The sequence below is a fragment of the Sphingomonas sp. genome, from assembly GCF_036387535.1.
In the GTDB taxonomy this organism is placed as follows: domain Bacteria; phylum Pseudomonadota; class Alphaproteobacteria; order Sphingomonadales; family Sphingomonadaceae; genus Sphingomonas_R.
The window spans coordinates 1-57,671 of record NZ_DASVTO010000060.1 but is presented as its reverse complement, the minus strand read 5'-3'; the positions used below and the strand labels follow the sequence as shown (position 1 = coordinate 57,671).

General features: G+C 65.1%; 38 protein-coding genes and 1 tRNA gene. 13 read left to right on the top strand and 26 right to left on the bottom strand.

Going from position 1 to position 57,671, the window contains the following annotated elements; genetic code table 11:
- Nucleotides 1–1,178 precede the first annotated feature (1,178 nt).
- Nucleotides 1,179–1,265, bottom strand: a tRNA-Leu gene (locus tag VF649_RS05115).
- Nucleotides 1,266–1,397: 132 nt separating this feature from the next.
- Between VF649_RS05115 and VF649_RS05110 the strand changes: the two genes are divergently transcribed.
- The 7 genes from VF649_RS05110 to gltB all read left to right on the top strand — a co-directional run bounded on the left by VF649_RS05110 (nt 1,398) and on the right by gltB (nt 10,742).
- Nucleotides 1,398–2,336: a complex I NDUFA9 subunit family protein gene (locus tag VF649_RS05110; protein WP_331010881.1), complete on the top strand. Its 939-nt coding sequence runs from the start codon at nt 1,398–1,400 to the stop codon at nt 2,334–2,336.
- A gap of 31 nt (nt 2,337–2,367) precedes the next feature.
- Nucleotides 2,368–3,171 (top strand): undecaprenyl-diphosphate phosphatase, encoded by an 804-nt coding sequence (locus VF649_RS05105; RefSeq protein ID WP_331010880.1) that lies wholly within the window; start codon nt 2,368–2,370, stop codon nt 3,169–3,171.
- 159 nt (nt 3,172–3,330) lie between these two features.
- Nucleotides 3,331–4,785: an NAD(P)-dependent oxidoreductase gene (locus VF649_RS05100; protein WP_331010879.1), complete on the top strand. Its 1,455-nt coding sequence runs from the start codon at nt 3,331–3,333 to the stop codon at nt 4,783–4,785.
- On the top strand, nt 4,782–5,453 hold the full coding sequence (locus VF649_RS05095; protein ID WP_331010878.1) for a DUF2059 domain-containing protein: 672 nt from the start codon (nt 4,782–4,784) through the stop codon (nt 5,451–5,453). Before VF649_RS05100 ends, VF649_RS05095 begins: the two co-directional genes overlap by 4 nt.
- 2 nt (nt 5,454–5,455) lie before the next feature.
- Entirely contained in the window at nt 5,456–5,755 is a 300-nt protein-coding gene (locus VF649_RS05090; protein WP_331010877.1) for a nucleotidyltransferase domain-containing protein, read from the top strand.
- Nucleotides 5,752–6,225 (top strand): hypothetical protein, encoded by a 474-nt coding sequence (locus tag VF649_RS05085; protein ID WP_331010876.1) that lies wholly within the window; start codon nt 5,752–5,754, stop codon nt 6,223–6,225. Before VF649_RS05090 ends, VF649_RS05085 begins: the two co-directional genes overlap by 4 nt.
- A complete protein-coding gene (gene gltB, locus VF649_RS05080; RefSeq protein WP_331010875.1) occupies nt 6,222–10,742 on the top strand; it encodes a glutamate synthase large subunit in 4,521 nt (1,506 codons plus the stop codon). Before VF649_RS05085 ends, gltB begins: the two co-directional genes overlap by 4 nt.
- A 156-nt stretch (nt 10,743–10,898) precedes the next feature.
- Here the strand turns inward: gltB and VF649_RS05075 are convergent, their stop codons facing one another.
- The 6 genes from VF649_RS05075 to VF649_RS05050 all read right to left on the bottom strand — a co-directional run bounded on the left by VF649_RS05075 (nt 10,899) and on the right by VF649_RS05050 (nt 16,855).
- Nucleotides 10,899–12,971, bottom strand: coding sequence for a PAS domain S-box protein (locus VF649_RS05075; protein WP_331010874.1), 2,073 nt, complete (start codon nt 12,969–12,971; stop codon nt 10,899–10,901).
- Between the two features lie 149 nt (nt 12,972–13,120).
- A complete protein-coding gene (locus tag VF649_RS05070; protein WP_331010873.1) occupies nt 13,121–14,044 on the bottom strand; it encodes a Brp/Blh family beta-carotene 15,15'-dioxygenase in 924 nt (307 codons plus the stop codon).
- A 4-nt stretch (nt 14,045–14,048) separates the two neighbouring features.
- Complete coding sequence (locus tag VF649_RS05065) at nt 14,049–14,816, bottom strand: bacteriorhodopsin-like (RefSeq protein WP_331010872.1); 768 nt, start codon at nt 14,814–14,816, stop codon at nt 14,049–14,051.
- A gap of 248 nt (nt 14,817–15,064) precedes the next feature.
- Entirely contained in the window at nt 15,065–15,688 is a 624-nt protein-coding gene (locus VF649_RS05060) for a LuxR C-terminal-related transcriptional regulator (protein WP_331010871.1), read from the bottom strand.
- Between the two features lie 176 nt (nt 15,689–15,864).
- Nucleotides 15,865–16,290, bottom strand: coding sequence for a methyl-accepting chemotaxis protein (locus VF649_RS05055; protein WP_331010870.1), 426 nt, complete (start codon nt 16,288–16,290; stop codon nt 15,865–15,867).
- A 16-nt stretch (nt 16,291–16,306) separates the two neighbouring features.
- Nucleotides 16,307–16,855, bottom strand: a complete 549-nt coding sequence (locus tag VF649_RS05050) for a heme NO-binding domain-containing protein (RefSeq protein ID WP_331010869.1) — start codon at nt 16,853–16,855, stop codon at nt 16,307–16,309.
- 153 nt (nt 16,856–17,008) lie between these two features.
- Between VF649_RS05050 and VF649_RS05045 the strand changes: the two genes are divergently transcribed.
- Nucleotides 17,009–18,847, top strand: coding sequence for a DUF885 domain-containing protein (locus VF649_RS05045; RefSeq protein WP_331010868.1), 1,839 nt, complete (start codon nt 17,009–17,011; stop codon nt 18,845–18,847).
- 126 nt (nt 18,848–18,973) lie between these two features.
- Here the strand turns inward: VF649_RS05045 and VF649_RS05040 are convergent, their stop codons facing one another.
- From VF649_RS05040 to VF649_RS05025, 4 genes are read right to left on the bottom strand one after another with little or no spacing between them, the layout of a single operon-like run.
- On the bottom strand, nt 18,974–19,876 hold the full coding sequence (locus VF649_RS05040) for a VOC family protein (protein ID WP_331010867.1): 903 nt from the start codon (nt 19,874–19,876) through the stop codon (nt 18,974–18,976).
- A 13-nt stretch (nt 19,877–19,889) separates the two neighbouring features.
- Nucleotides 19,890–21,008, bottom strand: coding sequence for an FAD-dependent oxidoreductase (locus VF649_RS05035; protein ID WP_331010866.1), 1,119 nt, complete (start codon nt 21,006–21,008; stop codon nt 19,890–19,892).
- A 3-nt stretch (nt 21,009–21,011) separates the two neighbouring features.
- A complete protein-coding gene (locus VF649_RS05030) occupies nt 21,012–21,977 on the bottom strand; it encodes an MBL fold metallo-hydrolase (RefSeq protein WP_331010865.1) in 966 nt (321 codons plus the stop codon).
- A gap of 2 nt (nt 21,978–21,979) precedes the next feature.
- A complete protein-coding gene (locus tag VF649_RS05025; RefSeq protein WP_331010864.1) occupies nt 21,980–24,340 on the bottom strand; it encodes a TonB-dependent receptor in 2,361 nt (786 codons plus the stop codon).
- Between the two features lie 165 nt (nt 24,341–24,505).
- On the opposite strand from VF649_RS05025, the gene VF649_RS05020 reads away from it, so the two are divergent.
- The gene (locus VF649_RS05020) at nt 24,506–25,435 is read left to right on the top strand and encodes a LysR family transcriptional regulator (RefSeq protein WP_331010863.1); all 930 of its coding nucleotides are present in this window, start codon (nt 24,506–24,508) and stop codon (nt 25,433–25,435) included.
- A gap of 132 nt (nt 25,436–25,567) precedes the next feature.
- Here the strand turns inward: VF649_RS05020 and VF649_RS05015 are convergent, their stop codons facing one another.
- Both VF649_RS05015 and VF649_RS05010 read right to left on the bottom strand, forming a co-directional pair.
- The gene (locus VF649_RS05015; RefSeq protein ID WP_331010862.1) at nt 25,568–28,546 is read right to left on the bottom strand and encodes a TonB-dependent receptor; all 2,979 of its coding nucleotides are present in this window, start codon (nt 28,544–28,546) and stop codon (nt 25,568–25,570) included.
- A gap of 82 nt (nt 28,547–28,628) precedes the next feature.
- A complete protein-coding gene (locus VF649_RS05010) occupies nt 28,629–28,778 on the bottom strand; it encodes a hypothetical protein (protein ID WP_331010861.1) in 150 nt (49 codons plus the stop codon).
- A 67-nt stretch (nt 28,779–28,845) separates the two neighbouring features.
- Between VF649_RS05010 and VF649_RS05005 the strand changes: the two genes are divergently transcribed.
- A complete protein-coding gene (locus tag VF649_RS05005) occupies nt 28,846–29,598 on the top strand; it encodes a FadR/GntR family transcriptional regulator (protein ID WP_331010860.1) in 753 nt (250 codons plus the stop codon).
- A gap of 155 nt (nt 29,599–29,753) precedes the next feature.
- Nucleotides 29,754–32,483 (top strand): glycoside hydrolase family 3 C-terminal domain-containing protein, encoded by a 2,730-nt coding sequence (locus VF649_RS05000; protein WP_331010859.1) that lies wholly within the window; start codon nt 29,754–29,756, stop codon nt 32,481–32,483.
- Nucleotides 32,484–32,812: 329 nt separating this feature from the next.
- Here VF649_RS05000 and VF649_RS04995 read toward each other — a convergent pair whose 3' ends face one another.
- From VF649_RS04995 to VF649_RS04980, 4 genes are all read right to left on the bottom strand, one after another.
- On the bottom strand, nt 32,813–33,799 hold the full coding sequence (locus tag VF649_RS04995) for a sensor domain-containing diguanylate cyclase (protein ID WP_331010858.1): 987 nt from the start codon (nt 33,797–33,799) through the stop codon (nt 32,813–32,815).
- A complete protein-coding gene (locus VF649_RS04990) occupies nt 33,792–34,031 on the bottom strand; it encodes a hypothetical protein (protein WP_331010857.1) in 240 nt (79 codons plus the stop codon). The genes VF649_RS04995 and VF649_RS04990 overlap by 8 nt, the downstream gene beginning before the upstream one ends.
- Before the next feature lie 168 nt (nt 34,032–34,199).
- Complete coding sequence (locus VF649_RS04985) at nt 34,200–35,573, bottom strand: sorbosone dehydrogenase family protein (RefSeq protein ID WP_331010856.1); 1,374 nt, start codon at nt 35,571–35,573, stop codon at nt 34,200–34,202.
- Nucleotides 35,570–36,052 (bottom strand): DUF2231 domain-containing protein, encoded by a 483-nt coding sequence (locus tag VF649_RS04980; RefSeq protein WP_331010855.1) that lies wholly within the window; start codon nt 36,050–36,052, stop codon nt 35,570–35,572. Before VF649_RS04980 ends, VF649_RS04985 begins: the two co-directional genes overlap by 4 nt.
- Nucleotides 36,053–36,138: 86 nt before the next feature.
- Between VF649_RS04980 and VF649_RS04975 the strand changes: the two genes are divergently transcribed.
- Nucleotides 36,139–37,023: a hypothetical protein gene (locus VF649_RS04975; RefSeq protein ID WP_331010854.1), complete on the top strand. Its 885-nt coding sequence runs from the start codon at nt 36,139–36,141 to the stop codon at nt 37,021–37,023.
- 49 nt (nt 37,024–37,072) lie between these two features.
- On the opposite strand, the gene VF649_RS04970 is transcribed toward VF649_RS04975, so the two are convergent.
- The 6 genes from VF649_RS04970 to VF649_RS04945 all read right to left on the bottom strand — a co-directional run bounded on the left by VF649_RS04970 (nt 37,073) and on the right by VF649_RS04945 (nt 50,649).
- Nucleotides 37,073–39,586 (bottom strand): TonB-dependent receptor domain-containing protein, encoded by a 2,514-nt coding sequence (locus VF649_RS04970; RefSeq protein ID WP_331010853.1) that lies wholly within the window; start codon nt 39,584–39,586, stop codon nt 37,073–37,075.
- A gap of 641 nt (nt 39,587–40,227) precedes the next feature.
- Complete coding sequence (locus tag VF649_RS04965; RefSeq protein ID WP_331010852.1) at nt 40,228–42,684, bottom strand: glycoside hydrolase family 3 protein; 2,457 nt, start codon at nt 42,682–42,684, stop codon at nt 40,228–40,230.
- Between the two features lie 107 nt (nt 42,685–42,791).
- The gene (locus tag VF649_RS04960; RefSeq protein ID WP_331010851.1) at nt 42,792–44,009 is read right to left on the bottom strand and encodes a glycoside hydrolase family 27 protein; all 1,218 of its coding nucleotides are present in this window, start codon (nt 44,007–44,009) and stop codon (nt 42,792–42,794) included.
- Between the two features lie 169 nt (nt 44,010–44,178).
- On the bottom strand, nt 44,179–46,005 hold the full coding sequence (locus tag VF649_RS04955; RefSeq protein WP_331010850.1) for a glycoside hydrolase family 9 protein: 1,827 nt from the start codon (nt 46,003–46,005) through the stop codon (nt 44,179–44,181).
- A 109-nt stretch (nt 46,006–46,114) separates the two neighbouring features.
- Nucleotides 46,115–48,988, bottom strand: coding sequence for a TIM-barrel domain-containing protein (locus VF649_RS04950; RefSeq protein WP_331010849.1), 2,874 nt, complete (start codon nt 48,986–48,988; stop codon nt 46,115–46,117).
- A 26-nt stretch (nt 48,989–49,014) separates the two neighbouring features.
- A complete protein-coding gene (locus VF649_RS04945; protein ID WP_331010848.1) occupies nt 49,015–50,649 on the bottom strand; it encodes a DUF5597 domain-containing protein in 1,635 nt (544 codons plus the stop codon).
- Between the two features lie 243 nt (nt 50,650–50,892).
- Here VF649_RS04945 and VF649_RS04940 point away from each other — a divergent pair, with 243 nt between their 5' ends.
- On the top strand, nt 50,893–52,074 hold the full coding sequence (locus VF649_RS04940; protein WP_331010847.1) for a glycosyl hydrolase: 1,182 nt from the start codon (nt 50,893–50,895) through the stop codon (nt 52,072–52,074).
- A gap of 37 nt (nt 52,075–52,111) precedes the next feature.
- Here VF649_RS04940 and VF649_RS04935 read toward each other — a convergent pair whose 3' ends face one another.
- From VF649_RS04935 to VF649_RS04925, 3 genes are all read right to left on the bottom strand, one after another.
- Entirely contained in the window at nt 52,112–54,973 is a 2,862-nt protein-coding gene (locus VF649_RS04935) for a TIM-barrel domain-containing protein (RefSeq protein WP_331010846.1), read from the bottom strand.
- On the bottom strand, nt 54,970–57,093 hold the full coding sequence (locus VF649_RS04930) for a Sip1-related alpha-galactosidase (protein WP_331010845.1): 2,124 nt from the start codon (nt 57,091–57,093) through the stop codon (nt 54,970–54,972). The genes VF649_RS04935 and VF649_RS04930 overlap by 4 nt, the downstream gene beginning before the upstream one ends.
- Before the next feature lie 35 nt (nt 57,094–57,128).
- The coding region (locus tag VF649_RS04925; RefSeq protein ID WP_331010844.1) for a fibronectin type III-like domain-contianing protein at nt 57,129–57,671 on the bottom strand (543 nt) is incomplete at its 5' end.

The window sequence follows — 57,671 nt, the reverse complement described above, 5'->3', positions numbered from 1 at the left end:
AGCTCAGAATTACTCATCTCTTGCGGAGTTTCAGCCGGTGCGGCGATTGTTACCTTATGGCGAGCGAACGGGTTTAATAGGTCGGTGCCTATGTCGCCATTTTGTTGAGCCTTTCCCCAGATAGCAGCGAGGGCCGTCACACTCTGAGCAAGGGTCTTTCCCGTTATGCGCCTCGCTGTGGCCCTGTCCGCGTAACGCGCTACGAGCGCCCGAAGCGGGATTGACCTTTCGGCGAAAGGGATTGGAGCAGGGCGCTGCGCTAGAAGGTCAAGCCATTCCGCGACGTGTCGTCTTGTGATCTCGTTCGGTCTGATCTGATCCCCATGAGTCTCACGAAAGAAGCGCAACGCCGTACGGGTCGTTTGGACCGTCGCCGCCCCTACCTTCATGCGTGGGTTGCCAAGTACAGCTTCAGCAATGACTTGGAAGGTCTTCCCCCCTGCCCCCTCGGGCACGGTCGCCACCTTTGGCACTAGTACGCGAATGACAGGGACTGACGGCGTTGGCAGCGGCTGGCCTGCATCGCGGGCCTGTAGATCGTCGATTGCGGCAATTCCAGCCTTCAGAAGTTCGTGACAGAGGAGCCCAAAACTTTCTACCTCTGGGTCCAGCCGCCACCCCTGTTCTGAGGCCAAAGCTAAGGCGTCATCCTCATACATCGTGCGAACCACAGACGGATCAGAACGGGCGTAGGCATCCCGCAGGCCATCGGACGCGGCTTCATGGCTCTCAGGGCTTGAGGGCTCACCTTTGGCCCGGTTCGCTTCGTCGGTTGCCAATATGCGAGCGCGATAGGTCTCCGCCATCCAGGCAATACGTGCGGCGTCCAAGGCGTCGAACGTACCGGCAATAGCCTTCCCGGCCATGGCAATCAGATTATCGTATTCCGCGCTTGCCGCCTTGTATCGATCCAAAGCGCCAGGAGCGTCGATCCGTGTGGCAGATAGGGAGCGCTTTATTTCACGCGGCTCGCCTGGGACAAAGGCGCGAAGGGCGGCCGGAATGACCCGCCTGAAGCTCAAACGTCCAGTCTTAGGATGGCGCTGGAGATGGTCCACAGAGGCTCCCATAACGTTGCTCCGCAAGGCCAGGGTGTACCCGGCTTTTGTACCTTGCAAGCTGCTGAGAGCGACGCAATCGCGCCATTTTCGTTCTACTTCAACCCCTCAGGGGAGAAGTGGTGCCCAGAAGAGGACTCGAACCTCCACGACCTTGCGATCGCCAGCACCTGAAGCTGGTGCGTCTACCAATTCCGCCATCTGGGCACGGGGTAGGAGGGGGCCTCTAGGGGGGATGGACGAACCTTGTCAACGCCCTTCTGCACGGGCAAAGGCTGCGGCGGCGCTTTTATCGCGAACGCGGGGCGCCGGGTACATCCTATGGACGGGAATCGATCGATGGCTGGGTTGGTGACGATCTTCGGCGGCGGGGGCTTTCTGGGCCGCTATGTCGTGCAGGAACTGCTGACGACGGGCGTGCGCGTCCGCGTCGCCGGGCGCGATCCCAAAAACGCCTGGTTCCTCAAACCGCTGGGCGGGCTTGGCCAGACGCAGTTCGTCGGCGCCGACGTCACCCGCGCCGACAGCGTGGCGCGCGCGGTCCAGGGGTCGACTGCGGTCATCAACCTGGTCGGCCTGCTGAAAGGCGCGTTCGATGCCGTCCATGTCACCGGCGCGCGCACGATCGCAGAGGCCGCCGCTGCCGCCGGCGCGGGGGCGATGGTGCAGGTATCGGCAATCGGCGCCGATCCCGCCGCGGCCAGCGCCTATGCCCGCACCAAGGGCGAAGGCGAGGTCGCCGTCCGCGCCGCCTTCCCTGCCGCCACCATCCTGCGTCCATCCGTCCTGTTCGGGCCGGAGGATCAGTTCGTGAACAAGTTCGCGCAGATGGCACGCATGCTGCCGGTCCTGCCCGTGCTGCGCGGCGCGGTACAATTCCAGCCGGCGTTCGTCGCTGATGCCGCAAAGGCGATCGCCGCCGCTGCGCTCGATCCGCTGCGCTATGGCGGCCGCACCTTCGAACTGGGTGGGCCGGAACGGATCAGCATGGATGCGCTCAACCGCTGGATCGCGCAGGCGATCGGACGCGATCCGGCGATCGTCGCGATCCCCGATGCCGTCGGCGCGCTGATGGCAAAGGCGGGCCGGTTCGTCCCCGGCGCGCCGATGACGTGGGACCAGTGGCTGCTGCTGCAATCTGACAATGTCGTGGGCGCGGATGCGGACGGGTTTGCCGCGTTCGGAATCGATCCGGTGCCGCTGGCCGCGGTCGCGCCGGGCTGGCTGGTCCGCTATCGCCGGCATGGCCGCTTCTCCACCGTCCGCACCCCCGCCTGATCCAAGCGCTCCAGACCAGGATTTACCGGCCATGGATCATTCGTTGCTCGTCATCATCCTGCTCGGCATCGTCGAGGGGCTGACCGAATTCATCCCGGTGTCGTCGACCGGGCATCTCGTGTTGGCGGGTGAATTGCTCGGCTTCCGGTCCGCCGCCTCCGCGACGTTCGATATCGTCATCCAGCTTGGCGCGATCCTGGCGGTGGTGGTGCTCTATGCCCGCCGCTTCACCACGGTCGCGGCGGGCCTGGTGCGCGGCGATGCGCAGGCGGTGCGTTTCACCCGCAACGTCGTGCTGGGCTTCCTGCCGGCGCTGCTGATCGGCGCGGTCGCCTATGGCGCGATCAAGGCGCTGATGCAGACGCCGATGGTGGTTGCGGTCGCGCTGGTGGTCGGCGGTGTCGCGATCCTGGTGATCGAGCGGCTGGTCGTCCGCCTCACCATCCACTCGGTCGAGGCGATGTCGTGGCAGAAGGCGCTGGGCATCGGCATCGTGCAATGTCTGTCGATGGTTCCGGGTGTCTCGCGGTCGGGCGCCACGATCATGGGCGCGCTCAGCCTGGGCGTCGATCGCCGGACCGCTGCCGAATACAGCTTCTTCCTCGCCATTCCGGTGATGCTCGCCGCCACCGCCAAGGAATTGTGGGAACAACGCCACGCGCTTGGCGGCAATGACTGGAGCGGCATCGCGATCGGATTTGCGGTGTCGTTCGTGGTCGCCATGATCGTGATCCGCGGCTTCCTGGCAATCGTGTCCAAACATGGCTTTGCGCCGTTCGCCTGGTATCGGATCGTGATCGGCGTGGCCGCGATTGCCTGGCTCGCGGCCCGGTAGGTCCGATCCGGACCTTCCAAATCGCTCGTAGACGTCATAAGATCGCGCCCGGTGCCATGACGGCGCAGTTAAGGGACAATGCTCCTGCCCTAACAGTCATTTTGGTCGTGACTCCTCTGCAGCTATGCGACATTCAGGCTCCGAACAGGAGCATGCGCGATGGCCGACACCCCGATGCTGAGCTTTGTCCGGCTCGAACAGCACTATCCCGCCAAGCGTGACGCCGCCGTTCGGGCGGAGGACTTCGCCGAGATCGCCGACCGCTATGCCAAGGATGATGCGAAGGCGCAGTCCTCGCGGTGCTCCCAATGCGGCGTCCCGTATTGCTCGACGCACTGCCCGCTCCATAACCACATTCCCGACTGGCTGCGGCTGACCGCGGAGGGCCGGCTGCGCGAGGCGTATGAACTGTCGAACGCCACCTCGACCATGCCGGAGATTTGCGGTCGCATCTGCCCGCAGGATCGGCTGTGCGAAGGCAATTGCGTGATCGAGTTTTCCGGCCATGGCGCGGTCACGATCGGATCGGTGGAGAAGTTCATCACCGACACCGCCTGGGCGGAGGGTTGGGTCGAACCGGTACGGGTAGGCCCCGATCGTGGGCAGTCGATCGGCATTGTCGGCGCCGGCCCGGCCGGGCTGACCGCCGCCGAACTGATGCGCGCGCGCGGCTATACCGTGCATGTCTATGACCGGCATGACCGCGCCGGCGGGCTGCTGACCTACGGGATTCCCGGCTTCAAGCTGGAAAAGGACGTGGTGATGCGCCGGGTCGATCGGCTGCGCGATGCCGGTATCGTCTTTCATCAGGATTTCGCGGTCGGACGCGACGCGTCACTGGCCGATCTGCGCGCGCGCCACGACGCGGTGCTGATCGCCACCGGAGTCTACAAGCCCCGCGCCATCAAGGCACCCGGCATCGGCACAGGCGGCATCGTGGAATCGCTGGACTATCTCACCGCGTCCAACCGCAAGGGCTTTGGCGATCATGTTCCCGCCTATGAAGATGGCAGCCTGAGCGCCGGGGGCAAGGATGTCGTGGTGATCGGTGGTGGCGACACGGCGATGGATTGCGTCCGCACGGCCATTCGCCAGGGCGCAAAATCGGTAAAGTGCCTCTATCGCCGCGACCGCGCGAACATGCCGGGGTCACAGCGCGAGGTGAAGAATGCCGAAGAGGAGGGTGTCGAGTTCGTCTGGCTGTCCGGGCCGGAGGCGTTTCACGGCGACGATCATGTCACCGCTGTCGCCGCCACCCGGATGCGGTTGGGCGCGGCTGACGCCTCGGGCCGTCGCGCGCCGGAGGTCGACCCAGCCGGCGGGTTCCGCCTCGACGCCGATCTGGTGATCAAGGCGCTCGGCTTCGATGCGGAGGATCTGCCCACCCTGTTCGGATCGAACGAATTGTCGGTCACGCGCTGGGGAACGATCCGCATCGACCACAAATCGATGCAGACCTCGATCGATGGCGTGTTCGCCGCCGGCGACATCGTCCGCGGTGCCTCGCTGGTGGTGTGGGCGATCCGCGACGGCCGCGACGTCGCGGACAAGATGCACGCTTATTGTCGGGCCAAGGCACGGACTCCGGCTGCAAGGGACCTGGCACTCGCATGATCTCCATCCTGCTCGCTGCCGCACTGGCGGCCCCCGCGCCTGCACAGACCGTCGCGGTCCCTCCACCCGTCGCTGCGCAGCCGGCGGCGATCGACCCCGCACGGCTGACCGCCGCCACGCGCATCATCGGCCGGGTCTGGCCGCTCGGCACCTACCGGCGGATGATGGATGGCATGATGGACCGGATCATGGAGTCCACCATGGCGAGCATGTACGCCATGCCGGTTCGGGACATGGCCGGGATGGGCGGCGCCAGTGCGGATGCGCAGAAGGCGCTCGGCAACAAGACCATGGGCGAGACCATCGCCGCCGCTGACCCCGCCTTTCGCGAACGCATGAAGATCACGACCAAGGTCATGACCGACGAAATGGTGGGCATGATGTCCGCGGTCGAACCCCAGGTCCAGACCGCGCTTGCCCGCGCCTATGCCACGCGCTTCACGCTGGCACAGCTTGACGATCTCGACCGGTTCTTCGCCACGCCCACCGGCGCCGTCTACGCGCGCGAGGCGATGATGCTCTACACCGATCCGGAAATGATCAAGGCGATGCAGGCGTTCGTCCCCACGCTGATGCAGCGCATGCCCGCGATCATGGAAAAGGTGAAGGCGGCCACCGCCCACCTTCCCGCCGTCAAGACCCCGCCGCAAGCAAAGATGGGGGACTGATCGTGCGCCTGACGCCGACGGAAATCGACGCAATCAAGGCTGCGGCATCGGAGGTCTTCGGTGTGGACGCCGTCGTCCGCCTGTTCGGCAGCCGCGTGCACGATCACCTGCTTGGCGGAGACATCGACCTGTTGATCGAAGTCGAAAGCGCGCGGCGGCGCGAACGCGACGTCGACCGGTTCCGGACCCGCCTGTTCGATCGGATCGACGAACAAAAGGTAGACGTGGTGCTATTTCCCCGGAAGGAAGATCCGGACACGTTTGCGCGGTTCGTGGCGCCGCAATCGGTGCCACTGTCATGACCGCCCAAGACGCGGTTCTGCGGAGCGGTGTGGACCGCTGCCGTCGCATCGTGGCGGGTGTTGAGGAACTGCACCCGTTCCTCGCGAACGTCCTTCCGGTGCAGGACGATGACCTGGCGCGTCTACCGGTTGTCCAGCGGATCGCGTCGATTGCCTTGCTTAAACGCTTTGAACAACTTCAGGATATGCTGGGCCGGCTGGTCCGAACCCTGCTCTCCTGGACCGGTGAGGACGTCCGCGAACTGACGCGGCGCGACGTTGCAAACTGGATGGAACGCCTCCGACTGGTCGAAACCTCGGACGACTGGCTGGATCTCACCGGGCTTCGCAACCGGCTCGTTCATGAATATCCGATCAACGAAATCGAACAGGTCGATCGCGTGAACGAATGCTGGGTGGCGATGCCCCGGCTTGTCACGATCTTCGATGCCGTTCAGGCTTATCTCGCCAAGCAGGGATTTATCGCATGACCGTCTCCCCCGCCGAACGCGCCCGCATCGCCGAAGTCGGCATGTATCGGCCCGAATTCGAATCCGATGCCTGCGGCGTGGGTCTGGTGGCGGCGACGGATGGCAAGGCATCGCGCCGGGTGGTGTCGGCCGCGATCGAGGCGTTGAAGGCGGTGTGGCATCGCGGCGCGGTCGATGCCGATGGCAAGACCGGCGATGGCGCCGGCATCCATGTCGACCTGCCCGTCCGTTTCTTCGATGATGCGATCGAATATTCGGGGCATGAGGCGCTGCCCAACCGCCTCGCGGTCGGCATGATCTTCCTGCCGCGCACCGATCTGGCCGCGCAGGAAGCGTGCCGTACCATCGTCGAATCCGAAATCATCGATTTCGGCTACAGCATCTATGGCTGGCGCCAGGTTCCGGTCGACGTGTCCTGCATCGGCGACAAGGCGATGCTGACCCGCCCGGAAATCGAACAGATCATGATCGCCGGCCCCGACCCGCTGGTAGAGGACGTCGCGGAGTTCGAGAAGAAGCTCTATCTGATCCGCCGCCGGATCGAACGCAAGGTGATCGAGGCGCAGATCCAGGGCTTCTACATCTGCTCGCTGTCCTGCCGGTCGATCGTCTACAAGGGCCTGTTCCTGGCCGAGGAACTGTCGATCTTCTACCCTGACCTGCAGGACGAACGCTTCGTCAGCCGCGTCGCGATCTTTCATCAGCGTTATTCCACCAACACCTTCCCGCAGTGGTGGCTGGCGCAGCCGTTCCGCACCTTGGCGCACAATGGCGAGATCAACACGATCCGCGGCAACAAGAACTGGATGAAGAGCCACGAGATCAAGATGGCGAGCCTCGCCTTCGGAGAGCATTCGGAGGAGATCAAGCCGCTGATTCCCGCCGGCGCATCCGACACCGCCGCACTGGATGCCGTGTTCGAAGCGATCTGCCGCTCGGGCCGCGATGCCCCCACGGCCAAGCTGATGCTCGTCCCCGAAGCGTGGCAGAATGATCCGTCGCTCCCGCGCGAAGTGACGGAGATGTACCGCTATTTCGGGTCGGTGATGGAACCTTGGGACGGTCCGGCCGCGCTCGCCATGACCGATGGGCGCTGGGCCGTCGCCGGGGTCGACCGCAACGCGCTCCGGCCGCTCCGCACCACCCTCACCTCCGATCATCTGCTGATCGTCGGGTCGGAAACCGGCATGGTGCTGGTGCCGGAGGCGACCGTCGCCGCCAAGGGCCGCATGGGTCCGGGCCAGATGATCGCGGTCGATCTCGATACCGGCACGCTCTATTCCGATGCCGATATCAAGGCGCGGATCGCCGCGGAGCAGCCTTATGGCGAATGGGTGTCCGGCTTCCGCCAACTGTCCGATCTCGCCCCGCCGGCGGAGGATGACAGCCCGCGCTACAGCCGCCCCGACCTTCTCCGCCGCCAGGTCGCGGCGGGGCAGTCGATGGAGGATATGGAGCTGATCCTGAGCCCGCAGGTCGAGGAGGCGAAGGAAGCGATCGGATCGATGGGCGACGACACCCCGCTCGCCGTCATCTCCGACAAGCCGCGGCTGGTCAGCCAGTTCTTCCGCCAGAATTTCAGCCAGGTGACCAACCCGCCGATCGATCCGCTGCGCGAACGCCATGTGATGAGCCTCCAGACCCGCTTCGGCAATCTGGCGAACATCCTGGATACCGACGCGCAGCAATCGAACGTACTGGTCCTGCCCTCCCCCGTCCTCACCGCGCGCGAATGGGCGACGCTGAAGGCGCATTTCGGCGCGCAGTCCGCCACCATCGACTGCACGTTCGGAGTCGATGACGGCGCCGATGCGCTGCGCCAGGCGATCGCCCGCATCCGCCGCGATGCCGAACAGGCGGTGCGCGAAGGTCATACCGAGCTGTTCCTGACCGACGAGGGCGTCGGCCCGGACCGCGTCGCGATCGCGATGGTGCTCGCCGCCGCCGCGGTCCACACCCATCTCGTTCGCCGCGGACTGCGCTCCTATGCGTCGATCAACGTGCGGTCGGCCGAATGCCTCGACACCCATTATTTCGCGGTGCTGATCGGGGTCGGCGCCACCACCGTGAACGCCTATCTGGCGGAGGCCGCGATCGCCGATCGCCACGCTCGCGGCCTGTTCGGCGATCTGTCGCTGGATGACTGCCTGCAACGCCACCGCAAGGCAATCGACGAAGGGCTGCTGAAGATCATGTCGAAGATGGGGATCGCCGTGATCTCCAGCTATCGGGGCGGCTATAATTTCGAAGCGGTCGGGCTCAGCCGTGCGCTGGTCAACGATCTCTTCCCCGGCATGCCCGCCAAGATTTCGGGCGAAGGCTATGCCTCGCTGCAACTGAACGCGATCATGCGCCATGAACTGGCGTGGGACGACACCGTCGTGGCGCTTCCGGTCGGCGGTTTCTATCGCCAGCGCGCGGGTGGCGAGGCGCATGCCTATTCCGCGCAGCTGATGCACCTGCTGCAAACCGCGGTCGGCACCGACAGCTATTCCACCTATCTGCAATTTTCGCGTGGGGTGAAGGATCTGCCGCCCATCTATCTCCGCGACCTGATGGAGTTCAACTGGGCGAAGGAGCCGATCGCGATCGACAGCGTCGAGGCGATCACCGAAATCCGCAAGCGCTTCCTCACCCCCGGCATGTCGCTCGGCGCCTTGTCACCGGAGGCGCACGAGACGCTCGCCATCGCGATGAACCGCATAGGCGCCAAGGCCGTTTCGGGCGAAGGCGGAGAGGACCGCAAGCGTTACGCGCCCTATGAAAATGGCGACAACGCCAATTCCGCGATCAAGCAGGTCGCGTCGGGCCGCTTCGGCGTCACCGCCGAATATCTGGGCGCGGCGGAGGAACTGGAGATCAAGGTCGCGCAGGGCGCCAAGCCCGGCGAGGGCGGCCAGTTGCCCGGCTTCAAGGTGACCGAGATGATCGCGCGCCTGCGCCATTCGACGCCCGGCGTCACGCTCATCTCCCCCCCGCCGCATCACGACATCTATTCGATCGAGGATCTGGCGCAGCTGATCTACGACCTGAAGCAGATCAACCCGCGTGCGCGCGTTTGCGTGAAGCTGGTGTCCTCCGCCGGCATCGGCACGGTCGCGGCCGGCGTGGCCAAGGCGCATGCCGACGTCATCCTGGTTTCCGGCCATGTCGGCGGCACCGCCGCCTCGCCGCAGACCTCGATCAAGTATGCCGGCACGCCCTGGGAAATGGGGCTGTCCGAAACCAACCAGGTGCTGACCCTCAACGGTCTCCGCCACCGTGTGAAGCTGCGCACCGACGGCGGGCTCAAGACCGGGCGCGACATCGTGATCGCCGCGATCCTGGGCGCGGAGGAGTTCGGCGTCGGCACGCTGTCGCTGGTCGCGATGGGCTGCATCATGGTCCGCCAATGCCACAGCAACACCTGCCCGGTCGGCGTCTGCACGCAGGACGAGGCGTTGCGTGGGAAGTTCGTCGGAACACCGGAGAAGGTCATCAACCTGATGACCTTCATGGCGGAGGAGGTACGCGAGATCCTTGCCCGGCTCGGCGTCCGCTCGCTAGACGAGGTCATCGGCCGCACCGAATTGCTGCGTCAGGTCAGCCGCGGCGCCGAACATCTCGACGATCTCGATCTCAACCCGATCCTGGCCAAGGTCGATGCACCCGATCATATGCGCCGCTTCGCCATCGCGACGTTCCGCAACGACGTTCCCGACAGCCTCGATGCGCAGATGATCCTGGATGCCCGCGCCGTGTTCGAACGGCGCGAAAAAATGCAGCTGACCTATACCGTCCGCAACACCCACCGCGCGGTCGGCACGCGTTTGTCGGCGGAAATCACCGCCAAATACGGCATGTCGGCGCTGGCGGACGGCCATGTCACCATCCGCCTGCGCGGGTCGGCGGGGCAGTCGCTCGGCGCCTTCCTGTGCAAGGGCATCAAGCTCGAAGTGTTCGGCGACGCCAACGACTATGTCGGAAAGGGGCTGTCTGGCGGCGTCATCTCGGTTCGCCCGATGGTGTCGTCCCCGCTGGATACGAAGGCCAACACGATCCTTGGCAACACCGTGCTCTACGGCGCCACCGCGGGCAAGCTGTTCGCGGCGGGCCAGGCGGGCGAGCGCTTCGGGGTCCGCAATTCGGGGGCCAATGTCGTGGTCGAAGGCTGTGGCGCCAACGGCTGCGAATATATGACCGGCGGCACCGCGGTGATCCTGGGGGCGACCGGTGCCAATTTCGGCGCGGGCATGACCGGCGGCATGGCGTTCATCCTCGATGAGGATGGCAGCTTCCCGGCGCGGGCCAATCCCGAAAGCATCGTCTGGCAACGCCTCGCCTCCCCCTATTGGGAGGCACGGCTGAAGGCGCTGATCGCCGAACATGCGATCGCCACCGACAGCCGCTGGGCCAACACGATCCTGGACGACTGGCCCCGCTACGTCACCGCCATGTGGCAGGTCTGTCCGAAGGAAATGCTCGCCCGGCTGGAACACCCTCTCGACGAACGCGACGCGGTCCAGGCGGCAGAGTAATCCCCTGCTGCTCCGCGTGGTCGGATCGCCGGGCATCGCGGAGCGCCGCCGTCTTGGCCGCAGGGTCGCCGCCTTGACCCTGCACTAGGACCGCCGCGGGCAGAGCGCGGTGCATTCCAGCGCGTGCCCAATCGGCTTGGATCGCCGATCGACGCATCAATGATGGCGGATCAGGCGGGCGATCTGCTGCCTGCTGTCGTCGACTAGTCCGCCGATCGCCGTGGCGGCGCTTGCGGCCTGGGTGGCGAGGCTGCGGACTTCGTTCGCGACGACCGCAAACCCGCGACCGGCATCGGCGGCACGGGCGGCTTCGATGGCCGCATTGAGCGACAGCAGCTTGGTGGCCGCTGTGATCTTGTTCAATTGTCCGACGGTGGAACTGACATGATCCAGCATGCCCTGCATGGCATGGGAGGCCTCCTGCATCAGTCTCCGTCGCGACGTGACGTCGATGGCGCACATCAGCACTTTATCCGGCAGGCCCTCGATACCCCGAATGACCGAGAAGGTTGCATCAAGCCACAGGTCGGCACTGCCCGGCCATGAGAACTCACGCTGCAACCGCTCGCCGCGGGTGAGGGCATCGACAGCATGGGGGTCGAGCAGCCGACCGAGGGGTATCGCCGCCTCTCCTTCCAGCGTCGCATTGAGCGAGAGACACGCTCCTGCCATCGACCAAACCGCGATCGCCGTCGCCGAACTGATCGCCGCCAGCTTTGCATCGAATTCCAGCGCGCGCATCTTCGTTTCGGTGATGTTCGCCTGGACGGATATGAACCGCTCGATCTGGTTGTCGACACCCCTTACGGGGTTGATTGTCAGCGAGATCCAATAGGGCCGACCGCGACTGTCATAATTCATGATCTCCTCGTAAAAGGCTTCACCTGCTTGCAATTGCGTCCGAATACGGGCGACGGTGCGCTGGTCGGTATGCGGGCCTTGCAGGATATGACCCGGATTTTTACCGGCGACCTTGCTCAGCGTATAGCCGGTAAGACGCTCGAACCCCGCATTGACATAGATGATGCGGCGGTCGCGGTCGGTGATGATCACGGAATTGTCCGTGGCGTTGACGACGAGCGAGAGCATGTTGAGCGCCTCCCGCTGCTCGACCTGCGCGGTGATGTCGCTGGCATATTTGACGATCTTGAACGGATCGCCGCCTGGCCCCAGGATCGGCGTGTACGTCGCCTGGAGCCAGACCGAACGCCCGTCGCGCGCCACTCGGCGATACGCACCCGCCAGGCTTTCGCCGGCGTTCAGCTTTTGCCAGAACGCACGATAGGATGCGTGATCGCGCTCTTCGGCATCGACGAACATCCGGTGATGCCGCCCGACGATCTCATCCTCGCGATATCCCATCGCGTCGCAGAACATCGCATTCGCCGACGTCACCTCCCCGTCCAGCGAGAACGTGATCACCGCCTGTGACAAGCCGATCGCTGCGATCTGCCCGGCGTCGTCGGCGCTTTTGATCTTCGCCGCGGTGACGTCGGTCGCATATTTCACGACCTTGAACGGCCGCCCGTCGGGATCCAGGATCGGCGTGTAGGTCGCCTGCAGCCAGACCTTGCGGCCGCCGCGTGCAATGCGGCAAAACTCACCCGCCAGGCTCTCGCCCGACCGCAGCGCGTGCCAGAAGGCGCGATACGCTGCATCGTCTTCGGTTCCCGGCGTCAGGAACATGCGGTGATGCTGGCCAACCACCTGGCTCTCGCTATAGTTCATGGCCTCGCAGAACCGGTCGTTTGCATACAGGATCATGCCGTCCAGGGAGAATGCGATCACCGCCTGCGTTCGCCCGATCGCCGCGATCTGCCCGGCGTCATCCGCGCTCTTGATCTTTGCGGCGGTGATGTCGTTAGCGAACTTGACGATCTTGTAAGGCCGGCCGTCAGGATCCAGTACGGGGTTATAGCTTCCCTTGATCCAGACCTCGCGCCCGTCCTTTCGCACCCGCTTGAATTCCGCCGCCACGAATGCGCCGCGCGCCAGCGACGCCCAGAATGCGGCATATTCCGGTTGATCGCGCTGTGCTTCCGGAACGAGGATGCGATGATGGCGTCCCCTGATTTCCTCCAGCGCATAACCGACCAGGGCCAGGAAACGATCGTTGGCGTCTAGGATGGTCCCGTCGATGCCGATTTCCAAGACCGCGTGGGATCGGCGGATCGCCGCCAGCTCGGCAATTTCGGATTGAACGAACATCGCGTCCGTCGGCTGAACCATCGCAACTTACCCGTCACTTCACAGTTCGCGGTTGCTAGCAAGAAAGGGTTAACGGCGTCGAAACCGTGCAGGAACAATGTTCCCGGCAAGTGCGGAAGGCCCTGCCCTTGCGCACCGTCACAGCCGTCCACCCGGAAGCGCGCGTACCGCTACGGCGCGCCCGATCGATCGAGCCAATGATCCAGCCACCGCGACAACAGGAGGTGCGGCACGGCGACCGACGCCAGCAACTGAAACGCTTGCGTCGTCATCGCCCCGCCGATCCGCCAAGGAAAGGCGGCATGCAACGCCCACCAGCCGATGATCGCCGCCGTGGACAATGCCGCCCCGACCGCCAGCCACCGCAGCCTTGTCATGTCACCAAGGGTGACGCGCGCCTGTGTGAGGTGGCGGGGCGAATGCAGGAACACGAAGAATAGCGCGAACCCGACCACTGGCGGAAGCGCCCAGAGCAGCAGCAGACACGACGTCATCGCCGCCGCCCATTGCCGGCTTCCGTCATGCCATGCGATCGCGATGCCGACCGCCGTCACCAGCAGGATGACGGGCGCGGCCGCGGCGATAACCTGCGCGATCACGAGTCCGCGATCGTCGCTCATGTCCACGAACAGGGCGGTGACATCGGCACGGTGCCCGATCGTGGCGGCCGCGATCACGGCCGCCCCGGCTGCAAAGCGCAGTAGCGGTTCCTCCAGCATCGGCCAATCCTCGCCGAAATGGGTCGCCGCCACCGACAGGAACAGGATCAGCGCGATCAGGGGAACGGTCATCCACAATAGGGCCATGGCCAGCGCCACCGCGATATAGCCGGCAACGACCATCCACAGGGTCCGGCGATCGAGCGCGACCGCCCGCTGCAGCAACGCGATGTCATAGGCGCCGTGCGGCAGGCCGCCGAGGATGAACAGCAACGTCGCAAAGCGCGTTCCGCTCGGATGATCCAGCGGCACGCCGAAGACCAGCGCGGCCGTGAGCAGGACTAGAACGATCCAGTAGGTTCCATGCACGATATCGCCGCGCCCGACCGGGGCGCGGCGATCCGCAATGTCATAGGAATGGGCCAGCAAGGCCACCGGATCAGCCGGCGTAGGCCTTCGATCCGGCACCTTCCGCCTCGGACTTCCGCACCGCGATCAGGAATATCAGGATGCCGAGCCCGGCCTTCGCCAGAATGTCGGCGATCGTGTAGCCAATCTGAATCGTCGTGGTGACCGTGCCGCCGGTCAGCCCGACATAGGGGGCCATGTAGACGATCGGATAGAAACCCCACGACGCGAAGGTCAGCAACCGTGCCTTGCGGACCAGGCTACGGGCGGCGGGGGGCTGCTGCTCGATCGACGCGCCCAGACCGCTGAACAGTTCCCATACGATGTAGACGAACGGGATCGACGACAGCGTTCCCCACAAGGCGCGGGTCGGAATGTCCGTCGCGATCTCGCCCGGATAGCCGAGAATGATCATCAGCGCCGCGGCCGAACCCAGGCGAACCGCCTTCGACATCGTTTCTTCCGACGAAAGGCGCATCACCAGCACCAGTTCGATCAGCAGTAACGGCACCGTCAGCAGCCAGTCGACGTAGCGATAGGCATCGTTGAAGCCGATCCCGGTCGCCGCGACGATACCGGAGCGCAGCGTATAGGCCTCGTTCCAGCTCTCGAAGATCCGAAGATAATGATAGGCTGCGATACCGGTGACCAGACCGGAAATCGTGAGAGCGGTGCGATAGGCTGGGGCGACCTGCGATCGGCTCAGCCACAGGAATGCGGTGGCCGCCGCCATCGTCGCAAGGGTGAATGAAAATGCATTATAGACCAGCGAGAACTGGAATGGCGTGATGGTATCCATCAATCTCTCCGTCACAAGGATGCGCGGCGCCGTTGCGCCGGGCAGGACTGCCACGGGAGGGTTCGTGATCGTCCGTTACGATCCCTGCTTCCCTTTGGCATCGTTACAGCGACGGCGGGAGAAACAGTCCGAACCGATCATGAGCCAATTATTGAAAGTCTGGCCTTACCGCTGTTGCGACCATGACGGGCTACGCCTCCGACCCGCTGGCGACGATACGGACTTTGGGCCGTATCCACGGGCTGCGTTCACAGACCGGCCTCGACCGCGAACCGGATCAGATCGGCGGTCGTGTGCAGCCCGAGCCGGCTCATCAGAATTGCACGGTGCATCTTCACCGTTTTCTCCGCCAGGCAAAGCTCGGCGGCGACCTGTTTGTTGAGCATGCCGTTGGCCACCAGCTTCAGCACCTGGCTTTGTCGGGGCGACAGCGTCCGGACCATTTCCGCTGCGCGGATGCGACGCATGCTCGACGGCGTCGCCGCGTCGGCGTCGATCTCGACCTGCGACCCCAGGAAATACAGCAGATCGTCCTGCTCGTCATAGATCGGCGCGACGAGAACGGCATTGCGAAAGGGCTGGCCACTGCGCTTGTAATTCAGGATCTCGACCAGAACCGGCCGATGCTCGCGCACCCCGCGCCGGATTTCCTCGGTCAACCACGGCTCGGTCGCAGGCCCCGACAGGAACCGACAATTGCGTCCCACCACCTCTTCGCGCGGGTAGCCGGTCAATTCGCAAAAGGCCGTGTTGCAGGCCACGATCGGATTGTCGGGCAGCCGCGGGTCGCTGATCACCGATGGGATCGGGCTGTCGGTCACAAGGCGGACATGACGATCCGCATAGGATCGGGTCTCTGTCTCACCAGCCATATCAGCAGCGCGTCCTGTCCATCGTTGACAGCATAGCGTCAGTACAGGGCGATGACACCCGAATTAACGGCGCCGACATTCCATGGGGGGCTGTCGATTCTCCCGACGCCCCGTGCTGGCGCAACCGCGCGACCGAGGGTCAGTTTCCGATGCACAGCCCAGACCGGCCGCCCCGATCAGAGATTGCGGGTTCGCAGCATGGACGCCGCTTTCTCCGTTGCACCACGCGTCGCTGCGGCCAGTTTCCGGACCTCCGCCGCGACCACGGCGAACCCGATGCCGGCGTCGCCTGCCCGTGCCGCCTCGATCGCGGCATTGACCGACAGGAACTTGGTCTGCCGTGCGATATCCTGAATGTCCGAAACCACGTTCGACAATTGCGTCATCGTCTGTTCGAGGACATCTTTCTGGCCCTGCAACGCATGCTGATACTGGATGCCATCCGCCACCTTGGCGACCAGTTCCCCGTTGACCCGCAACAAGGACTGGTTGGCCTCGAACAGCTCCTGCGTCTTCAGTTCCGTCAGCTCCTCCGCCGCCACCCGCGCTGCGCGTTCCCGCTCCAGGCGCTTCTGCAGGCGCGCTATCTGATCGTCGGACATGGATCTGCTCTGCGCTTCAGGTCGCCGGCCGCGCGGTGGCGAGACGGTCTATCCGAAACCGGATGCCGCCGCCGGTCGTGCCGTACGTCACAGTGGCCGGACAACCCAGATGTACGGCGGCGCCGCGGATCACGCCCACCGCAAGGTCCGCCAGCGGCTTGCAACTGATATAGTCGAGCGACAGATGGTGCGCACTGCGTTCGCACACGCGGAACGACGGCAGCTCGGCGTCGGGGTACAGCTTGCGCACCTCGCATTCATGAAAGCGGTCGATATCGGCGATGACATCGAACAGGTCACGATCCGCAAACAAACTTGGAAACTTCTTGACCCAGCTTTGGAAGCAGAAACCGCCGAACGTCTCCAGCAGCGCCGGCATGCCGGTTCCCGTCCGTTTCACCACGGCCGTGATCAGCGCCACCATTTCCTCGAACGGATAGGTGCCGACGCTTGTGTAGGCGCCCTCATGCGGAAGCTGCGCGTCATCGATCGCATCGTCGAGCAGATCGAGCCCGAACCGTTCCTCACAAAAATCGAAGAAGGTGGTGAATACCAGTCCCTTCACGTCCGCCTCCGCTCCCTGGAACGACGATCCCTAACAGAATAGGGTTAAGGGATCCGAAACACCGGAACCGGGTGCGCTGATGTGCCTGCATCCGGCCGCGGTCCTGTACGCGCGTGAATTGACCTCTCGGATGCGGGCGGCCATCCTGCCGCCATGACCAGTCTATTTTCCCGCCGTGCAACCCTCGCCGGGTTTGCCGCTGTTACCGCCGCGGCATCGGTGCGTGGGGCCGTGCCCTCTGGCGGCGCGGCGGCGCTGCTCGACCGCATCGCTTGGCAGCTGCTGCAGCGTCTGCCCGAGCGTGCGACGATGCTCGGCGTTGATGGTGACGCGCATGCGGGTCTGCGCGGGGCATTGGAAGATCGGTCCCCGGCGGGGGTTGCCGCGCAACGACGCCTCCTCACCGAAGCGATGGCCGATCTGGCGCAGCTTCCGCGCACCGGGCTCGATCCCGCGACGGCGACCAGCCTGGCCGTGGTGGAAAGCGCGTTCCGCACGGCGCTCGACGGCATGGCGCTACCGTACGGCGTCGCCACGATCGGCGACTGGCGCAACACACCCTACGCCGTCGTCCAGAATGTGGGATCCTGGCTCGACGTGCCGCAACTGCTCGATGGGGATCAGCCGGTCCGCAACATGGCCGATGCCGAGGCCTATCTTGCCCGCCTTGCCGCGATGCCGGCGCAGCTGGACGGTGAGACGGCGCGCATTCGACAGGCGCGCGCGCAGGGGCTCGTCCCGCCCTCCTTCCTGCTCGACAAGACGATTGCCGGGATGACGCGCACGCTGAGCGAGGCCGCGAACGCGGACGGTCCGCTTATCGGTCCGCTGACGCGCAAAGCCGTGGCTATTCCGGGAAACTGGACCGAACGTGCGACACGCATCGTCCGATCGGCGATCGTCCCGGCGCTGGATCGACAGCTGGCGGAACTGCGATCCGAACGCGCCGTGGCAACCGACGCGCCGGGCATGGGGACCCGCCCGCATGGTCCCGAATGGTACGCATGGGGCTTGCGCGCGGGCACCACCACGCGCCGCACCGCCGCGGACCTGCACGCCATGGGCCGCGCGCGCTTGGCCGATCTGCAGACGCAGATGGACGGGATCCTCCGCAGTCAGGGGCTGACGCAGGGCAGCGTAGCCGAGCGCGCCATCGCCTATCAACGCCGCCCCGGCATCGGTTTTCCCGACGGCGATGAGGGGCGGCGCCAGATCGTCGCCCATATGCAGAACCGCGTCGATGCGATCCGGCCCCGCCTGCCGAGTGCGTTCCGCCAGCTGGCCCGTGGCAATCTGGAAATCCGGCGCATGCCGCTTGCCCAGGAGCCGGGCGCGCCCGCGGCTTATGGCGGCCCGGGAACGATCGACGGGAAAGTGCCGGGCAAGGTCTGGGTCAACCTCGGCGACCCGTCGATCCACAACCGCGTGACGATCCCGGACCTCGTCTATCACGAAGGCATTCCGGGTCACGTCTGGCAGGGGGAATATGCGCAGCAATTGCCGCTGGTCCGCTCCATCCTGGCGTTCAACGCCTATTCCGAAGGCTGGGCGCTTTACGCCGAACAGCTCGCCGACGAGCTCGGCATGTACGAAGGCGATCCCGCGGGTCGGCTGGGCTATCTCATGGGGCTGGCGTGGCGCGCGGTGCGGCTGATCGTCGATACGGGCATTCATGCGATGGGATGGCCGCGCGACAAGGCGCTGGCGGAGTTCATCGCCGCCACTGGCCTGCCGCGCAGCAACGCCGAAAGCGAGGTCGACCGCTATTGCGCATGGCCGGGGCAAGCGTGCGGCTACGAAGTTGGTCGCGCCGAGATCGTGGCACAGCGCACACGCGCACGAACGGCGCTCGGCTCCCGTTACGACCTGCGGGACTTCAACCAGGCCGTCGTCGGCGGCGGGAACGTGCCGCTCGACGTGCTGGCCGATACCGTATCGCGGTATATCGGCGATTCACCCGAAGGCGCAGCGCGCGGACGGTCCGCAAAATAGCGAATGCTGTTCGACAGAAGGGGGAATCGCTTCAGACGCGCCGGGCGCTTCCCCCTGCCCGTCTATTCGCTGCGGCGGACTCCGATCAGCCACATCGATCGGCGTATCCACCGCCGCCACGCTGCATCACACCGCGACCGGCTGGAACAGGCCGGCATCGGCTTTGGGGTGCGGCATCGTCTGCGGTCCGCCGACGCCGATACCCCATTGATCCATCGTCGTCGGCGTCGGAACATGCACCTGGGCTTCGTGGCCTTCGAAATCGACCTGCTCCAGTTCCGACGTATATTCGACCGCGAAACCGTTGGGCGTGGTGAAATAGCTGAAGGTGTTGTTTCCCGCCGTGTGACGGCCGGGGCCCCAGCGCAGGTCGGTACCCGCTTTCTTCAGCCGGCTGATCCCGCGCATCATGTCATCCACCGTCAACATGTCATAAGCGACATGGTTGAGGCAGGGCGGACCGGGCAGCACCGCCAGCCGGTGGTGCCATTCGTTGCAGCGCAGGAACGCCATGAAATCGCCCAACCAATCGCTGAGCTTGAAGCCCAGCACGTCGATGAAGAAGGCGGTCGCGGCGCGGTGATCGGGCGAGTGCAGGACGATGTGGCTGATCTTCTGCGGAATGCCCTCCCACCGCGTCAGCGGCCGGCCGGTGCGGCGGTCGACCTCGGCCGAAATCTCGAACGGCAACCCGTCGGGGCTGAAGAAGCGAAATCCGTACCCACCGCCGAACGTCGTCAGCGCGCGGGGTGCGAAGATGATCCGGCAGCCATGCGCTGCCACCTTGGCATGCAGCGCATCGACGTCCGCCCGGCTGGCGGTGGCCAGCGCGATCACGTCGATCCGGTTCGCGTCGTCCTGACGAAGCCGGACAACGTACAGTTCATCCCCGCCATCGGCCGCGAAATGATGCATCCCGTCCTGTTCGCCCATCTCCACGAGCTTCCAGTCGTCGCGGTAGAAGGCGCGTTCCTTTTCGATGTCGGCAACGCCGTAGCCGACGTAGCGGATCTCGGTCACTCGGGCCATCGCATCACTTCCTTCAGATCGGTTCGGACACTTTGATGAACATCGCCCGCGTGGCGTCGGCATTCTGGATCAACGGCCCCTTGCCGAGCTGGCCCATGCAGATCGCGTGCGATTGCTCGACGATGTAGCGGCATCGCTCCACACGCCGGGCGTGAAACGCGGTGAAGGCCGCTTCGGGCGTGTCGGCCCGGGCCAGCTCCTCCGCCAGCACGATCGAATCCTCGATGGCCATTCCCGCACCCTGGCCAAGGTGTGGCGTCGTGGCGTGCACGGCATCGCCCAGCAACACGACGCGGCCACGATGCCACGCCTCCTCCAGGAACAGCCATTCGAGCGGCTTGTACACGACTGCGTCGTCGTCGCTGATCTGGTCGGCCAGCGCGCGGATTTCCGGCGCCGGCACGCCGCTCAGCCGGTCCCGCATCACCGATGCCAGGCTTTCGCGGGCAAAGCGCGGATTGCCCGGCTCCGCCGTGGTCACATACATGTACATGATATCGTCGGAGAGCGGCACGAGACCGACGCCCGTCGGGCCTTCGAACGCGCATAGGCCCGTGACGTCCGGCGTGCGGGGGAAATTGTACCGCCACACCGACTGGCCGGTGAACTGCGGCCGGGGCGCATCGGGAAAGATCATGGTGCGGGTCTGTGAATACAGCCCGTCCGCACCGACCACGATGTCGTACCGTCCGCTGCTGCCGTCGCTGAACATCACGTCCACGCCGTCGCCGTCGTCGTGCAGATTGCTGACCACGATGCCCAGCCGGATCGTCGCGCCCGCCGCGATAGCGCGATCACCCAGCACCTTGTGCAGCGCGCGCCGGCCGATGCCGACATTGGACGGAAGATCCGGCACGAGGCGTGGTGTCGGGATGCGGGCGACTTCCCGGCCCGTCGGGATGCGGACGGAAACATGATCGAACCCGAACCCGGCCGACAGATAATCGTCGATCAACCCCAGATCGGACATGGCACGTACCACGTTCGCCTGCTGGATGATGCCGACGCCGTATACGGACCAGTCGGGATCGCGCTCGATCACCGTCACGGCATGGCCATCGCGGCGCAGCGCGATCGCGGAAGTCAGGCCACCGATGCCGCCGCCGATGATCAGGATGTCGAGAGTCTGCATCTGTCAGAACCGATCGAGGTCGTTGGCGATCGTGACCGGGCCACGATACGCCTTGTTGATCGCGGCGACGTAGCCGGCGCGTTGCGCCTGCGTTGCCCCCGGTGCCACGAAATGCGTCACCACGACGCGCTTCACCCCAGCACGGCCGGCCAATTCACCCACCTGTGCCGGGGTCAGGTGGTGGTCCGACAGGTGGCGTTTCATACCCGCCATCGCGGCGGGCGCCATGTCGGGCGTGTTGCGCCGGACCGCCGCGACGGTGGCATCGACGTCGATCATCTCGCTGACCAGCAGGTCCGCGCCCCGCGCCAGCCGCTCGACCGCAGGGCTCGGCCCGGTATCACCGGTGTAGACGATCGACCGTTCCGGAAGGTCGAAGCGATAGGAGAACGACTTGAACCGCCGATCGGGGTCACTGCCGACCGGGAAGCTGTAATGCGTGTTCTGCGCCACGCGAATTGTCATGCCATCGACATTGAGCGTCTGTCCGTCCGCCAGCTCGGTGACAGCGACGATGCTGGCCGGATTGACGTGACGTTCGCCGGGCAGGCCATATCCCGCATCCGCCGCCGGCTGCATCGATGCAACGATCCCGGCGACCAGTGCCCGCGTGCCCGGTGGTCCATAGACCATCAGCGGCCCGAGCACGTCGGTCTGGTACCGCAGACCGATGATCGCCGACAGGCCACCGGTATGATCGAAGTGGAGGTGGCTTAGCCATACCGCCTTCACCCGCGGCAGGGCGATGCCTGCGCGGGCGAGTTGCTGCGCGGTCCCGTCACCCGCATCGATCAGATAGGCGTCCCGTCCGCGGATCAGGACGTTGCCGGGTTGCGACCGCTTGGCATCGGACAACGGCCCGCCCTGCGTTCCGAGCGTGATGAAGGTACCACCCGCCGGCACCTGTGCCTGTGCCCCGGCAGGCGACAGGCACGCGGCCAAGATGGCGGTCGTCCGCAGCATCCGCATGATCAGAACTTCACACCCGCACGCATACCATAGGTCCGCGGCGCGTTGACGATCACGGTCGTCGCGGATGCCGCGTTATAGATCTGGCCCGCGGTCACGAATCGGTTGTCTTCGATATTGCGGACGAAGCCGGCGATCGACCAGCGGTCGTCACTGGGACCGAAGCTCAACTGGGCATTGCTGACCCACGTATCGCCGACGATCTGGCTCGGCAGAAACTGGAAAGCGACCACCCGGCTGGTCTTGTACTGCGTATCCACCGCACCGACGAACTTATAGTCGCCAAGCGGGATGGTCTGCTGCGCGCCCAGGTTCAAGGTCCACTTCGGCGATTGATAGGCGCGCTGTCCGGAGCAATCGATGTCATATTGGCCCGCGCTGGCACTGGGGCGGAACGGGCAGCCGGAGAGCGGCGGCGCGGCGCCGATCGGCTCGCGATAGACGAAATCGTCGAAGCGCGCGTCGAGATATTGCACCGTGGCGTTCAACAGCGTGGTGGGCGTTGCCAGGACCTGGAGATCGGCTTCGATGCCCTTGTTGGTCGAACGGCCGACATTCTCGGTGAACTGGCCCTGATTGCCGTTGGCATCGATCCCGGTGTGGTTGACCTGCTGGTTGCGATACTTCCAGTAGAACGCTTCGATATTCAGCTGCAACCGGTTGTCGAACAAGCGGTTCTTCATGCCGATCGTGTAAGAGTCGATGAACTCCGGCTGGAACGTTTCGAAGCCGGCCGACAGCGCGAAACCGCCCGAGCGATATCCGGTCTCAAGGCTCGCATACAGCAGCGAGCGCGGGCCGAGGTCATATTCCGCCCCGATCCGGTAGGTCAGCCGATCGTTCGACAGTTTCGAATCCACGGCCGTGGTGGCGCGGATCAGGATGGCACCGGTCGTACCAATCGGCCGGACCTGACCGATGGGCGGGATCGGGAAGACCGACGGCAGTTGCGCGAAACTGTCGGTGCTCGGCAACAACGGGGCCGTCGGGCAGGACGGACGCCCCCGTACCACGACCGTACAGCGCACCAGGAAGACATCGGCCTGGCCGGCGAAATCCTTGTCGTCCTTCGTGTAACGCGCGCCGCCGATCACGCGGAGCCGGTCGCTCAGATGAGCGGTCAACCGGGTGAAGCCGGCCAGCGATTGCGTCTTGGACGTGAAGAACTGATAGGCGTTCAGCGCCTGCTGCGCGAAGACGTACCGCCCCTTCACGGTTTCGTCGAAATAATAGGCCCCGACGATATAGTCGAGGAACCCGATCCGATCGCCGTTGAAACGCGCTTCGAAACTCGCCTGCTCGTCATTTTCCTTGATGTTGCCGATGAACCCCGGAACACCGAACTTGTTGTTCAGCTGCGCCGACCGCCACGCCGGCACGACGGTCAATGTACCGATACCGGTCTTCCAGTTGATCTCGGCGTTGGAGCCGAAGAACTTGTTATCCTGGAAGATATCGGAATCGAGCGGGGTCAGATTGCGGCCCGACGCCCCGGCGAACAGGGTCTGGCGATACGCCTGGCTCGCAGGGGTGAACAGGCCCTCGTCCGGACCCAGCCCCGACGGCACGAACACATTTCCGATGCCCGGTGTGAAGGCCAGCCGGCCGGCATAATTGGATCCGGTGCCGATGCCGCCGGTATGGGAGTAATCGCCCGCCACGCGCACGGTCAGCGAAGGGGTCAGACGCGCGAGCATCTGCACACGCAGCGCCTCGACCTTCTCGTCGGAGGTGCCGTCGTCCAGATAGCCGTCGCGATCGACGACGTTGCCCGAAACCCGGAACGCGCCATCCTCGCCCATCGGCACGTTCAGCGCGCCCTGGACATTCACGGCGTTGAAGTTGCCGTAGCTGCCGTTGACGAAGCCGGAAAACTCTCCGGCGCGCGGCTTGGCCGGAAGGATGTTGATCGCGCCTGCGGTCGCGTTACGCCCGTACAGCGTGCCCTGCGGCCCCTTCAGGACTTCCAGCCGCTCCAGATCGTAGAACGCGCCCGAGGTCGAGGTCGGCCGGCCCAGATAGACGCCGTCATAATTGAACGCGATCGCCGGATCGCTATAGCCGTTCACCGTGAAGTTGCCGACGCCGCGCAGGAAGAATATGGTATTCGCGCCGCCGCCGCCCTGCACGTTGAGCGAGGGAACGAGCTTGCCGAGGTCGCTGGTCGAACTCAGCCCCTGGGACACCAGTTCGTCACCCGTGACCACATCGATCGCAATACCGGCGCGTTGCAGGCTTTCTTCACGGCGCTGCGCGGTAACGACGATTTCCTGAAGGCCGCCCTGCGTCGCCGCGTCCTCCTGCCCCTGCACGGCGGCTGGCGTGGCGACCGGCGTATCCTGTGCAGCGGCGGCACTGGCCATCGCGAAAGCCGCAAGCGCGGACGTTGCCAATAATGAGCGACGCATTGTCTTCCCTCCCCTGTACGCGGTGTTTCCCGCGGTCTGGGGCCGGGATTGCCACCTTATCTTGCATCAATAAAATGCTTTGATCGAATGGTCTTTAATTCGTACAACGAATGAATGAGGATGAACCGGTTCGATCTCAATCTGCTGGTGGCGCTTAATGCGCTGTTGGAAGAAGGCAGCGTAACGCGTGCTGCCCGGCGACTGAATCTCAGCCAACCGGCGACAAGTTCGGCGCTGCGGCGGCTGCGCGAGGCGTTTGGCGACGAAATCCTGGTCGCGAACGGCAAGCGTATGGTGCCGACACCGCACGCATTGAGCCTGGCCCCGATGGTGGCCGAGGCGCTTGGGTCGATGCAGGCGCTGCTTGCCAGTTCGACCCTGTTCGATCCCGCCACGTCACAACGCGTGTTTCGGATCGCCGCCTCGGACTATGTGATCACGGTGGCCGTGGTGCCGCTGCTGCGCGAGCTTGCCGTGACCGCCCCCGGGATAGGCGTCGAGATGCGCTCGCCCAATTCGGGCACCACGGCCGACCTGGAGCGGGGAACGGTCGATCTCATCATTTCGCCTGAACAGTTCCAAAGCGCCGGACATCCGCGCGACCTCTTGTTCGAGGAACGCCATGTCATCCTCGGCTGCAGGGACAATCCCATTTTCTCGGCACCGATCACCGAAGATATCTACGCGCGGGTGGGTCATGTCGTGGTGGAGGTTTCGAACACCTTGTCGTTCGTCGAGGAGTTCGTGCGGACGCGCGGCGACCGGCGGCGCATCGAAGTCGTCGCATCCTCCTTCACCAGCGTGCCGTGGATGTTGGCCGGCACGAACCGGGTGGCGCTGGTTCATGAGCGATTGGCCCATGCGTTCGTGGACAAGCTCCCGCTTGCGTTCGCAGCGCCACCCTTCGACATACCGCCAATGCGCGAGATGGTCCAATATCACCGCACCCGCGCGCAGGACGAGGGTCTTCGCTGGCTGAGAAATGCCTTGATCAGCCAGACGACGCAGGACGACATCGCCAGATCTTCGGCATCCCCGCCCGGCGCGTGACGCCTGTTACAGTATCGCTTGGTTTCCGCATGACGGTCGGCGGCCGGTTGCCGACAGCGTCGACATTTAGAACCTACCGGACATCGAGCGAGGGCCTCCGCCGGAGGCCCCCGCTCCTGTTCCGCGCCGGGATCAGAAGGTCGCGCGTGCCGTGATCGCAAAGGTCCGGCCGTCGTAATCGACCCGCCGTGGCAGGTTCTTCTGGTTCTCATATTCCTGGCGCAGCGCGTTCGTCAGGTTGAATGCATCGAACGACAGCGAGAAGAAACTGGTCACATTATAGGACGCCGACAGATCCAGCTGGCCACGCGCGCGCACCGACCTCGCGGCCCCGGTAAACGTGCCCGCCGACGCTAGATCGTAAGACGTGCGGTAATTATAGACCAATCGCAGGCCATAATCGTCCGTCTCGTAATAACCGATCACGTTCAGATTGTGCTTCGACACGCCGGGGAGCGTCGCGGGTGCTCCGTTCGGTCCCTTGCCGCTGATGTCGGTGATCGCATAGTTGAAACCACCCCCCAGATTCTTGAGGATCCCCGGCAGGAAGTCCAGATTCTGTTGCAGGTTGAACTCGGCACCGCGGACGGTGACCGGGTTGCTCTGGTTCAGCACACCGGATGCTACGAACAGGAACGGCGTGGGCACCGCGCCGCCGGTGAAGATCAGGCTGCTCTGACACTGATCGCCATTGACGGTGAGCGTCCCGAGACCGAACGCACTGCCATCGGAAGGACAGAGCTGGCTGCGATCGGTAATCTGGCCGATCAGCCCCTTGATCCGCTTCTGGAACAGGGCGAGCGAAACGATGCCATTGGGGCGATTATACCATTCGATCGAGGTGTCGAGCGACACGGCATTATAGGGCTTCAGGGTCGGATTGCCGAGGATCGCGGTGACGACGCCCCCGGTCGGGCTGCCGGCGACCGTCACTGGCGAAAATTGGCGTGGCTGCGGCCGAACATAGGTCTTGTACGCAGCGCCGCGCAGGACGAGCTTGTCGGTCAGGTCCGCCACGGCGATGAACGACGGCAGCAGCTTGTTGTAATTCTGCTTGTACGTGTTCTGCACGAAGTCGGCCGGGCTGCCGATCGTGCCGGTCAGTGATACGCGGTCGAGCGCCAGCACCTTGTTCTTCGCGCGTTCGTAGCGCAGGCCGCCATTGCCGCGGATGCGGATGCCACCCAGCTCGAACTCATATTTCAGCTGCCCGTAGATGGCGGCGATATCGGTCTGGTTGGTGAAATTGAACTGTGCGTAACCATTGTCGTTATAGCGGATGTTGTAGCCGAGCGGCGACAGCGCGCCGCCAGGAAAGACCGTGACTGGCTGCAGCTTGGGAAACGCATATTCGACGTCCGTGACCTGCCAGTTGGTGGTCGTCTGACCGCCATTGCCTTGGAAGAAATCGTTCGCGGTGGGGCTCTGGATCAGGAAATTCGGGTCGATATTCTGGGTCTGGATCCCGAACGCGGACGTGCGATAGCCTTCCGACACATATTTATTCCGTTCGTAGCGGAAACCCATCTGGATGCTGCTGAGGAAACCGTCGCCCAGGAAGCGCTCGATGTCGCCCTGCGTCGCGGCCAGCTTGTTGGTGGCGTAGCTTTGCGTGCCGGTGAACTGGATGCGGTTACGGCGCAACGCCGCCGTGGGCGAGTCATAGAAGGACGTCGGATCGCTCGCGCCACCCCAGAACCAGCCATTGGGCGCGACCGTCGTCGTTGCCGGATCCGGCGTGACGACCAGCGAGAAGTCATTTACATTGCCGCCGCCGGTGTTGATCGTCCCCGTAACACCATTGCCGCCGGTCCTCTGGATTGTGTTGAAATCCAGCTGCGTCTCGTTGGAACGGTTCGCCGCCTTGGAATAGGTCGACACCGACGAAACGCGCCAGTCGTCGGTCTTCCATTCGCCGTTGGCGTTCAGTCCCCACGACTTCTGCTGCTGCCCGAACAGCCGGGTCGAGGAGACAGTGTCGGGATTGGTGAAGCTGAAATCGTTGATCACGCTCCGCCCGTCGGCGAGCGTCTCCGGTGCCGACAGCGCGGTGATGCCGCTATTCTGATTGGGCGAATAGATCATGATGAACTGTCGTGTCTTCGGCTGGTCCCGGTTCGTATAGAAACCGGTGACGCCGAACGTCGTCGTCTCGGTCGGCGCGAATTCAAACCCGGCAGCGCCGGTCACAAGATCGCCCTTGTTCAACCGCGAATATTGCCGCTGCTGGGAGTCGTAGATCACGCCGGTGGTCGATTTGGTGCCCGTGCAGGACGGGCAGGCCGCCGATGTGGGATAATAGGCCCCCACCAGCGCCGCATTCGCCTGCGCCTGCGCCGCCGTGAGCGCAGTATAGCTCTGGAACTGCAGCGTATCGCGACGAAAATTCTCACGCTTGTACGCCAGCACGCCGAACACGGCGAAATTGTCGGAAAAATGATAATTGTAGCCCAGCGTGCCGGCGGGTGCGCCCAGCTTGCCCAGTTCATTATATTCATAGGCGACCTTCGCGAACCCGCCGTCCTTGCGGCCAAGCGCGGGTGCGATCTGCAGGTCGACATTGCCGCTGAGGCCACCGGTCTGCGCGTTCGCCATCGGTGATTTCTCGATGCGGATCGCGCTGAAGATATCGGAGTTGAACGCGCCCAGCGGTGCGGCATCGGCCAGGATCGGTTCGGCGAAGGCCACGCCGTTCAGCGTCAGGCGGGCATATTCACCGGGCAGGCCGCGCAGGTTGATCGTTGCATTGCGCCCCTCCGCCTCGCGGTTGATCTGCACGCCGGGTACGCGCTGCAACGCCTCGCCGACGTTCAGGTCGGGGAAGCGTCCAAGGCCGTCGGACGAAATCCCGTCGGTGATCTCGACTTCGGTCCGCTTGGTCCGGATCGCGTCGGCATAGCTTTTGCGGAAACCGGTGACGACCACCTCATCGCCGGCACCCGCACCGGCCGTCTGCGACTGCGGGTCGGCGGCGGTGGTCTGATCCGGATTGGCGGGCGTGGCGACCGTCGGGGTCGCATCCTGGGCGAAGGCGGTCGTCGCGCTGCCGGCCAGGATCGTCGCGCTCAACAGCGATGCGATCAACCGCGTGTGTGAAATGCTCTTGTCCATCGTGCTCATCCCCTGTCCCTGTGTGAAATGGTCCCGGCTCTTGTTCAGGCGGCCGGTGTTGTGTGTCTCGGCATTGGCGTCATCAGCTAGGCATGGTCCGGTCCTTGCGACGGTTCACCGGCTGGAAGGCACAGCTGTACGGATGCCCCGCCGCATGGTCCTGCACCCCGAAATCCGGGCGGGTGGTAATGACCTCCGCTGTGACGACCATGACCATGAACCGTTCCGACATGTGGTAAGGCCAATATGACCAGAGTGGCCTATTGTGTCAACGCGGCGAATATGGGATCGCCAATTGCATGAGAATGGGATCGGACAAGCTCTATCAGCGGGTTGCGAAGGTCATCGCCGCCGCGATCCTGGATGGACAATATCCGGTGGGGTCGCGCCTCCCCGGCGAACGCGAACTCGCCGAAAGCTTCTCGGTCAGCCGTCCCACCGTGCGTGAAGCGATGATCGCGCTGGAAATCTATGGCCTTGTGGAAGCGCGGCATGGATCCGGCCTCTATGTGATCGGCAAGCCCAGCCAGGACAACGAACCCGCCGAACTCGACGTCGGTGCCTTCGAACTGGTCGAGGCGCGGATCCTGTTCGAAGGAGAGGCCGCCGCGGTTGCGGCCATGACCATCGACGCCGAAATCCTTGGCGAACTCGATCAGACGCTGGCGACGATGGCGGCGTGCGATCCGGCCGGTGTCGATGCTTTGCAGGCCGACCGCCGCTTCCACATCCTGATCGCGGAGGCGACCCGCAATGCGGTGATCGTGTCCGTGGTCGAAACGCTCTGGAATCTGCGCGAACGCTCGCCGCTATCCGCTTACATCTTTGCCGAGGCGCGGCGCGGTGGCGTCAACCCGCGGGTCGAGGAACATCGCCTGATCGTCGATGCGTTGCGCGCACGCGATCCCCATCGTGCCCGCCGCACGATGCGCGAGCATCTTCGCCGCGTCGTGGAGGATCTGCTCGTCGCGACCGAGGTCAAGGAACTGGAACGCACCCGGTCGGAGATCGACGCTCGGCGTGACGAGATTGCGCGCCGGATCGGCGTCTGACATCGCGCGTTTCGGGGCGGGATCTTCCGATCGTCTGCGGCATGCCGGCTGACTGAGCCATGGCCGCGATTGACAGCAGGTCGATCGTCTGGATATTGGCCTTACCACATTCCCGCGCGACCGCTGTCGGTACCGCCTTGTCCGGAGCAAACCTCATGGCGCCTCCCGCTGATCCCCGCCGTCCGCTGCTCCGCGCGGGTGTTTCCGCCCTGTCGCTCCTCACGCTCACCGGGCCCGCCATCGGCCAGACGCCTGCGGCGTGCCGCGACACCCCTTGTGCCTTCCTCAATACGGCCCTGTCACCGGAGGTACGCGCGCAGGATCTCGTCGCGCACATGACCCTGGCGGAAAAGGCGGCGCAGATGCAGGACGAAGCGCCTGCCATTCCCCGCCTCGGCCTGCGCCGCTATGGCTGGTGGAACGAGGTCCTGCACGGCGTCGCGCGGTCCGGAAACGCCACCGTATTCCCGCAGGCGATCGGTCTCGCCGCCACCTTCGACGCGCCGCTGATGGACCGGATCGGCAGCGTGATCGCCGACGAAGGCCGCGCCATCCACAATGCCGCGCTCGCCCGCGATCCTTCGGGCACCGATCGCTATTACGGCGTCAATTACTGGTCGCCGAACATCAACATCTTCCGCGATCCGCGCTGGGGCCGCGGCCAGGAAACCTATGGCGAGGACCCCTATCTCAGCGGCAGCCTGGCCACCGCCTTCATCCACGGCATCCAGGGCGACGATCCGCTGCGGTACAAGGGCGTCGCGACCCCGAAGCATTTCGTGGTCCATTCCGGCCCGGAACCGCTGCGGCACGGCTTCAACGTCGATGTGTCGCCCTTCGATCTGGAAGACACCTATACCCCGGCTTTCCGCATGGCGATCGTCGAGGGCAAGGCGGATTCCCTGATGTGCGCCTATAATGCCGTCAACGGCAGCCCGATCTGCGGCAGCCCGCTGATGAACCGGATGCTCCGGCAGAATTGGGGATTCAAGGGGTTTGTGGTGTCCGACTGCGACTCCGTCGACGATATGGTGACCGGGCACAAGAGCGCGCCCGATGCGGCCGCGGCATCCGCGATCGCGGTGAAGGCCGGCACCGATCTGGACTGCGGGGTCAGCTATACGGCCTTGCCGCAGGCCGTGCGCCGGGGCCTGATCACCGAGGCGGAGATGGACGTCTCCGTCCGCCGCCTGATGGAAGCCCGCATCCGCATGGGCCTGATCGACGGCAGTGCCTATGACAGCATTCCCGCCACGGCGGTCAACGCGCCCGAACACCGCGCGCTGGCGCTTGCCACTGCGGAAAAAACGATGGTGCTACTGTCCAATCCCAAGGCGCTGCTGCCGCTGAGCGGTGCCGAGAGGGTGGCCGTGATCGGCCCCAACGCAGCACTGCTCCAAAGCCTGGAGGGCAATTACACCGGCTCCCCGATCGCGCCCGTCCTGCCGCTCGCCGCGATGCGCGCCGCATTCGGTCCGGGCAGGATCGCCTATGCCCAAGGCGCCAGCCTGGCCGAAGGGATGCGGATCACCATTCCCGAAACCGCGCTCAAACCCTCCGCCACCGCCACCGAGCAGGGACTGCGCGGCGCCTATTTCGACAATCTCACCTTCTCCGGAACGCCGACGCTCACCCGCATCGATCCGCAGGTCAATTTCGACTTTTTCCACAGCGGCCCGGACGCCAGCGGCCGGTTCAAGGCCGCCGGCTTCTCCGCGCGCTGGACCGGCGTCATCACGCCCCCCGCGCCCGGCCGCTACCGGATCGGGTTCCGCATGACGACGCCCTATCCGAAGGCTGGTGGCCCGATGCCCGACGTCAGGGTCTGGGTGGACGGAAAGCTGATCGTCAGCCCTGCACTGACCGGCGTCACCGATCCCGCCCCCGCGCCGTGCACGTCCAGCACCTGCCGCCAGCCCGGCGATCCCGTCGACATTGTCTTTGCCGACACCAGGCCGCACGACATCCGGATCGACTATGTCCGGCGGCATGAAGATCGCATCACCGCGCTCGAATGGGTCGCGCCCGAACAGCCGCTGCGCGACGCGGCGGTTGCTGCGGCGCGCGCCAGCGATGTCGTGGTCGCCTTTGTCGGCCTTTCTCCCGATCTGGAAGGGGAGGAGATGAAGGTGAATTATGCCGGCTTCCAGGGTGGCGACCGCACCAGCCTGGCCCTCCCCGCCGCACAACGCCGGCTGCTGGAGGCGGTGAAAGCGACGGGCAAACCGCTGGTCGTCGTCTACATGACCGGAGGCGCGATCTCCGATCCCTGGGTGGAGCGCAACGCCGATGCCCTGCTTCAGGCCTGGTATCCCGGCGAGGCCGGTGGCACCGCCATCGTCAACACGCTGGTCGGCAGGGCCAATCCGGCCGGTCGCCTGCCCTACACCATCTACCGCGACGTCGCCGATCTGCCGGCGTTCGGCGATTATGCCATGACGAAGCGCACCTATCGCTATTATGACGGGCCCGTCCTGCATCCGTTCGGCTATGGCCTCAGCTATACGCGCTTCGCCTATGCCAGGCCCACGCTGGCCGCCCGCCGCCTGACGGCCGGACAGCCGGTGCGGATCACCACCACCGTCCGCAACACCGGCCGACGGGACGGGGACGAGGTGGTGCAACTCTATGTCACCAAGCCCCGCACCGCGCTGTCCGCCCGTCACAGCCTCGCCCGCTATGCGCGGATCCACCTGAAGGCCGGCGAAAGCCGCAGCGTCACCTTCGATCTCGACGCGCGCGCCTTGTCGCAGGTGGACGCACAAGGCGACCGCCACGTCCTCCCCGGTCGCTACACGCTTCACATCGGTGGCGGCCAACCCGGCATGGCGCCCGGCGCAGCCGCAGCGCTCACCATGACCGGAACCGCTTCCGTTCCGAAATGAAACCCGCGACAACCCGGCGTCGCGGGCACGGGTGTTAACGGGTACCCCGCTCTTTCGGTTATAAGTCCGTCCGGTGCGAAGCATGTGCATCGCAACCGGCCCGACGAAGCAATCGGTGCGCTCGACCATCGATCTTGCGCATCCGGGATAGGGATTGCCTTGCCTGCCTGCGGGAAGCGGGTTGCGACATCGCGCAAGGCGATCGGATCAGCGGCCCTTAACGATCGGGGCTTTTGAGCGACTGATAAACGAACGGCTGCGCGTCGCCTGACGTGGCTGGCGGACACCATTGCTGCAGATACATGATCCACGGCGACCCGAAATGTCCTTCAGGCCGCTCCCACTACGCGAGTACAGTTTCTGCCTCCGGCTTTGGCGGCGTAGAGCATCGCGTCGGCACCTTCCAGCCATGCGACGAACGAGGTCATCTGCGACGTCAGCGGCGCGATGCCGAAACTGGCGGTGACGTGCAACGCGCGGCCGTCCGACAGAAGCATCGGGTGGTCGGCAATGGCCTGTCGCAGCCGCTCCGCTACGACCAGCGCCTCATCTCCGCGGGTTTCGGGCAGCAGGATCGCGAACTCCTCGCCACCCAGGCGGCCGAACATGTCGCTCGGCCGCAGCGCCGCTCCGGCAATCTCCGCAATCTTGTGGAGCACCTGATCACCGACGCCGTGGCCATGGGTATCGTTGACCGCCTTGAAATGATCCACATCCAGCATCAGCAGCGTGGCCGGTCGATCGTAGCGCCGGGACCGTGCAATCTCGCGTTCGGACTGCTCCACGAACCCGCGGCGGGTCAATGCGCCTGTCAGATGATCCACCTGCGCGATCAGGCGCAGTTCCAGTTCGTCGCAGACAATATTGGCGAAGTTGCTGAGGATGGCGATATCGGCGGGGCTGAACCGGCGCGCGCGGGTGTCGATGGCGCACAGCGACCCCACATTATAGCCTTCGGGCGTGCGCAGCGGGATGCCGGCATAGCTGCGGATATGCGGCGGACCGACGACCAAGGGGTTGGTGGCGAAGCGGGGATCAGTCTGCGCATCCTCCACGATCAGCGGTTCGCGCTGCTGAATGGTATGCGTGCAGAAGGAAATGCCGCGCGGTGTTTCCGAACAGTCCAGCCCGCGTTGCGCCTTGAACCACTGACGGTCCCGGTCGACCAGCGTCACCGTCGCGATCGGCACGGCCAGTACGGTGCGCACCAGCGTCACGATCTTCTCGAACGGCTCCTCCACGGCGGTGTCCAGCACGTTCATCCGCCTTAGGGCGGCGATCCGCGCCTCGTCATCATACAACAGGCGATCATCCATGATGCTGATCCTTGAGCACGGTGCGGATCGCGGTGGTCAATTCGTCGGCATAGCTGTCGACCAGCGTCCGGACGCTGGCATCGATCATGTCCTCCTGAAGCCCGGCGGCCTGCAGGCTTGCGATCAGCGCCGCCAGATGCGCCTGATGCCGGTTGACGCTGTTGAGCAGTTCCGCCGGAATCTCCAGCGGCTCGGCGGCAGTCGGTGTGGGGAGCAGTTGATCGATACGCACAGGCCATCCTTCATGACGCGATGGCCCGCGTGTAGACATCATTGGTTAAGATGCTGGAAACCGGACAGGCCCTCGTTACCGCGGATGTCGCGACATCGGCTTGGCGAACCCTGCGCACGCGGACAAGATACTTGGCAATAACGAGCCAGGCCGGATCCTGCGTCCCGGCTACCGGGCGCCGCTGCCATTGGGGGATGCCATTGCCACGGACCGCGCGGCGGCGACCCGCCACACCGTGTTGCCGGTATCGTCCGCGACCAACAACGCGCCGGTCCGATCCACCCCCACGCCGACCGGCCGGCCTCTGACCTTCCCATCCTTCACGAAGCCGGTCAGGAAATCCTGCAGCTTCCCGTTCGGGCGGGCGTTGGCGAATGGCACGAACGCGACCTTGTAACCGTTCAGCTCGTCACGGTCCCAGCTGCCATGCTCCCCGATGAACGCGCCGCCGCGGTAGCGCTGTGGCAGGTTCGCGCCGGTGTAGAAGGTCAGGCCTAGCGCAGCGACATGACTGCTGAGCGCATAATCGGGCACAATCGCACGCGCGACCATGTCGGGGCGTTGCGGCCGTACCCGCGGATCGACATGTCGGCCATAATAGCTGTACGGCCAGCCATAGAAGCCGCCGTCGCGCACGGATGTCAGATAATCGGGCACCAGATTGGGACCGAGTTCGTCGCGCTCGTTCACGACCACCCACAGCGTGTTCGTACCCGGATAGAAGGCCGGGCTATTGGGGTTCCGCAGGCCCGAGCCGTAGACCCGCGCCCGTCCGGTTGCCCGTTCGACCTCCCATACCGCGGCGCGGTTCTTTTCCGCCTCCATCCCATTTTCGGTGATGTTGCTGTTCGAGCCTACGGTCGCATAGAGCAGCGTGCCATCGGGGCTGAGCGTCAGGCTCTTGGTCCAATGGTGATCGATCGGCCCACCGGGCAGTTCCGTCAGGCGAACGGGAGCCGCGGTGATCCGGGTCTGCCCCGGCGTAAACGGATAGCGCAGGATCGCATCGGTCGCCGCGACGTACAGATGATTGTCCGCATAGACGACGCCGAACGGCGAATTGAGCTTGGCGATGAGGACACTGCGCTGTTCGGGCACACCATCGCCATCGGCGTCACGCAGAAGGGTGATCTGATTGGTCGGTCCCTTCGGCTTGGCACCGCTCTGCCCCGTTGCGCGCTTTTGCACGAACGAGACGATCGGGTTCTTGGGCCGGGTGATCGGATCGAGGTTGGGACCCTGCGACTCCACGACCAATACGTCGCCGTTCGGCAGCAACGCGACATTGCGTGGGTGATTGAGATCGCGTGCAAATGCCTGGACCTGTAAACCCGCCGGTGCCGTCGGTGTCTCGTTTGCCCCCCACCCCACCACTTCGGCGACGTGGATGGGCGGGATCAGATATTGCTGCTGTTCGGGCAGGACGGGATTTGGCCCGATCTGGCTGCTCCGGTCGAACGTGGCGCCGCCGTCGTTGCACGCCGCCAGGGCGAGCACCAAAGCCAGTGCGCCGACGCCGCCGACCGTACGCACCCGGCTCATGGCCGGACCCCGACGCGGTGCTTGTAAACCAGCGAACCGCCCAGCCAGGCGCTGATACCCAGTAACAGGACCGAGATGATCGACAAGGTCATGCCTGTCGGTACGACGCTGGTCCAGCCGTCGCGGCTGTGCACGAACGCGTTGAAGAGTTCGATCACGAACACGCTCAGATTGATGATCATGTGCGGCGTCGCCGGACGGGCAGCCCGCACGCGCTTGTCGCCGGCATAGTCGATGATTCCCGTCACCGCCGCCAGCCCGCCCATCACCAATCCGGCCGTGATCAACCAGATCGAAAAGTTGCTCCACTGGATGTTGGCCGAGGCATAATATGCCAGATCCGTCAGCAGCGCGCCGATGAAGCAGACGATCGGAAATGGCACCAGCATCGGATGGAGCGGATGCCCGAACAGCGTGGCGGTGGACCGGGGATTGTCCGACCGGTGGTCAGCCGCGGCGGAAGACGGGTCTTGGTTCATGATCGCTAAGCGAGCCGAACGCGGCTGTGTTCCAAAAAAACTATGCATATACGCAACTTGCGTGGGTACCGCCGGTTTGGGCGGGCATGAACGCACTCTTTGGCCGTGCCGTCCTGATCGCGATCATCGCCGCGCCCGCCTTTGCGCCGGCCGCGGCCCAGGACGTTCCGATGATCGACACGGAGGACGCGACGCTCGGGTCGGCAGACATCCGCTCGGTCGGGCGGCTCCATCCGCAGGTCGCGCTCGATCTTCGCAACGGGGACTTTGCCCGCGGGACTTACGACGACGATCGTGCCGATCTCGGTCGCCTTCCGATCCATGCGCAGATCGGCGTGGCGATTGCGCTCAACGGCAATGCCGCCGACCCGGCAGACAGCTGGCTGGTGCTGCGTTCGTCGAACGGCTTCCACGCGCCGGACGCGGGAGAGACGACCGCGCCCCGCAGCTGGTACGAGAGCAATACCCTCGCTGCCCTGGTCCTCACGCCTTCCAGAGGACTACGGACGGCGGCGGTGTACACGATCAAGACCAGCCCCAACGGCGTCTCCGCCGCCACGCATGAAGCCAGCCTGTCGATCGCCTATGCCGGCGATGATGGCATCGGCACCCTGTCTCCGACCTTCGCCGCGACGATCCGGCCCAAGGGTGGCCACGGGCTGTTCACCCAGCTCGGGTTCGAACCCGGATTTGACCTGTCGCAGCGCGACGATGCCACCCGGTTCAGCGTGCCGATCGTCGCAGGGATCGGCTGGCATGGTTTCTACGGCGCGGGCAGCCGCAACCGAACCTATGCCAGCGCCGGTGCCGCGCTGGAACATCCCTTCACGGTCGGCGCGACGCGCTGGAGCGCGCGCGCCGAAGCCCTGGCGGTGATCCGCGACGCCCGGCTCGCGGCGCTCAGCGGCCCGGACGGCGAAACCGCCCGGGTGGTCCCCCTCGTCACCATATCGGTCGCCGTCGCCTACTGAACGCCTTCGGCCCGCACGGCCGGTCCGCGCGCAGCGTGCTCGGTCCCGGTCAGAAGGCGTAGCGCGCCGTCATCGAGGCCGTCCGGCCCGTATAGGCGCGTGCCAGCGCAAAGCCGCTCGCCGGGATGGCCCCTTGCACGATATCGTCGAATGCCAGCGCATCGAAGACATTGTTGACGTTCAGCATCAACTGCACCCGTTCGACCGGGCGGATCTGGAGGAAAGCGTTGACCAGAGTATAGCCCGGCATCTTGAGCTGGTTGACGTCCTGCGCAAAGCTGCTCGTGGTACCGACGATGTTGGCGCCGGCGGTCACATATCGCGTTTCCACCTGCGGTGTGGCTTGAAAGATAAAGCCGGCCTGGTGCCGCGGCGTGTTGCCGATCAGTTGGGTGCTGACCGCATCGCTGGCAATCTTCGCGTCGGTGTAGGTGCCACCGGCGGTCAGGCTGAACGCGCCGCGCCGGACGCCGCCTTCGATCTCGACTCCCTTGGCCTCGTAACCGCGAACGATGCTTTCGGGCACGCCGCTGCTGCCCACCTGGACATTGCGTTCGCCCACCTTTGCCGAGAAGCCGGTGACGTTGAACGTCACGCCCGCCTGGCGGAACTTCAACCCGGCCTCCGCCTGCTTGACGGTGTCGAATGCGCTCGCGGCCTCAAGCGGCGCACCGGATACCGGGCTGATCGCGGCCGTGAACAGCAGCCGGTCGGCAGCGGCGCGTGCGCCGCGGCTGTAGCGCCCGAACACAGCCAGCGGTTCGGCGATCCGCACGTTGATGCCGGTCGAATAGCTCAGATAGTGATAGTCGTAATCGACCTTGCCCGGGCGGGAGAGTGGCAGAATGCCCGTCCTGCTTTCGGCGAGCGAAATCCGGCCATCACCGTTCAGATCGACCGGCCCCACACCGACGCGACCGCCACCCAGACCGGCGCCCAGCAGCGTGCCTTTCGCATCGCCCATGTCATAGCGCAGGCTGCCGCCGATCGAGACCTTGCCCAGGTGGTAGTTGACCGACCCATAAGGCGCATTGACCGCATAATCGACGTCATATTGGCGGCGGAAGATACCGTTGTTGAAGCCGAAACTGATGAACCCGTCCTGCGTGACGGGAGTGCCGGCGGCGTTGATCACATTGACCAGCGCCGCGGCTCCGCCGCCGCGGACGTCGGGCAGGATGTTGAGCACGGACCAGTCGACGTCGAATTCCTGCGCCGATTTGTAGAAGCCCGCGGTCGTCGTCAGGTCACCGCCGCCGACCGGCCAGACGCGGCTGACGCGCAGGTCGTTGGTGATGTTGCGCAGCGAATGCACGGCGAAGTTGTTCAATCGCGTCGACACCAGCAGGCCGTTGCCGTTCAGTGCCGCCGGGTTGGTGATCACCTGCCCCGCCGACGGCCCGTTGGCGTAGCTGAGCGTCGCGCCGGCCCCGCCACCCGGAAAGCCCAGGCCACTGGACGCCGCCAGCGTGGCGGCCGGGCCGACCGCAAAGGGCGCAAGCTTGATGCTCTGCCCCGAAACGTCGGCAAATCGGAACTTGTTCGTGAACGACCAGCCGCCGAAATCGAACTGGGCATCGAAACCGATCGATTTGACGATGGCATGCTGCCCCTCACGGGCATTGTCGCGCTTGACCTGGTTGGCGCCGTCCACCCCGAAGATCGCGACGGTATTCGGCGACAGCACCGAATCCCGCTTGATGTCGAAATTCGCGACGCTCCGGAACACCGGCTTGTCGTTTGTACCCGACACCGCGATCGGACTTGCATTGTAGTTCGGCGTGCGATCATCCAGATATTTGCCGTACAACCGGATATAGCCATTGCTGAACGACTTGGTGATGTTCGCCTTGATCTGCCCGCCTTTATAGGCGTCGAAACCGACGTGGCGTGGCCCTTCGCCCTGACGATAGAAGCCGCCGACGTGAAAGCGCAGGGTGTCGCTGATCTTGTGGCCATAATCCGCATCGATGCGATATTCGCCATAGTTCAGGCCCAGCGTCCCCTGCACCGCACCACCTTCGGTTTCGCCCGTCTTGGACAGCAGGTTGATCACGCCGCCGGGCGAATTGGACGCAAAGGTCGACGCCGATCCGCCCCGGATCGCCTCGACCTGCGCGACGTTCAGGTCCATGCGCATATACATGTCGGGCGTCAGCGTCTGCAGATCGCCGAACTCGAGTACGGGAAGACCATCCTCCTGAAGCTGCAGATATTTGGACGCCAGCGCAGCCAGCGGCAGGCCGCGGATCGAATAGTTGGAATTGCCCTCGCCGCCGGCATATTCGACCCGGATGCCCGGAATGTTGCGCAGGACCTCGCCCAGCGACCGCGCGCCGAACTTCTCGATTTCGGCGCCCTTCAACGCGCTTGTCGACGTCGCGCTATCGAGACGGTCACGGCCCTTGGCGACGCCTGTCGAGAACACCTCCTCGGCCGGCGCCTTGTCGGCGGGCGCTGGTGTCCGTCCCTGCGCGGACGTGCCCAGGTCCCCGGACGTGGTTGCGGCCGAAACCGCCTCCGCGGAGACGGTTGAAGCCAACGCAAGTGGTGCGGCCGTCATCAACAAGTAGTAAGATTTCACAGGCTTAGGCTCCAGAACAGATCAGGTCTTGTCAAATCTTACGAGCGACGTTCCGGATCAGCCTTGATAATCTGTGATCTTATGCAGATCATGAATCTTGGTGGTCTTGGCCGAATTCGTCGCTCAGTCGCCGCGACCTAAACGAACGCTGGTTAAGACTGTATTGACGCTATCCGATATCGATCGATCCCCATGTCCGGACGAAAAGGCGCGATGCCGCGACGGACGAACGCTCGATGCGGATGATCACGCTCCGGGCTGCAGCAGACCCGACGGACAGGGAAGAAAGGCCCAAAGGCCGTCGATCGCGATCACCCCCCGCGACCCGTGTCGGCAGCGCCTTGTTCCCAAAGACGCGCGCAGCCGGCTTGAGATGTCTCCCGGCGGCACAGCGCTCCAGCGCCGCACGTCACGATGGGTGTCGTTACGCTATAACAACGAGTGCCGTAAACGGCGGATCGGCCACGCACAGCGATCGTGGAAGCGTCCCTGATCGGCGCGTCCGGCCGAATTTTCCCCGGCGTCGGATCCGGGTAGCGGAAAAGACCTGCGGATCGGCGTGGACGGAACATCCACGCCTTCTCCCCGCCCCCCTCCTGACGATCGGTGCCCCGTCTGCCCTATTTCGGGCAGACGGCGCCTGTGTTGTCCGTCGCCAGCCGGAGGTCGGCAATCGCGAAGCTGAGCGCACCGTCGGATGCGACGGTCACGACCGGATCGATCTTCGCCATCTCCGCCCCCGCATCCTTGAAGCATTTCAGCGGAACGCGCACCGTGCGCCAGCCCGCCGCACCCGCCGCACCCGCCGCGAACAGCGAGGCGGCATTGACCGCGCCGCCTTGCCCCATGCTCATCCGCACCGCGCCCGCCGCCGGCCGGTCCACGCGATAGGTCATCTGCAGCAGCAGTTCGGCGTTGGTTTCCCGGGTCAGGTCCAGGGTCGGGCCGGTGATCCGCACCGCGCCCGGCCGCCCTTCCCACCGCAGCCGAAGCGCGCCTTCCTGCGTCTGCGGACCATCGACCGCCTGTTGCTGCACGGACGCATCCGCCATGAGCTTGAACGGCCCCGGCACCTTCCCGCGCGAGAAGAACAGGCTGGTATTGGCAAGGCTGGCGTCAAGCCCGGAGATTTCCGACAGCGCCGCCACCGTACCGGGTTGGGCGTAGCGCAAGCCATAGCCGAACGGGAACAGCGGGTCATATCCGGCATTGCCCTTGTTCAACGTGAATTGGCCCGCATTCTTCGGCCAGCTGAACGAAAGCCGTCCGACGAAGTCCTTGCGTGCGCGGCCATCGGCTCCGGCGATCAGCACATCGGCGATCCCGCCACCCTCGGTGCCCGGGAACCATGCCGCAACGAACGCATCGGACGCGTTGAGTTCTGGGTTCACCCACATCGGTCGACCGGACAGGAACACGGAAACCGTTGGGATACCCGCCGCCTTCAGCTTCTTGAGCGTTGCCAGCGCCTGCTTGTCGCCGGGCTCGAATTCCAGGGTGCGAACATCGCCCCGCATCTCGGCATAGGGCTGCTCACCGAACACCACGATTGCGGCATCGGGCTTGCCCTGAACGCTGCCGTCCGCGCTCCACGTCGCGCGACCGCCGCCGGCCTTCATCGCCTCGGCGATCCCGGCATAGATGGACTGGCCGTTCGGGAAATCAGCATTGGTGTTGCCGTCGCCCTGCCAGCTCAGCGTCCAGCCACCCGACTGTCGGCCGATATCGTTCGCCGCGTCGCCCGCCACGACGATATTCGCACTGGCCTTCAGCGGCAGCACGCCGTCATTCTTCAACAGGACCAGCGTCTTGGCGACCGCTTCCCGCGCCAGCGCGCGGTGTTCGGCGCTGCCGATCAGGTTCGTGCGGGTCTCATAGGGCCGGGCCGGATCGAACAGGCCGAGCTTCGCCTTCACGCGCAGGATGCGCCGCACCGCATCGTCGATGCGCGACATCGGGATCTTGCCTGATTGCGCTGCCGCCAGCGTGCTGTCGAACAGACCCTTCCAGCTGTCCGGCGCCATCGCCATGTCGAGACCCGCGTTGAAGGTCGCGGGGCAGTCGGTGTTGGTGCAGCCCGGAATCTGCCCATGGCCGTTCCAATCGCCGATGATGAAGCCTTGGAAACCCATCCGCTCCTTCAGCACGCCGGTCAGCAGCGACCGGTTGCCATGCATCTTCTGTCCCTGCCAGCTGCTGAACGATGCCATCACCGTCATCGCACCGGCGTCGATCGCGGGCGGATAACCGGCGGAATGAATCGCGATCAGCGTCTGCTCCGGCACGTCGGTGTCGCCCTGGTCGATGCCGTTCTTCGTTCCGCCATCGCCCAGAAAATGCTTCGGGCTCGCCGCCACACGCCCCTGCTGGATACCCCTGATGCTGCCCGGAGCACCCTGGAGCCCGCGGATCATCGCGCCGGCATAGCTGCGGACGACGGCCGGATCCTCCGAATATCCCTCGTAGGCGCGACCCCACCGGTCATCCTGCGGCACGGCCAGCGTGGGGCCGAACGCCCAGTGAATGCCGGCGGCAGCCGTTTCGATCGCCGTGGCATGGCCGATCCGCTCCATGATGGCGGCATCGCGCATCGCGCCGAGCGCGCTGTTGTGCGGGAAGATGGTCGCACCGACGATGTTGCTGTTGCCGTGGACCGCATCGATCCCGAAGATGATCGGAATGGGAACATGGCCCGCGCGAGTCCCCCGCGCGACTGCGTCGAACGCCTCGACGGTCTTGATCCACGGCCCCGCCGGCGATCGGTCGGGCGCGCCCAGCGGTGTGGAACTGCCTCCCGCCAACACGCTGCCGAGTGGGTAGGCGCGCAAGTCTTCCGGCGTGACGGAGGCGGTGTCGGCCTGGATCATCTGGCCGATCTTCTCGCGGAGCGACATGCGCTTCATGATGTCGGTGACGAACGCTTCGGTCTTCGGATCGACCAGACCCTGGCTCCGTGCCTGCGGCCAGAGTTGCGGGTGCGCAACGCCGCGGCCGGTTTCCCGATCCTGCGCGGGCGCGGTCACCGCGACGAGAGCGGTTCCCGCGATCAATCCGCGAACAAGGCTTTTGGCGATCATGAGCAACCCTCTTCCGATACTAACATGTCTGGCCGGCGCGCGACGCGCTACAGCGGATCAAGCGATGCGCCAGGAGCGCGCGGCGACGGCCGCATCGATCCGTGCCGTCACGGCTGCACCCGCACCATCACTACGCCGTGCGACGGCACGGAGGCCGCATAGCTCCCGCGCTTCCGCCCCTCGGACCGGTGGGTCCAGAGGTTGCGGACGTCCGCGCGCAAGCTGTTCGGATAGCCGATCTCGCTCCAGTCGACCTTGATGGTCGCGGGGGCCGGGCCACGGTTCAGCAGCAGCACGGCGCGCCCGCCATCGGCCAGATCGCGCGACCAGACCTCCTTGTCGCCGTCGTCGCGCACGCGTTGCGCTTGCTGGCCGAGCGGATCCTGGTCGATGGCGATCACATCCTTGTTGAGGAGGATCGTCCGCGTCTTTTCATCCATGGCATCGATATCGTTGCCGGCGATCAGCGGCGCGGCCATCATCGCCCATAACGAGAAATGCGCGCGATATTCCGTGTCGGTCATCCCGCCATTCCCGACCTCCAGCATGTCGGGGTCGTTCCAGTGGCCGGGGCCGGCAAACGGATATAGTGGCGCGTTGCGATCGACGATCGTCATGATGCCGAGCGAATATTTATGCTGGCCGTCCCACCGGTCCATGATGTCGCCCGTGGTGCGCCACAGATTGCCGACGGTGACGCCCCATCTCCAGGGATCGTTGTTGCCCCATTCGCACAGGCTGAAAACGATGTCGCGGCCCGTGGATCGCAACGCGTCGGCCATCAGCGTATAGGCTTCCTGCGCGTTGCGGGTGCCAGTGTTGCACCAGTCATATTTCAGATAGTCGACGCCCCATCGCGCATAGGTGATCGCGTCCTGATATTCATGCCCCTGGCTGCCGGGCCGACCGCCGCAGGTCTGCCGACCGGCATCGGAATAGATCCCCAGCTTCAAACCCTTGGAATGGATATAATCCGACAGCGCCTTGATGCCGGAGGGAAAGCGCTTGCCATCCGCTTGAATGAACCCGTTGTCGTCGCGCTCGCCGTGCCAGCAATCATCGATCACCACGAACTGATAGCCTGCGTCCCGCATCCCGTTGGTGGACATGGCGTCGGCGGTCTTGCGGACGATCGCTTCGTTCACGTTGCAGGCGAACTTGTTCCAGCTGTTCCATCCCATCGGCGGGGTCCGGGCGAGCCCGTTCTCGGTCCGCTCCACTGCCTTGGCGGCGGGCTGCGCGGCAGCATCGGCGGTTTCCTGCGCCAGCAGCGGCATCGGCAGACAAAGTGCGAGCGCCGCTGCCGACACCCCGGCCCTTTGCAACAGCGCCGCACCAATTGAGGATCTGGAAAACCGCACTATCCGCCCCATCATTCCGCCCGGCTTTCCGCCGCGCTTCTATAAATACAATTTTATATATGACTAATCACGCAGGCCACTGACAAGCCTGATTCGTATCGTCGTGATGATCCCGGGCGTCGGGCTTCGCGGATCATCCGCCGGTCCGGGCCAGGAATACCGCGTCCCAGGCAAACGGCGCGTTCCAGTTGATCGCGACCTCGTTCACCGTGAAGGCGCGATAATCGTCCACCCAGCATCCCTGCCCGACGCAGCTGCGCAGCGCCGCGGGCGCGCCCTGGTCGCGCGCGAAGCCGGAGTTGGGCCCGCCCGACAGGACGCCCGCCGGCGGTTCGGGATAGCGCGGGTCCGCCGCCTTGGCCCAGAAGCGATGATGCGGCGCCCGCATCGACCGATCGCCAAATCCGCTGACGTAGGACATGTCGAGGGGGTTGCGGCCGGTGAGATAGTCCATCACGTCGATCACGCCCGCGCGGTATCTGGCATCGCCGGTCAGGTCATAGACGGTCCCCAGCAACAGGCCCCGGTTGGCCAGGTCGCCGTTCGATCCCCAGGCATAGCGCGTCCCGGACCGGGGAATGGCATAGCCTTCCTTCGCCTCCTCGCCGAGCATCGCATCGGCCCGCGCGACGAGCGCCGTACGCAGTGTCGCGCGTTCGGCGTCCGGAAGGGCGGCCGCATGCGCAAGCGCGATCGTCCCCGCCATGTCCAGGCTGCCCCAGCCAAGGTCGCCGGTCCTGCCATAGCCCGGCAGGCTGCGGGCGATCTGCAGGAACTCCGCCTCTCCCGTCGTCGCGAACAGCTCGGCTGCGGTCCAATAGAATTCATCGGCGACCTGGTCATCGCCATACCCGCCGCTACCCGTGAACGACGATGTCGCGAGCAGCGCGGGATGGGCGCGCGCTGCCTTGAACCCGCGACGGGCAGCGTCGAGGGCCTTGGCGGCGAAAGCATCGTCGATACCGCGCCAGACCCGTGCCGCCTGCGCCGCAACCGCGGCCATGTTCAGCGTAGCGGCCGTGGTCGGCGCATAGAGCAGGCGTGGCTGCGGATCATCCGCGGGCGCCATCGGCAGGCCGGTCCAGCGCGCATCCGCAACCTTCTGATGCACCAGGCCACCTGCGTCGATCTCGATCAGCCGGTCGACGCCGCCCTTGCGTTCCGATACCTGCATCCGGCTGTTTGCGGGCACCTGCATCGTCAGCAGCCATTCGACCTCGAACCGCGCCTCGTCCAACAGGTCGGCAACGCCGTTCCCCCGCTCAGGTACGCTCAGCGTGCTGTCACCGACGACGGTGGCTTTCCCCGCTCTGGCGGCCGCTTCATATGCGTTCAGCAAGGTCCAGGCGCTGACCCCGCCATTCACGACATATTTTCCCTGGTCGCCCGCGTCATACCAACCGCCGGTCACGTCGCGCTGGTAATCGCCGCATCCGGCCCATTGCGTCCCCTTCTCGTCCTTGCCCTGGAAACACCGCGCGACATCGGGGCGATGACCGCCGGGGCGGGCAAGATCGGCGCGTTCGACAAGGTCGCGCCGGATCGGAACGCCACTGCGCTGCTGATAGAAGAATGCCATCGCGCCGCGCATCAGCGCGTCATAGGGTCGGTCGGCAACGGTGAAGCCACGCTCCGGCCGCCCCGCGACCTGCAGACGATAGGATCCTGGCACGCGCACGCTGCCCAGGTCGATCCGGTGCACCGACCGATCGACGCCGCCGCTCGGACCGAACGGCTGACTCCGTCCCGTCAGAACCCGCTTGCCCTTGGCGTCCACCACCGCAAAAGCGATCGGCGCGCGCCCGGCCTCCACGACGATCGCACGTTTCGGCCCGGCCGTCTCGAATCCGACCTGCGTGAGTTGCACGTCGCGCGCGGTCTGTGCGGCATCGGCCGACATGCACACACCCGGCGCCAGCAACAGGGCGGTCGACGCGATCAGCGCGAGAGGCAGCTTCATTCGGGACATTCCTCAACCGGAATTATCATATCGATCGACGGGGCAGCGCGACCGTGTTGTGCGTCGGGCGGAGCATGAACGGCACAGCCGCGGTGGATGGTTGCGGCCGTCAGAACGGCCGTTTCACCGTCACGGCCGCCCCGGTGTAGCGCACCTCCGCATCCGCGCCGTCCAGGTCGAGCACGCCGCCCGGCCTCACCCACTTCACGCGGAACATGCGGGTGGTCGGCATGCCCTGCCACCCCCTGCCCTCACGCGCCCCGATCATGACCGCGCCGGTCCTGTCGTCATAACGCACCGGCACCCGGCTGAACGCCCCGCTGCGATAGCGTTCGCTGGTGCCGTCATCCTCATAGAGGCTGAAGCTGCCGTCGGCGCCGGTGTAGATGGTGAAGGTGACAGGGGCGTCGCGCTTCTCGTCGACATATTGCTGCACCGGCCCCATCGGCACGATCGCGCCTGCGCGCACGAACAGCGGCATCCGCTCATAGGGCGCCTCGGCGGTGATCGTCGTCCCGCCCTGATGCACGGCACCGGTATAGAAGTCATACCAGCGCAGGCCGGACCCTGGCAGATACACCTGGCGCGATCGTGCCTTGTTCTCCGTCACGGGCGCCACCAGAAACGCCCGACCAAACAGATACTGATCGTTCAGATTGCGCGCGGTTCGATCCTGCGGGAAATCCATCACCAGCCCGCGCATGATCGAGCCGTCCTTCTGCCAGGTGTCCGCCGCGACCGTGTAGATATAGGGCATCAGACGATACCGTAATTCATCATACCAGATCATGGAGCGGCGCATGGCCGAGCCTTCGGGTGCGATCACGAAGATCTCCCGGAACGGCGTTTCGCCATGGCTGCGGAACAACGGGCTGAACGCGCCGAACTGGAACCAACGCAGGTTCAGCTCGCGCCATTCCTCCAGATCCTGCGGCTTGGGATTGGCGACGGAATAGCGGTTCTCGTTGGCAAATCCGCCGATGTCGTGGGTCCAGTTGGGAATGCCCGACATGGATGCACTGACTCCGCCCGAAATCTGCGCGCGCAGGTCGAACCAGCGGCTCGCCACGTCGCCCGACCAGATGGCGGCACCCGCACGCTGCAACCCGCCGAAGCCCGAACGGGTCAGGATGAACGGCCGTACGTCCGGCTTGAACGCACGCAGCCCCTCATAAACGCCGCTCGCATGGACCAGCGGATAGGAATTGAAGAACTCCGCCGCCGGCCCCGCCGCGGTCGGGCCCATCGTGTTGATCCGTTCCGGGATCGAAAGGTTGGAATGCATGTCGGGCTCCGTCGCGTCCATCCACCACGCATCCATGCCCAGCACCGCCAGCCGCTCCTTGATCTGCCGCCAATAGATCTGGCGCGCTTCCGGCGCATAGGGATCGTAGAAACTGTTGAGATACCCCGGCCCGACCCAGTCCTTGTTCCCCTGCGTGATGTTGCCGCGATACATATATCCCTTGCGGTCGAGTTCCTTGAAGTTCTCCGTCTGCGGATAGAATTTCGGCCAGACCGAGATCATGATCCGCGCATTCATGGCATGGACGTCGTCGACCATCTTCTGCGGGTTCGGGAAACGCTTCGGATCGAACGCATGGCTGCCCCATTGGTCCTCGCGCCAATACAGCCAGTCCTGCACGATGGTATCGATCGGGATCTTCAGGTCACGATAGCTTTTGACCGTGCCGACCACCTCGTCCTGCGTGTTGTAGCGCTGGCGCGACTGCCAGAAGCCATAGGCCCATTTCGGCATCATCACGGCCTTGCCGGTGAGCGCGCGATACCCCGCGATCACGCCGTCCATGTCGCGGCCGGGCACGAACCAGTAATTGGCGGCCTTGGCCACATCGCTGGTGAACCAGACGGAGTTCCGATCCTCCTGCGGCAACGGGTCGCTGTGCAGCAACGCCATATAACCCTGGTTCGGCTCCCATTCGATCCGGATCGCAACGGGTTTGCCACGGGTCATGGGCACCGCGAAATTGGCATAACGGGGCGCCCAGTTCTGGCGCCAGCGGTCCAGTACCAGCTTTCCGTCGGCATAAACCTTGAAATAGCTCGATCCGTAGAGCTGAAACTTATGCAGACCGGTTGCGTCGGGCATGACGTCGCCGGTCCAGACGACCTTCTGCATCTCGACGGCGTTGCCTGCCGTATTCTGCCCACCCGTGGCGGCGACCGTCTTCGCCTTCGCCTCTGCCGGCCATTTCGCCTGATCGTGGATATATTGATAATCGATCTTGGCTTCCTGCCGCGTCAATACCAGCCGGTCGCCCAGATAATAGTGCGCGGTGAACCCCGGCTTGCCGCCGCTCGTCACCGGCATCCCCTCACCGACATGCCGGTAGGGCGCCGGGTTACCGAAGCGGCTGATGCCGTTATTGTCCCACAACAGACCATAATTTCGCGTCGAAACGATGAAGGGGATCGCGATGTCCATATTATGTTGGGACAGTTCGAGATCTTCGCCATTCATGTTCATCTGCTGGTTCTGATGCTGGCCCAGCCCGTAAACACCCTCGTCCGTGCCACGATTGAACTGCTGCGACACCGCGACATACGGCTTGCCATCGATCGTCGTCGGGCGGAACACCGGTGCGCTCGCTTGGTCTAGCAGAACCTTGCCGCTCATGTCCGTGAACCGCACCCGGCCGGTGGACAGGTCGACGTCGGCGATCGCCTCACGCGCCTTGACCGTCACATGGCCCCGCGCTTCCGACACGGTGAACGGGCCTGCCGCGGGCGGCTCGGGTGCCATCAGGCTTTTCGTCGGCGCACCGACGGCGGTCTTCGGCGTGGCGACCACATGGAAGATGCCGTCGCCATGCACCGTCAGCGCCACGCGCTCGGCGGACCCGTCGCCCGGGGTCACGATGATGCCCTCCGGAGTCTTCTGATAACGGCCCGCATTTGCCTGGGCGAGGGTCATGGAGCTGCCGCACAGCAAGGCGGCCGCAATCGCGAAACGATGGGTCATGGTCTTCTACTCCCTGGTGGACGCGGTCAGCGGTAGCTGCCCATCGTCACCTTCAGCCACACGGGCCGGTCGATGAGGTTAATTCCGTAATCCGTCTGATCGCCGTTCCAGACGCGATCCATGATCCACTTGCCGTCCTGCATGTGGCCTTCCTCGACGCGGACGATCGTCGCATTTTTCGGACCCCGATCCCGCGCCGCAAAGCCCATCCGCACGAAATCGCCCGTGAACAGAAATTCGTTGGGCGACAATTGCGCGACGATCGCGCCGCCGACCTGCTGGCTTGCCCAAGGGGCCGGATCGCCCTTCAGCCACGTCGAATCCTTGGATCCGAACTGCCACTCGCCAAAACTGGCGGTGATCGCCCAGTCGCCCATCACTGTCGTGACGGGGCTGCCATCGTCGGGCCGCGCCGCGCCCCAGGTCGGCCGTTCATAGGCGATCCCCGCCCACTCGCGCGCCATGCCGTTGAACACGCGATACTTCATCGCGAACGCCTCCAGCGTCGGCTCGTCCAGCACGCCGCCCAGCGGATAATTGTGGTACCCGGTGTCGTCCATGCCGAAGGGCGAGAAGCCGATCGCCCCGCGGCCCAGCGTCGCCCAGAAATAACGGGCATATTCTTTCGCGTTGCCGATCTCCGGCACCATCAACGCGTTGTCCGGCCGCGCGAAGCCATTCAGATAGGCCGCCACGTTGCGGCTGTTGCGGTCGTAGATGTCCGGCGCTGCAAAATCGATCGCGGGCGCCGCCGCCTTCCAGATGTCCAGCACGTCCTGCTGTGGGCCGCCGCTCGCCACCCCATTGGGTTCCGGTGTCTTGAACGGGTCGGACAGCGACGCGTTGACGTACATCGGTGTCGGCTTCACCGCCTTGCCCGCCTGCGCAATCTCGTTGACGTACCGCGCCGTGTACCAGGTGTTGAAGGCGCGATCCGCCTGCACGCCGAACGCCTCCGTCCATGTGCCACGCTTCTTCAACCTGCCGGCAAGCTCACGCGGGATGGCCTGCGCGAACAGCCGGTTGGCATCCGGCCCGTAATCGCGCGGGTTGCCATAGCTGCCCGTTTCGTTTTCGGGCTGGACCAGGATCACCGTATTCTGGGTGTCATGATCGCGCAGATAGGTCATCAGCGCGACAAACGCGGTCTTGTCGGCCTCCAATGTCGCGCGCGCATGTGGCGAATGCACATAATGATCGCTGCCATCGCGTTTTTTCATCCGCGGAAAGCGCGTGTTGTTCAGCTTCACCCAGTCGGGGGTATAGCTTGGCGCGGTGTTCTTCCAGATGCCGAACCACAGGATCACCAGTCGCTTGTCGTGCCGACGCGCTTGATCGAGCAGCGTCTGAACAAAGGAGAAGTCGAACTGGCCCTCGACTGGCTCGATCTGCTGCCACGCGACCGGAACCTCGACCGTATTGGCCCCCATTCGGTCGATCGTCGGCCAGACCTGCGGCAGGGCGGAGGCGTAGTTGCTGCTGTTGTTCACCTGTGCGCCGAGTACCAGATAGGGCGCGCCGTCGACCAGCAACGCATGACGGCCATCCTTCGTCACCACTTTCGGGATCGGTGTGCCCCCACCCGGAACCTGGGCGGCAAGCGCGGTGGGAATGGCAATCGTCAGCGCGGCGCTCAGCAAGGTACACCCGATCCGTGCCATGAAACCTCCCCGGCCGGCCCCGCAAGCATCATGGAGCGGGCGCGGCATTGATCGTGCCGGGCGCGTCGTCCGGGTTGCAACGATGCTCGTCTGTCCGGCCGTGACCGCGGTCGCCATGATGCCCCTCTCCTGATCGCCTCTCGCGGAGGCCTTTGTGAGCGCTACCATCGTCATCGCCCATCACAAGTCAAGTATGACAATTAGACGGAATCGTTTGCATTTCGGAGCGGTGGCCCCTGAGGTGTGTGCACGATCGGCGGCTGCGACGGCGTCCGCCATCCGCTTCTGCGCCAAATGCCATCCGGGGTATCAGCGCCGCCGCAGCCCTCATCCGCTACGGAAGGGCTTGCGCCGGCCCGACGATCCGGCAATATTAATGCAACTTGCATGAAAGATGGACGTGGTATGATCTGCACGCGCCGGGATTTCACGATCGGCACCGGCGCAAGCCTGGCTGCGGCGGCCTTGGCGCCGCCGGCCTTGGCTGCCGGATCTTCCCGAATGCTCAGCAACGCCGCCGCTTCCCCGCGGGCGCGCGGTCTCTACGCCTATCTCTGGAGCATCTACGGCCAGCATGTCCTGACCGGGCAGCAGGAGTCGAACTTCACCCCCGCCGGGGCTTTTCGGGAGATCGACTATCTCGAAAAACTCTCCGGCAAGCTGCCCGCCGTTGTCGGCTACGACTATATCGAACCGCGCGACCAGCAGGGCGTGAACGATCGCGCCGCCAGCTGGTATCTGGAAAAGAACGGCATCCCGACCATTTGCTGGCACTGGGGCGCGCCCGACATCGGCACGGGCTATGAAAATTCCAAGCGCGACTTCGACCTGCCGGCCGCGCTGCGCAAGGGCACGCCGCAATCGGCCGCCATGTGGCGGGATATGGAGCGGATCGCCGACCTGCTCGACGATATGCAATCGCGCGACGTACCCGTCCTCTGGCGGCCGCTGCACGAATTTAGCGGCACATGGTTCTGGTGGGGCAAGCATGGTCCGGACAGGTTCAAGGCGCTCTGGTCCGCCATGTACGATTATTTTACTCGCGATCGAAAACTGAACAATCTCATCTGGGTGCTTGGCTATGCCGGCCAGAACATCACGGCGGAGTATTACCCCGGCCGATCGAGCGTCGATATCGCCGGAGCGGACATCTATGTCGATGATTATGGCGGCCTGGCGCCCATGTTCGCCCAGGTCAAGGCGATCGTCGGCGACACCGTGCCGATCACCCTGCACGAAAACGGCCCGATCCCCGACCCGGACCTGATCCGGCCGGACGCGCGCTGGCTTTATCAGACCACCTGGCACACGCGCTGGATCATGGACGAGAAAGCCAACGCGCCTGCGCAGATCCGCAAGGCGTTCACCTCCCAGCTCTATCTCAGCAAGGACGAACTGCCGATGCTTCGTCAGCTCCGCGCCTGACGCCCGCACCGATCCCGGCCACCTGTCGCGCGCCCGGTCAGAGCCGGACGACCATCCGTCGTCCGGTATAGCGCACACTCCGCGTCGTGCGGCGGATACCGTCCAGCACGTCGATATCGAACGTCAGCACATCCGGCATGCCGGGATAACCACCGGCACGCGCAGCGATGGTGAGCGTCCGTGCGGCATCGTTCCAGGTCAGCGCAATGCGCATCGCTTCCCCGGCCTCCGCCCCTGGTCCGTCCCCGCTGTCGTCATACAGGCCGCAGGTGCCGTCCCGACCGGCGAAGATGCGCAGGGTCATCCGATCGACCCGCGCGGTCGCACGGTCGATCCCGGGGGTCAGCGGGATGATCGCACCGGCCCGCGCATAGAGCGGCAGCGTGGCAAGCGTCACCGGCACGCGCAGCGTCTGGCCACCGGCGTGGCGTGTGCCATCCGCAAAATCATACCAGTCCTGCCCGCGCGGTAGATAGACGTCGATCGCCTTTTCGGACGGTGGCGTCATCCTCGCACGGTGCGCGGGGGTAATCCATTCCACCCAGAGGCTGACCGCGTCCGGCGTCGGCTGCCTCTGTTCAAGCCGGAAGGGATAGGCCTGTCCCTTCACCAGCTGCAGCGTGGCTGTATAGCGCGCGTCGCCGACATGTTCCTTGAACGATACCGCACCGTCGGCGCCGTCGGCGCGGACCGGCTCTGCCACCCCATCCACGATCGTGCGGCCATCGAACAGCATCCGGACCGCGCCCTTGGCCGTGACGATCAGCGTGTGCGGCCCGCTTTCCTGCGCGATGATCCGCCCGGTCCAGCGGAGGGAATAGGGCTTTCCCGACAGTGCCTCGGGCAAATCGCCGGACCAGCTCATTTTCAGGTCGTCGGTCAGCCGTTCGGACAGCTTGCGCTCGAAATTCGCACCTTCGTGATAGGCGATGGTCGCGGCCGGGGCGGACGCCCCCACGATCGCGCGACTGGGCAGGAATTCCTGGATGTTCGCGCCGGCATGGTCGAACGGCCGGTCGATCACCCGCACCAGCAGGTCCGGCCCGAACATGTAGGTGGCGGTCTGATCCCGGCAGGCGGGATCGTCGGGAAAATCCATGGCGAGCCCGCGCAGCATCGTACCGCCCACGAACCGGACCTGCGCCGCCTGCGCGTAGATATAGGGGATCAGCGCGTACCGCAGCCGCAGCGCCGCGACCAGCGCGTCATGGACCGGTTCGCCGGGCTTGCCGAATTGCCAGATCTCCCGCGGGACATGGGTGCCGTGCGCGCGGAAGATCGGCAGGAAGGCGCCGAACTGGAACCAGCGGACATACAGCTCGGTATAGGCGGGGTCCGCCAGCCCGCCCGGATAGCGGTGGTTGACCAGGAACCCGCCGATGTCGCACGGCCAATAGGGCAAGCCCGACATCGCCATGTTCAGCCCGGCGACGATCTGGTTGGACAGCGTACCCCAGCTGGCGAAGATATCGCCGGACCAGGTGACCGCGCCGAATGCCTGCTGCCCGGCATAGGCGGACCGGCTGAGCAGCACCGGCCGCTTGGCCGGAACATCGCGGCGCATCGCGTGGGACAGGCCCTGCGCCTGATACCAGCTGAAGGTCAGCAGATGTTCGGCAATCGGCCCCGCCGCGGACGTGCCATTCGCGGCATAGGCGGCGGCAGTGCCATAGCGTTCGCCGGTCGACCGCAATTCGGGTTCGTTCCCATCGGTCCAGTAGCCGTCGATGCCGATGTCGGACAGGCCCGCCTTGATATGCCGCCAGTAGATGGCGCGCGCCGCGGGCGATGTCACGTCGAACACCTTGCCCCCGCTCCAGTGCGTGCCCGGATGCAGGTACCCGCCCGCGGCCATGTCGCGGTAGATTGCGGTGTTCGCGCCGAACGCGGGCCAGATCGACGCAAGGATATGCACATCCTGCGCATGGACATGATCGACCATCGCCTTCGGATCGGGAAAGGTCGCCGGATCGAACCGCATCCCGCTGAACCGGTCATTGTCGCCCCAGTAGCGCCAGTCGAGCACGATCGCGTCGAGCGGCAGCTTTCGCCGGCGATAGTCGTCGACGACCGCGGTCAGTTCCTGCTGCGTCCCATACCGTTCCTTGCTCTGCCAATAGCCATAGGCCCATTTCGGCAACAGCGCCGCCGGCCCGGTGAGCGCGCGGTAGCGTTCGATCACCGCGTCCATCGTGGCGCCCAGGCAGACATGATAGCGGACGATCGGCCCCGCAACGGAGTGATAATCGAGCGCCGTCCCGCGTGAGCGCAGATGCGCGGCGGTGCCGGTATCCCACAGCAACCCCCATCCGCCGGTCGTCGCCAGGAACGGGTTGACCGCGTCGCTGTTCGCATGCGCCAGGAAAATGTCCTGATCGCGGTAGTCGTAGACCGGCTCGCGATACTGCCCAAGCCCGTGCAGCTGTTCGCGCGCGCCGATGGTAAAGCCCTGCCGCCGCGACGCGGGGATGCCGGGGATCGGTGCAGGTTCGGGCGCCTCCGCGATCCGGAACGCCCCCTGCCCGTCCAGGACGCGGATGCGGCCGTCCGCCTTTGCCACGTCGACGATGATCCCGTCACCGGTCATCCGGACATGATCACCCGCATCGACGATTCGCACCGCCGGGCGTGCCCCATCGGGTGCAGCGAAGAACCCGCCACCCAGCGCCAGCTGATCGGCGGGACAGGACAGGACGCTGGCGACCCCCGCCAGCGGCAGCCGCACCTCCGTGATCCAATCCCCGCGGTGAATACGGATCGCCGCTGGCAACCGCTCGACGCGCGGCGGCACGGCGGCGGCGGGTGCGGCCCGCACAGCGCCGGCAACCGCCAGCCCCGCGCTTAGCATCGCGGCGCTGTTCAGCAGGGCCCGCCGCGTCGGTCCGGCCGCGCCGCTCATGCCGCTGTCGCGATCAGGATGGTGCCGGCCTTCCCGGTTTCCGCCGCCGCGACCTGCAACAGGCCGGCGGTCCAGCGGAACGGCACCGCGCGTCCGTCCATCGTCACGCCCTGTGGCCGCCGTTCGACATAGGCGGCCATCGGCCCGACTTCCTTCAGCGTCACGGCGATCCCGTCCTTCGCCCGCACGATCCGCGCGACCGCCGCGACGCCGTTGATCTTGTCGCTGCGGCCGAATGCGGCGAAGCCGTCCGCCGCACGGTGCAGGCTCCAGCATTCGGCTCCGAACCGCGCCAGCGACAGCGGAACCGTGCGCCCGCGACCCAGCATTTCCAGCCGCCCACCCACATGCTCATAGGCGATGGTAGCATCATCCATGCCCGGCACATCCGCGGCGGTGAAACCGCCTGTCACCCGCTCCGCATCCGCCAGGTTGAACACCGCCAGCAGCCCGGCCTCGCCCACGCGGGAAAACGCCTTGAACGGCTGGGCGCCCTGGATCTGGAACAGGCAGTCGCGGCAGGGGATCAGCGGCGCATCGGCGCGCAACGTCCGCCCGTCCGCCAGCGCCAGGGATTTCAGCAGCGCGATGTCATGCTTGCCCGGCATATCCGTCACATAGATCGGGCCATTGTTCGCTGCCCGCGCCACCGCATGCAGCCGGGCGTTGGGATTGGTGGTTTCGAACATGTCGAAATCCGGCACCACCATCTGCGCGAAATACAGGTTGTTGTGAAGCGCCTGCGCGACATGCGCCGCGGCATTGCCCTTTTCCAGATCGTACGTCTCGTCCGGCTTCCAAGGAAAATAATCCTCCACCGCGCGCGCCACCGGCGTCATCCCGAAGTTGAAATAGGCGTCGGCGGTCATGTCCATGCAGTTGATGACCGCACCGTCGAAATGATTTTGCGCGGCGGCGTTCAGACCGGCGTGCATCGCGGTGCCCAAGGTCCAGACCGGGAAGTTACCCTTCGCCATCCGCTCGACCACCAGCTGGTTGTCGACCTTCAGGAAATCGAAGCCATGCGCCTTCAGCGCGGCGACATGCGCATCATAATAACGCGCCATGGCGGGCCGGTCGGGCCGCACGAAACTGTTCGTCCGGACCGGTGCGGCGGGATCGAGCACATCCCGCCGCTCGGACCAGGTGAACAGATCGGCGGCATAGGATTGCCCCAGCGACGATCCCGGATCGATCCCGTGCCAATAGCCGTCCAGCGCCATCCACGCCCCGACATAGCGCACGCCATGCTCGCGCTTCAGCCGTGCGATCAGCGCGGGGAAACCATTCGGAAATTTGGCCGGGTTGGGCGCGAAGCTGCGCAGTCGCTGATCCTGATGATCGAAATAACCGTCATCGACCAGCATCCAGCCGACGGGAACTCCCGCCCCGCGCAGCTTGCCGGCCGCCGCCAGTAACAGCCCCTCGTCCAGATCGTTGCCGAGGTTCGAGGCGTTCCAGCTGTTCCAACCGAGATAGCCGAGCGCCTCCGGCAGGCGTTTGCGACTGGCCTCATTCTCCGATCGCCCCATTGCGGCCAGCGCGGCGCGGTAGGTGGCAGCCATCACCGCATGCGGATCGCGGCCATGGCCGATGGCGAGCAGCGGCAGAGTCTCGGGAATCGTCGCTGCGGCGCCCGCCATGCTGCGCGCCGCCATCCGCCCGCCGATCCGGCCGATGGTGGTGCGGAACCCCGCCCCGCTCAACGGTACCGCCGCGCCGTACAAGCCGTCACGATCGCGCCAGTACAGGAACTGGATGTCATCCTCGCGCAGGTCCGCGGGCTTCGCGACCGCGATCGGGCGCGTCCACGCCTTCCACGGGGCATAGCGCCAGAGCTGCACGCCCTCCCTCAGTTCGGGCACCGCATCGAACGTGACGCCGATCTCCCCCTCCGCGGGCAGGCTGCCGCCGCCGGTGTCGGTCAACGTCACGATCTGCACGCCCGCCTCGGCCGCGGCCGCGATGGTGATTCGCCCGGCGCCGATCGCACGCGCTCCCGCAAACCGGATCCTGCCGTCCGATCGCAGCGCGACCGTGGGTGCCGCAGCGAGAGTCGTGGCGGCAGAGAGGGCGGGAACGGCAAGGCCGGTCTTCAGGATCGCGCGGCGCGTGGTCATGCTGTTTCCTTCGAAAACGCGAACAGGGGAATTGGTCAGGGCTGCGGCAAGGCGTCCACGCCGACATAGCCCGCCGGCAGCGTCGCCGGTGTCAGCGTGAGATCGGTCCCGAGCGGCAGGTCCGCCGATGATGCGCCCGCACGGATGCGATAGCGCCCGCCCGCAATCTGCCAGCGATGGCCACCGACGTCCCAGGTCGCCAGCAGGCGCGGATCGATCCGCGCCGTCACCGTCCGCCGCTCGCCGGGCATCAGCGTGACGCGCGCCCAGCCCACCAGCCGCTTCGGTGCTTCCCAGCGTCCATCCGGCGCCTCCGCATAGAATTGCGCGATCTGCGTCCCCACGCGGCGGCCGGTGTTGCTGACGGTCGCACGGACCGTCAACGTGGCGGCATCCGCACTCAGATCGCGCAGCATGAACTGCGTGTAGGACAGCCCGTGTCCGAACGGGAACAACGGCTTGCGACGCGTCCGGTCATACCATTTATAGCCGACCGCCGCGCCCTCATGATAGGTAACGGCGAACGGCACGGTCTCGGCCAGCCCCACCCCGTCCAGCTTCGGCCGCGGAAGTTCGGC

Bases quoted from the DNA above. Each gene is read 5' to 3' on its own strand.
- VF649_RS05110 (WP_331010881.1), top strand. From the start codon at position 1,398: ATGGCTGGGTTGGTGACGATCTTCGGCGGCGGGGGCTTTCTGGGCCGC.
- VF649_RS05105 (WP_331010880.1), top strand. From the start codon at position 2,368: ATGGATCATTCGTTGCTCGTCATCATCCTGCTCGGCATCGTCGAGGGG.
- VF649_RS05100 (WP_331010879.1), top strand. From the start codon at position 3,331: ATGGCCGACACCCCGATGCTGAGCTTTGTCCGGCTCGAACAGCACTAT.
- VF649_RS05095 (WP_331010878.1), top strand. From the start codon at position 4,782: ATGATCTCCATCCTGCTCGCTGCCGCACTGGCGGCCCCCGCGCCTGCA.
- VF649_RS05085 (WP_331010876.1), top strand. From the start codon at position 5,752: ATGACCGCCCAAGACGCGGTTCTGCGGAGCGGTGTGGACCGCTGCCGT.
- gltB (WP_331010875.1), top strand. From the start codon at position 6,222: ATGACCGTCTCCCCCGCCGAACGCGCCCGCATCGCCGAAGTCGGCATG.
- VF649_RS05075 (WP_331010874.1), bottom strand. From the start codon at position 12,971: ATGGTTCAGCCGACGGACGCGATGTTCGTTCAATCCGAAATTGCCGAG.
- VF649_RS05065 (WP_331010872.1), bottom strand. From the start codon at position 14,816: ATGGATACCATCACGCCATTCCAGTTCTCGCTGGTCTATAATGCATTT.
- VF649_RS05060 (WP_331010871.1), bottom strand. From the start codon at position 15,688: ATGGCTGGTGAGACAGAGACCCGATCCTATGCGGATCGTCATGTCCGC.
- VF649_RS05055 (WP_331010870.1), bottom strand. From the start codon at position 16,290: ATGTCCGACGATCAGATAGCGCGCCTGCAGAAGCGCCTGGAGCGGGAA.
- VF649_RS05045 (WP_331010868.1), top strand. From the start codon at position 17,009: ATGACCAGTCTATTTTCCCGCCGTGCAACCCTCGCCGGGTTTGCCGCT.
- VF649_RS05040 (WP_331010867.1), bottom strand. From the start codon at position 19,876: ATGGCCCGAGTGACCGAGATCCGCTACGTCGGCTACGGCGTTGCCGAC.
- VF649_RS05035 (WP_331010866.1), bottom strand. From the start codon at position 21,008: ATGCAGACTCTCGACATCCTGATCATCGGCGGCGGCATCGGTGGCCTG.
- VF649_RS05030 (WP_331010865.1), bottom strand. From the start codon at position 21,977: ATGCGGATGCTGCGGACGACCGCCATCTTGGCCGCGTGCCTGTCGCCT.
- VF649_RS05025 (WP_331010864.1), bottom strand. From the start codon at position 24,340: ATGGCCAGTGCCGCCGCTGCACAGGATACGCCGGTCGCCACGCCAGCC.
- VF649_RS05020 (WP_331010863.1), top strand. From the start codon at position 24,506: ATGAACCGGTTCGATCTCAATCTGCTGGTGGCGCTTAATGCGCTGTTG.
- VF649_RS05015 (WP_331010862.1), bottom strand. From the start codon at position 28,546: ATGGACAAGAGCATTTCACACACGCGGTTGATCGCATCGCTGTTGAGC.
- VF649_RS05010 (WP_331010861.1), bottom strand. From the start codon at position 28,778: ATGTCGGAACGGTTCATGGTCATGGTCGTCACAGCGGAGGTCATTACC.
- VF649_RS05005 (WP_331010860.1), top strand. From the start codon at position 28,846: ATGAGAATGGGATCGGACAAGCTCTATCAGCGGGTTGCGAAGGTCATC.
- VF649_RS05000 (WP_331010859.1), top strand. From the start codon at position 29,754: ATGGCGCCTCCCGCTGATCCCCGCCGTCCGCTGCTCCGCGCGGGTGTT.
- VF649_RS04995 (WP_331010858.1), bottom strand. From the start codon at position 33,799: ATGGATGATCGCCTGTTGTATGATGACGAGGCGCGGATCGCCGCCCTA.
- VF649_RS04985 (WP_331010856.1), bottom strand. From the start codon at position 35,573: ATGAGCCGGGTGCGTACGGTCGGCGGCGTCGGCGCACTGGCTTTGGTG.
- VF649_RS04980 (WP_331010855.1), bottom strand. From the start codon at position 36,052: ATGAACCAAGACCCGTCTTCCGCCGCGGCTGACCACCGGTCGGACAAT.
- VF649_RS04975 (WP_331010854.1), top strand. From the start codon at position 36,139: ATGAACGCACTCTTTGGCCGTGCCGTCCTGATCGCGATCATCGCCGCG.
- VF649_RS04970 (WP_331010853.1), bottom strand. From the start codon at position 39,586: ATGACGGCCGCACCACTTGCGTTGGCTTCAACCGTCTCCGCGGAGGCG.
- VF649_RS04965 (WP_331010852.1), bottom strand. From the start codon at position 42,684: ATGATCGCCAAAAGCCTTGTTCGCGGATTGATCGCGGGAACCGCTCTC.
- VF649_RS04955 (WP_331010850.1), bottom strand. From the start codon at position 46,005: ATGAAGCTGCCTCTCGCGCTGATCGCGTCGACCGCCCTGTTGCTGGCG.
- VF649_RS04950 (WP_331010849.1), bottom strand. From the start codon at position 48,988: ATGACCCATCGTTTCGCGATTGCGGCCGCCTTGCTGTGCGGCAGCTCC.
- VF649_RS04945 (WP_331010848.1), bottom strand. From the start codon at position 50,649: ATGGCACGGATCGGGTGTACCTTGCTGAGCGCCGCGCTGACGATTGCC.
- VF649_RS04935 (WP_331010846.1), bottom strand. From the start codon at position 54,973: ATGAGCGGCGCGGCCGGACCGACGCGGCGGGCCCTGCTGAACAGCGCC.
- VF649_RS04930 (WP_331010845.1), bottom strand. From the start codon at position 57,093: ATGACCACGCGCCGCGCGATCCTGAAGACCGGCCTTGCCGTTCCCGCC.